General features: G+C 70.4%; 47 protein-coding genes (1 of these 47 running past the window's edge). 22 read left to right on the forward strand and 25 right to left on the reverse strand.

Going from position 1 to position 57,671, the window contains the following annotated elements:
• From ABZV77_RS16670 to ABZV77_RS16690, 5 genes are all read left to right on the forward strand, one after another.
• Positions 1-525, forward strand: partial view of a hypothetical protein gene (locus ABZV77_RS16670; protein ID WP_356256599.1) — the 3' portion only. The gene continues 195 nt to the left of window position 1, outside the view; the window shows 525 of its 720 coding nt (coding positions 196-720); its start codon lies beyond the left edge, outside the window; the stop codon is at positions 523-525.
• Complete coding sequence (locus ABZV77_RS16675; RefSeq protein ID WP_356256602.1) at positions 522-1,211, forward strand: DUF4166 domain-containing protein; 690 nt, start codon at positions 522-524, stop codon at positions 1,209-1,211. Before ABZV77_RS16670 ends, ABZV77_RS16675 begins: the two co-directional genes overlap by 4 nt.
• Positions 1,208-1,861, forward strand: a complete 654-nt coding sequence (locus ABZV77_RS16680; RefSeq protein WP_356256604.1) for a TetR/AcrR family transcriptional regulator — start codon at positions 1,208-1,210, stop codon at positions 1,859-1,861. The genes ABZV77_RS16675 and ABZV77_RS16680 overlap by 4 nt, the downstream gene beginning before the upstream one ends.
• 253 nt (positions 1,862-2,114) lie before the next feature.
• Positions 2,115-3,911 carry a cellulose synthase catalytic subunit gene (locus ABZV77_RS16685; RefSeq protein ID WP_356256607.1) on the forward strand — a complete coding sequence of 599 codons (1,797 nt, stop codon included), beginning with the start codon at positions 2,115-2,117 and terminating at the stop codon, positions 3,909-3,911.
• Between the two features lie 3 nt (positions 3,912-3,914).
• Entirely contained in the window at positions 3,915-5,882 is a 1,968-nt protein-coding gene (locus tag ABZV77_RS16690) for a kelch motif-containing protein (protein ID WP_356256609.1), read from the forward strand.
• 34 nt (positions 5,883-5,916) lie between these two features.
• On the opposite strand, the gene ABZV77_RS16695 is transcribed toward ABZV77_RS16690, so the two are convergent.
• Together ABZV77_RS16695 and ABZV77_RS16700 are read right to left on the reverse strand one after the other, a co-directional pair.
• Positions 5,917-6,942 carry a glycoside hydrolase family 6 protein gene (locus ABZV77_RS16695; RefSeq protein ID WP_356256612.1) on the reverse strand — a complete coding sequence of 342 codons (1,026 nt, stop codon included), beginning with the start codon at positions 6,940-6,942 and terminating at the stop codon, positions 5,917-5,919.
• A gap of 63 nt (positions 6,943-7,005) precedes the next feature.
• Positions 7,006-8,007, reverse strand: coding sequence for a DUF5937 family protein (locus ABZV77_RS16700; protein WP_356256615.1), 1,002 nt, complete (start codon positions 8,005-8,007; stop codon positions 7,006-7,008).
• A 79-nt stretch (positions 8,008-8,086) separates the two neighbouring features.
• Between ABZV77_RS16700 and ABZV77_RS16705 the strand changes: the two genes are divergently transcribed.
• From ABZV77_RS16705 to ABZV77_RS16725, 5 genes are all read left to right on the forward strand, one after another.
• Positions 8,087-9,331, forward strand: a complete 1,245-nt coding sequence (locus ABZV77_RS16705; protein WP_356256618.1) for an MFS transporter — start codon at positions 8,087-8,089, stop codon at positions 9,329-9,331.
• 10 nt (positions 9,332-9,341) lie between these two features.
• Entirely contained in the window at positions 9,342-9,851 is a 510-nt protein-coding gene (locus ABZV77_RS16710) for a MarR family transcriptional regulator (protein WP_055564582.1), read from the forward strand.
• Positions 9,852-9,927: 76 nt separating this feature from the next.
• The gene (locus tag ABZV77_RS16715) at positions 9,928-10,260 is read left to right on the forward strand and encodes a DUF3817 domain-containing protein (protein ID WP_356256622.1); all 333 of its coding nucleotides are present in this window, start codon (positions 9,928-9,930) and stop codon (positions 10,258-10,260) included.
• 74 nt (positions 10,261-10,334) lie between these two features.
• The gene (locus ABZV77_RS16720) at positions 10,335-12,035 is read left to right on the forward strand and encodes a methylmalonyl-CoA mutase family protein (RefSeq protein WP_356256625.1); all 1,701 of its coding nucleotides are present in this window, start codon (positions 10,335-10,337) and stop codon (positions 12,033-12,035) included.
• A gap of 399 nt (positions 12,036-12,434) precedes the next feature.
• Complete coding sequence (locus ABZV77_RS16725) at positions 12,435-13,529, forward strand: alpha/beta hydrolase (RefSeq protein WP_356256628.1); 1,095 nt, start codon at positions 12,435-12,437, stop codon at positions 13,527-13,529.
• A 12-nt stretch (positions 13,530-13,541) separates the two neighbouring features.
• Here ABZV77_RS16725 and ABZV77_RS16730 read toward each other — a convergent pair whose 3' ends face one another.
• Both ABZV77_RS16730 and ABZV77_RS16735 read right to left on the reverse strand, forming a co-directional pair.
• Positions 13,542-14,945, reverse strand: coding sequence for a HAMP domain-containing sensor histidine kinase (locus ABZV77_RS16730; RefSeq protein ID WP_356256631.1), 1,404 nt, complete (start codon positions 14,943-14,945; stop codon positions 13,542-13,544).
• Complete coding sequence (locus tag ABZV77_RS16735; RefSeq protein ID WP_356256634.1) at positions 14,942-15,682, reverse strand: response regulator transcription factor; 741 nt, start codon at positions 15,680-15,682, stop codon at positions 14,942-14,944. The genes ABZV77_RS16730 and ABZV77_RS16735 overlap by 4 nt, the downstream gene beginning before the upstream one ends.
• A gap of 64 nt (positions 15,683-15,746) precedes the next feature.
• On the opposite strand from ABZV77_RS16735, the gene ABZV77_RS16740 reads away from it, so the two are divergent.
• Together ABZV77_RS16740 and ABZV77_RS16745 are read left to right on the forward strand one after the other, a co-directional pair.
• Entirely contained in the window at positions 15,747-16,928 is a 1,182-nt protein-coding gene (locus ABZV77_RS16740; protein WP_356256637.1) for a UDP-N-acetylglucosamine--N-acetylmuramyl-(pentapeptide) pyrophosphoryl-undecaprenol N-acetylglucosamine transferase, read from the forward strand.
• Positions 16,925-17,920 carry an SDR family NAD(P)-dependent oxidoreductase gene (locus tag ABZV77_RS16745; protein WP_356256639.1) on the forward strand — a complete coding sequence of 332 codons (996 nt, stop codon included), beginning with the start codon at positions 16,925-16,927 and terminating at the stop codon, positions 17,918-17,920. Before ABZV77_RS16740 ends, ABZV77_RS16745 begins: the two co-directional genes overlap by 4 nt.
• A gap of 112 nt (positions 17,921-18,032) precedes the next feature.
• Here the strand turns inward: ABZV77_RS16745 and ABZV77_RS16750 are convergent, their stop codons facing one another.
• Entirely contained in the window at positions 18,033-18,674 is a 642-nt protein-coding gene (locus tag ABZV77_RS16750) for a TetR/AcrR family transcriptional regulator (RefSeq protein ID WP_356256642.1), read from the reverse strand.
• A gap of 336 nt (positions 18,675-19,010) precedes the next feature.
• Between ABZV77_RS16750 and ABZV77_RS16755 the strand changes: the two genes are divergently transcribed.
• The 4 genes from ABZV77_RS16755 to ABZV77_RS16770 all read left to right on the forward strand — a co-directional run bounded on the left by ABZV77_RS16755 (position 19,011) and on the right by ABZV77_RS16770 (position 23,399).
• Entirely contained in the window at positions 19,011-20,000 is a 990-nt protein-coding gene (locus ABZV77_RS16755) for a tetratricopeptide repeat protein (protein ID WP_356256645.1), read from the forward strand.
• A 669-nt stretch (positions 20,001-20,669) separates the two neighbouring features.
• Positions 20,670-21,287 carry a DUF6230 family protein gene (locus ABZV77_RS16760; RefSeq protein ID WP_356256647.1) on the forward strand — a complete coding sequence of 206 codons (618 nt, stop codon included), beginning with the start codon at positions 20,670-20,672 and terminating at the stop codon, positions 21,285-21,287.
• A gap of 161 nt (positions 21,288-21,448) precedes the next feature.
• Positions 21,449-22,009 (forward strand): DUF6114 domain-containing protein, encoded by a 561-nt coding sequence (locus ABZV77_RS16765; RefSeq protein ID WP_356256650.1) that lies wholly within the window; start codon positions 21,449-21,451, stop codon positions 22,007-22,009.
• A complete protein-coding gene (locus ABZV77_RS16770) occupies positions 21,999-23,399 on the forward strand; it encodes a hypothetical protein (RefSeq protein ID WP_356256653.1) in 1,401 nt (466 codons plus the stop codon). Before ABZV77_RS16765 ends, ABZV77_RS16770 begins: the two co-directional genes overlap by 11 nt.
• 99 nt (positions 23,400-23,498) lie before the next feature.
• On the opposite strand, the gene pyk is transcribed toward ABZV77_RS16770, so the two are convergent.
• The 3 genes from pyk to pta form a co-directional block, all read right to left on the reverse strand.
• A complete protein-coding gene (pyk, locus tag ABZV77_RS16775; protein WP_356256656.1) occupies positions 23,499-24,929 on the reverse strand; it encodes a pyruvate kinase in 1,431 nt (476 codons plus the stop codon).
• Positions 24,930-25,002: 73 nt separating this feature from the next.
• Positions 25,003-26,220, reverse strand: a complete 1,218-nt coding sequence (locus ABZV77_RS16780; RefSeq protein ID WP_356256659.1) for an acetate kinase — start codon at positions 26,218-26,220, stop codon at positions 25,003-25,005.
• A gap of 28 nt (positions 26,221-26,248) precedes the next feature.
• Entirely contained in the window at positions 26,249-28,327 is a 2,079-nt protein-coding gene (gene pta / locus ABZV77_RS16785; protein WP_356256662.1) for a phosphate acetyltransferase, read from the reverse strand.
• Between the two features lie 290 nt (positions 28,328-28,617).
• Between pta and ABZV77_RS16790 the strand changes: the two genes are divergently transcribed.
• Positions 28,618-29,643 carry a 6-phosphofructokinase gene (locus ABZV77_RS16790; protein WP_356256665.1) on the forward strand — a complete coding sequence of 342 codons (1,026 nt, stop codon included), beginning with the start codon at positions 28,618-28,620 and terminating at the stop codon, positions 29,641-29,643.
• A gap of 52 nt (positions 29,644-29,695) precedes the next feature.
• On the opposite strand, the gene ABZV77_RS16795 is transcribed toward ABZV77_RS16790, so the two are convergent.
• The 13 genes from ABZV77_RS16795 to ABZV77_RS16855 all read right to left on the reverse strand — a co-directional run bounded on the left by ABZV77_RS16795 (position 29,696) and on the right by ABZV77_RS16855 (position 47,434).
• Positions 29,696-30,325 (reverse strand): XRE family transcriptional regulator, encoded by a 630-nt coding sequence (locus ABZV77_RS16795; RefSeq protein ID WP_356257615.1) that lies wholly within the window; start codon positions 30,323-30,325, stop codon positions 29,696-29,698.
• Positions 30,326-30,451: 126 nt separating this feature from the next.
• On the reverse strand, positions 30,452-30,976 hold the full coding sequence (locus tag ABZV77_RS16800) for a hypothetical protein (protein ID WP_356256668.1): 525 nt from the start codon (positions 30,974-30,976) through the stop codon (positions 30,452-30,454).
• Positions 30,976-35,472: a DUF6531 domain-containing protein gene (locus ABZV77_RS16805; protein WP_356256671.1), complete on the reverse strand. Its 4,497-nt coding sequence runs from the start codon at positions 35,470-35,472 to the stop codon at positions 30,976-30,978. The genes ABZV77_RS16800 and ABZV77_RS16805 overlap by 1 nt, the downstream gene beginning before the upstream one ends.
• Positions 35,473-35,613: 141 nt before the next feature.
• Entirely contained in the window at positions 35,614-36,456 is an 843-nt protein-coding gene (locus ABZV77_RS16810) for a methyltransferase domain-containing protein (protein WP_356256674.1), read from the reverse strand.
• Between the two features lie 77 nt (positions 36,457-36,533).
• Positions 36,534-38,822, reverse strand: coding sequence for a bifunctional serine/threonine-protein kinase/ABC transporter substrate-binding protein (locus tag ABZV77_RS16815; RefSeq protein WP_356256677.1), 2,289 nt, complete (start codon positions 38,820-38,822; stop codon positions 36,534-36,536).
• A complete protein-coding gene (locus ABZV77_RS16820; protein ID WP_356256678.1) occupies positions 38,719-39,531 on the reverse strand; it encodes a hypothetical protein in 813 nt (270 codons plus the stop codon). The genes ABZV77_RS16815 and ABZV77_RS16820 overlap by 104 nt, the downstream gene beginning before the upstream one ends.
• Before the next feature lie 79 nt (positions 39,532-39,610).
• Complete coding sequence (locus ABZV77_RS16825; protein WP_356256681.1) at positions 39,611-40,633, reverse strand: hypothetical protein; 1,023 nt, start codon at positions 40,631-40,633, stop codon at positions 39,611-39,613.
• Positions 40,630-41,286: a hypothetical protein gene (locus ABZV77_RS16830; RefSeq protein ID WP_356256684.1), complete on the reverse strand. Its 657-nt coding sequence runs from the start codon at positions 41,284-41,286 to the stop codon at positions 40,630-40,632. Before ABZV77_RS16830 ends, ABZV77_RS16825 begins: the two co-directional genes overlap by 4 nt.
• A 191-nt stretch (positions 41,287-41,477) precedes the next feature.
• Complete coding sequence (locus ABZV77_RS16835) at positions 41,478-42,278, reverse strand: carbohydrate ABC transporter permease (RefSeq protein ID WP_356257618.1); 801 nt, start codon at positions 42,276-42,278, stop codon at positions 41,478-41,480.
• A gap of 54 nt (positions 42,279-42,332) precedes the next feature.
• The gene (locus ABZV77_RS16840; RefSeq protein ID WP_356257621.1) at positions 42,333-43,214 is read right to left on the reverse strand and encodes a sugar ABC transporter permease; all 882 of its coding nucleotides are present in this window, start codon (positions 43,212-43,214) and stop codon (positions 42,333-42,335) included.
• Positions 43,215-43,381: 167 nt separating this feature from the next.
• Entirely contained in the window at positions 43,382-44,740 is a 1,359-nt protein-coding gene (locus ABZV77_RS16845) for an extracellular solute-binding protein (protein ID WP_356256687.1), read from the reverse strand.
• 196 nt (positions 44,741-44,936) lie between these two features.
• Entirely contained in the window at positions 44,937-45,620 is a 684-nt protein-coding gene (locus tag ABZV77_RS16850; RefSeq protein ID WP_356256690.1) for a response regulator, read from the reverse strand.
• Positions 45,617-47,434 carry a sensor histidine kinase gene (locus ABZV77_RS16855; protein ID WP_356256693.1) on the reverse strand — a complete coding sequence of 606 codons (1,818 nt, stop codon included), beginning with the start codon at positions 47,432-47,434 and terminating at the stop codon, positions 45,617-45,619. The genes ABZV77_RS16850 and ABZV77_RS16855 overlap by 4 nt, the downstream gene beginning before the upstream one ends.
• A 207-nt stretch (positions 47,435-47,641) precedes the next feature.
• Between ABZV77_RS16855 and ABZV77_RS16860 the strand changes: the two genes are divergently transcribed.
• The gene (locus tag ABZV77_RS16860) at positions 47,642-49,042 is read left to right on the forward strand and encodes a cation:dicarboxylase symporter family transporter (protein ID WP_356256696.1); all 1,401 of its coding nucleotides are present in this window, start codon (positions 47,642-47,644) and stop codon (positions 49,040-49,042) included.
• Between the two features lie 113 nt (positions 49,043-49,155).
• Here ABZV77_RS16860 and ABZV77_RS16865 read toward each other — a convergent pair whose 3' ends face one another.
• Positions 49,156-49,746: a TetR/AcrR family transcriptional regulator gene (locus ABZV77_RS16865; RefSeq protein ID WP_356256699.1), complete on the reverse strand. Its 591-nt coding sequence runs from the start codon at positions 49,744-49,746 to the stop codon at positions 49,156-49,158.
• A 189-nt stretch (positions 49,747-49,935) separates the two neighbouring features.
• Here ABZV77_RS16865 and ABZV77_RS16870 point away from each other — a divergent pair, with 189 nt between their 5' ends.
• Complete coding sequence (locus ABZV77_RS16870; protein WP_356256702.1) at positions 49,936-51,630, forward strand: MFS transporter; 1,695 nt, start codon at positions 49,936-49,938, stop codon at positions 51,628-51,630.
• A 174-nt stretch (positions 51,631-51,804) separates the two neighbouring features.
• On the opposite strand, the gene ABZV77_RS16875 is transcribed toward ABZV77_RS16870, so the two are convergent.
• Both ABZV77_RS16875 and ABZV77_RS16880 read right to left on the reverse strand, forming a co-directional pair.
• Complete coding sequence (locus ABZV77_RS16875; protein WP_356256705.1) at positions 51,805-52,041, reverse strand: DUF397 domain-containing protein; 237 nt, start codon at positions 52,039-52,041, stop codon at positions 51,805-51,807.
• Between the two features lie 4 nt (positions 52,042-52,045).
• Entirely contained in the window at positions 52,046-52,927 is an 882-nt protein-coding gene (locus tag ABZV77_RS16880; RefSeq protein WP_356256708.1) for a helix-turn-helix transcriptional regulator, read from the reverse strand.
• 232 nt (positions 52,928-53,159) lie between these two features.
• On the opposite strand from ABZV77_RS16880, the gene ABZV77_RS16885 reads away from it, so the two are divergent.
• From ABZV77_RS16885 to ABZV77_RS16895, 3 genes are all read left to right on the forward strand, one after another.
• Positions 53,160-53,588: an ATP-binding protein gene (locus ABZV77_RS16885; RefSeq protein WP_356256711.1), complete on the forward strand. Its 429-nt coding sequence runs from the start codon at positions 53,160-53,162 to the stop codon at positions 53,586-53,588.
• A gap of 54 nt (positions 53,589-53,642) precedes the next feature.
• The gene (locus tag ABZV77_RS16890; RefSeq protein WP_356256714.1) at positions 53,643-56,081 is read left to right on the forward strand and encodes an NACHT domain-containing protein; all 2,439 of its coding nucleotides are present in this window, start codon (positions 53,643-53,645) and stop codon (positions 56,079-56,081) included.
• Positions 56,082-56,168: 87 nt separating this feature from the next.
• Positions 56,169-56,762, forward strand: a complete 594-nt coding sequence (locus tag ABZV77_RS16895) for a dihydrofolate reductase family protein (protein WP_356256717.1) — start codon at positions 56,169-56,171, stop codon at positions 56,760-56,762.
• Here the strand turns inward: ABZV77_RS16895 and ABZV77_RS16900 are convergent.
• On the reverse strand, positions 56,759-57,577 hold the full coding sequence (locus tag ABZV77_RS16900; protein WP_356256720.1) for an alpha/beta hydrolase: 819 nt from the start codon (positions 57,575-57,577) through the stop codon (positions 56,759-56,761). The genes ABZV77_RS16895 and ABZV77_RS16900 overlap by 4 nt on opposite strands.
• Between the last annotated feature and the right edge of the window lie 94 nt (positions 57,578-57,671).

The following is a 57,671-nucleotide window of genomic DNA, read 5'->3' on the forward strand; positions in this document are numbered from 1 at the left end:
GTCTCCGCGGGGGAGCGGCGGCGTTCCGACGGCACCAGGACCTCCGCCCTGCGCTTCGCCTCCCCGCACCCGCTCTCCCTCCTCGAAGAGGGCAGCGGCTACTGGCGCTACGTACCGGCGCAGGACGGCGACGGCATCCGCTTCCTCACCGGATACGACTACCGCCCGCGCTGGGGACGCTTCGGGAAGATCGTCGACCGGCTGCTCTTCCGGCCCCTCATGGGCTGGGCGACCGCCTGGTCCTTCGACCGCCTCAGGCTCTGGCTGGAGCGGGGCATCACCCCGGAGCGCGCCCTGCTGCACGCCGTCGGGGATTTCACCGCCCGCGTCCTGTGCGTGACCGCCGCGGTCCTCTTCGCCCCCATGACGGCCCTCGCGACGGCCGCCCTGATGCTGATGCTGCCGCCCCTGCCCACCACCCCGGCCGCCCGCCGCTGCCTGCGCACGCCACCGGCGCGCACCCGCGACCCGCGCATCCTCTCCACCCTCACCCCGCTCGCCGGACCCAAGGAGCAGCACCCGTGACCGAGCCCGCATCGATCTTCCGCACCGTGCTGGGCGCCGACTTCGACCGGCTGCACCCGCAGCTCCGGCGCCGCTTCTCCGTGGGGCTCGCGAGCGGGGAGGCGTGCACGGGGCGGGGCGTCATGGACCGCATCTGGCACGGGCGCGGCTTCGTGAAGCCGTTCCTCGCGGTGGGTGGTACGCGGAACATCCTCGTCCCGCGCCAGGGCAGGAACGTCCCCTTCGTCATCGAGAACGTGCCGTACGCCGACACGTACGGCCGTGAGACGGTGACCTTCGTGCGCACCTTCGACCTGCCCGGCGGTCCCCGCCGCTTCGACGCCCAAATGGTCCTGAGCCCCAAGGGCGACCGCGTGCTCGACTACCTCGGCACGCACCAGCACCTCGCCAGCGACCTCCACTTCCGCGCGGAGCCCGACGGCTCGCTCCTGATCCGCTCCGGAACGCACCGCTTCCGGGAGGGTCCGGTCGACTGCCGGGTGCCGTCCCTCGTCGGCGGCGACGCGGAGGTCCGCGAGTCCTACGACGAGGCGTCGGACCGCTTCCGCATCCGGGTCCGGGTCACCAACCCCCACTTCGGGCCGCTCTTCGGCTACGAGGGGTCCTTCTCGGCGACGTACACCGACGTCCGTACCTGCGGAGTCCGGCCGGGACTGCGGCCGGTCCGCGAGGAGGCGCGCGCGTGAGTGCGGCCAAGGATCCGGCCAAGAGCCTGGAGACACGGACCAAGCTCCTCGACGGGGCGCTGCGGACCCTCACGGAGCAGGGCATCGCCAAGACGTCCGCGCGGAACATCGCCGCTACGGCGGGGGTCAACCAGGCGCTCGTCTTCTATCACTTCGGCTCGGTCGACGACCTGCTTGCCGCGGCGTGCCGACACGGTACGGAGCAGCGGGTCTCCCGGTACCGGGAGCGTCTCTCGGGGATCGACTCCCTCTCCGGACTCCTCGCCTTCGGGCGCGAGATGCACGAGGAGGAGCGCGAGGCGGGGCACGTCGCCGTCCTCGGCCAGCTGCTCGCGGGGTCGCAGACGCAGCCCAGGCTCGCGGCGGCGACCGCGGCGGGGCTCGCCCTCTGGATCGAGGAGATCGAGAAAGTCCTGACCCGGGTCCTTTCGGCCTCCCCGCTCGGGGAGTTCGCGGATCCTGTGGGGCTTGCGCGGGCGGTGGCGGCGTCGTTCGTGGGGATGGAGCTGTACGAGGGGGTCGATGCGGAGGGGACGGAGCGGGCCCTCGACTCCTTGGAGCAGCTCTCTCTTCTTGTCGCCGCCGTCGAGGATCTGGGGCCGTTGGCTCAGCGGGCTGTTCGGCATCGCCTGCGGAGGGCGCGCGGCTGACGGTTGCGGCGTCCGGCCCGCCGCTTCGCGGCGGATTTCTCCCACCCGCCCACCCGTTTGCCCCGCGACGTCCAGCGGGGGTAGGGGCGCTACGAGGGTGCCTGGTCATACCCCGTCACTCGCCGCAACTCCACCCAAACCGGCCACCATAAAACCGCTCGCACGGGCGAACCCCGTTCGACACGCCGGGGAAACTCCACTTTTGTGTGGGTATCGGGGCATTGGCTCGGATCACCAGAACCTGGAGGGCGCTGTGCGGCAGCCGGAGGGCTACGACTACGAGACCCACAGCACGCTCGCCGGACCGCTCACGGAGCCGGACGGCGAAGGCGGCGGCAGCTATCGCGTTCAGTACCGGAAGCTGATGGCCGGCGAGCCGCACCGAATACGCGCCGTCCTGCTGATGACGCTGGCCCCGGTGCTCACGGGCCTCCTGCTCGTCTACCTCGTCTGGCCCACCCACTGGACCGAACGCGAGGGCGGCGACCGCTGGCTGATCGGTCTCGACATCACGATGCTCGTGGCGATCGGGCTGATCGAGCTCTTCATGCTCGTCAACGTCGTTTCGATCGCCCACGCGACGATGGTCGCGAGGGATCCGATCCCCGTGCGTCCGGAGCAGGGCACGCGCGTTGCGTTCCTCACCACGTACGTTCCCGGCAAGGAGCCCCTGGCCATGGTCCGGGCGACCCTGGAGGGCGCCGTCCGGATACACCACCCCGGCCCCCTGGACGTGTGGCTCCTCGACGAGGGGGACAGCCCCGAGGCCAAGGCCCTCTGCGAAGAGCTCGGCGTCCGCCACTTCACCCGCAACGGCGTGCCGGAGTGGAATCGGAAGAAGGGGCCGCACAAGGCCCGCACCAAGCACGGCAACTACAACGCCTGGCTTGCGATGCACCACGAGGCGTACGACTTCTTCGCCTCCGTCGACACGGACCACGTACCGCTCCCCAACTTCCTTGAGCGGATGATGGGCTACTTCCGCGACCCGGACGTCGCGTTCGTCGTCGGGCCGCAGGTGTACGGGAACTACGACACCCCGGTGACCAAGGCGGCCGAGTCCCAGCAGTTCCTCTTCCACGCGCTGATCCAGCGCGCGGGCAACCGCTACCGCGCCCCCATGTTCGTGGGGACCAACAACGTCGTGCGCATCAGCGCCCTCACCCAGATCGGCGGTCTCTACGACTCGATCACCGAGGACATGGCGACGGGCTTCGAGCTGCACCGCCACCGCAACCCGGCCACGAAGCGGCACTGGAGGTCGGTGTACACCCCCGACGTGCTGGCCGTGGGCGAGGGACCGGCCTCCTGGACGGACTTCTTCACCCAGCAGATGCGCTGGTCGCGCGGCACGTACGAGACGCTGTTCAAGCAGTACTGGAAGGCACCGTTCACGATGCCTCCCGGCCGCCTCTTCTCGTACTCGCTGATGCTCGTGTACTACCCCATGACCGCCGTCAACTGGCTCCTCGGCATTCTCAGTTGTGTCCTGTTCCTCTGGTTCGGGGCCTCTGGGACGCAGGTTGCCGCGTCCGTCTGGCTGATGCTCTACAGCGACGCCGCCGCCCTCCAGGTGGGGCTCTACCTCTGGAACCGCAGGCACAACGTGTCCCCGCACGAGCCCGAGGGCTCCGGTGGCCTGGCCGGTATGGCGATGTCGGCGCTCTCCGCGCCCATCTACGCCAAGTCGCTCGGCGCGGCCGTCCTGCGCAGGCCGAGCCGCTTCGTCGTGACGCCCAAGGGCGGTGACGCGAGCCCGGACCGGCTGCTCACCTTCCGGATCCATCTCTTCTGGGCCGTCGTGCTGGCGAGCTCGCTGACCGCGTCCTTCGTGCTCGGCCACACCCACGTGGCGATGCGCACCTGGGCGGTCCTCGCGATGGTCATCTCCCTGGCGCCCGTCTCGATCTGGGCCTTCGGCCTCTTTAGGGAGCGCAAGGCGCGCAAGGCGGGCGTCCAGGAGCAGCGGGCGGGCCTGCGCGGAGAGGCACCCGCGGAGGGCGAGCCGGAGCCGGCGTTCGCCACCGGCACGTCGACAGGAGGGAACTGACCCATGGCCTACCGGCCCTCGAAGCGCACCAGGAAGACGCTCATCGGAGTCGGCGCGGGCGCACTGCTCGTCGGGCTGAACGCGCCCGCCGCCCTCTCCTTCGCCGAGGAGAAGTACCACGCGTACAAGATCTCCCAGCCGGGCTACAAGAAGAAGTACGGCTCCTGGAAGCAGGTCGCTATCCCCGAGGAGTTCCGCACCAACGCCATTCACGCCGCGCTGCTCCACACCGGCAAGGTGCTGATCGTCGCGGGGTCCGGCAACGAGCAGAAGAAGTTCGACGCGGGGTCCTTTGACACCGTGCTGTGGGATCCGAAGAACGACACCTTCAAGAAGATCAAGACGCCTGAAGACTTCTTCTGCTCGGGGCACGCCCAACTTCCCGACGGCCGCCTCCTGGTGGCGGGCGGCACCGCGCGCTACGAGCTGCTCGACGGCGAGGTGGAGCGGGCCGGTGGCGGCATGCGCGTGAAGAACGAGAACCCGGACAAGCCGGTGGTCCTCAAGAAGGGCACCACGTTCCGCTCGCCGTCGGGCGTCGAGTACGTCAGCAAGTTCGATGTCGAAGTGCCCAAGGCCAAGCGGGACTTCGAGATCACGTACTCCAAGTCCGGTGTCATGCAGCCCTGGAAGACGAAGGTCAAGGCGAGCGAAACGCGGGTCTTCGTAGAGGCGGTCCAGGGCGGCGAGCAGTCGGTCACCGAGAAGTCCGCGCAGTACGAGATCGAGGGTCTCACCGGCGAGGAGGCCGACAACACCTACGGCATCGCCGAGAAGATCGACATGGAGAAGCAGGACTTCCAGGGGATCAAGGCGGCGTACGAGTTCGACCCCAGGGCCGAGAAGTACATCCCGGTGGAGCCGATGGACAAGGCCCGCTGGTATCCGACGCTCGTCGGCCTGGAGGACGGCAAGGTGCTCGCGGTCTCCGGACTCGACGACGTGGGCGTCGTCGACCCGGGCGACAACGAGATCTACGACCCGAAGACGAAGAAGTGGACGGACGGGCCCAAGCGGTACTTCCCGACGTACCCCGCGCTCTTCCTCACCAAGGGCGGAAAGCTCTTCTACCCCGCGTCGAACGCCGGTTACGGGCCCGCGGAGAAGGGCCGGGCGCCGGGCCTGTGGGACCTGGACACGAACAAGTTCGAGAAGGTCCCGGGCCTGGAGGACCTCGACCAGACCGAGACGTCGGCGTCCGTGCTGCTGCCGCCCGCGCAGGACCAGAAGGTGATGATCCTCGGCGGCGGGGGAGTCGGCGAGTCGGAGAAGGCGACGCGGCGCACGGCCGTGATCGACCTCAAGGAGGACAACCCGTCCTTCAAGACAGGGCCCCAGCTTCCGCAGGGCACGCGCTACCTGAACAGCGTCCTCATGCCGAACGACTCCGTGTTCACGACGAATGGAGCCTCCGACTACCGCGGTCGCAGCGCCAGCAACATCCACAAGGCGCAGTTCTACGACCCCAAGGCGAACGCGTTCCAGGAGGCCGCGTCGCCCGCGGTGGGCCGCAACTACCACTCGGAGGCGCTGCTCCTGCCCGACGGCCGGGTCGCCACGTTCGGCTCCGACCCGCTCTACGACAACGAGCAGAACACCAAGCTCGGCCACTTCGAGCAGCGCATGGAGATCTTCACGCCGCCCGCGCTGCACCGGGGCGGCACGACGCGGCCGGTGCTCGGCGAGGGGCCTGAGCAGCTGGCGGCGGACGGCCGTGCGAAGTTCAGGACCGACCACCCCGAGAAGATTGCGTCGGCCCGTCTGATGCGGCCGAGCGCGGTGACCCACACGACGGACGTCGAGCAGCGCTCGATCGCGCTGGGGCTCAGCAAGGGCAAGGACTCGGTGACGGTGGACGTGCCGCGGGGCGACACGGCACTGGTCCCGCCGGGCTGGTACATGCTGTTCGTCACGGACACGGACGGCACGTCCTCCGAGGCGAAGTGGGTCCACGTCGGCGCGGCGGACTGACCGGCCGCCGGGGCGGCCCGAGCGGTCGGACCGCTCAGGCCGCCTTCGCGTTGCGGGCGAGCCCCAGGGCGTAGTCCGGCCACCACTTGCCCGCCGCCGGGCCGCCCCGGCACGGGCCGTCCGAGTCGCCGGGGCGCTTGATCCACAGGACGGCGTCGACCAGCGGGTCGCCCGTGCGGTCGGTCGGCGGAGTGCCGAGGCCGCGTCCCGGCGGGTTGCACCACGCGTCCTGACGGTCGCCCGCCAGCGGGCCCCTGCCGTTGCGGCTGGTGTCCATGACGAAGTGCTTGCCGCCGACGGTGGCCGACAGCGTGCGGCCGTACGCCTTGATCGTCCCGTCGCTCTGGAAGTTGGAGACGTTCAGCGAGAAGCCGTCGGCCGCCGCGACGCCCGCCTTCCGCAACGGCTCGCTGAGCTTGCCCGCGTCGGAGATCCAGCCGGGGTTCCCCGCGTCGAGGTACACCTTCACCTTCGGCTGCCGCTTCAGCCGCTGGATCGCCTCCGAAAGGAGCTGATAGCGGTCCGCGTGGTACTCGGCAGGGGTGCAGCCGTCCACGATGTGCGGGACCGCGTCGGGTTCGAGGACGACCAGCGCGGGCGCGTCGCCGATCGCGTCGGCGAAGGCGTTCACCCAGTTCCGGTAGTGGCCCGCGCTGCCCGCGCCGCCCGCGGAGTGCTGGCCGCAGTCGCGGTGCGGGATGTTGTAGGCGACGAGCACGGCCGTGCGGCCCTCCTGCGCCGCGCCCCGCGTCGCCTGCGCGATGTCGGGCGCCGGGTCGTCCCCGGCGGGCCACACCGCCATCGGCTGCTGGGAGATGCGCTTGAGGGCCTCGGCGTCCCGCGCGCGGCCCTGCTCCTCCCACTGCTGCACCTGGCGTGCGGCGGGGCTGTCCGGGTCGACCCAGAACGCGCCCCGGGACGGCGCGTCGGTCCCGGTGGCGGGACCGCGCACGGCGGCCTCCTCCTTCGCGCCGGACGCGGAGTCGGAGGAGCAGCCTGCCGGGAGCCCGAGGGCGGCGAACGCCGCCAGTGCCGTGAACGTGCGGAGCAGCCGGTGCATCCAGCCCCCTAGGGCGACGGTGACAGTGACGGTCAGTCAGCCCGGCAATCGTTACATAAAGGACTAGTCAAACTCTTGTGCCACACCGCCCCCGGCGGCCAGGGCGGTGCCGAGCGGTGTGCACTCGTAGAACACCTGGTGCCCGTACCGCCGCGACACCAGCAGTCCGGCGCCCCGCAGCGCCGTCAGATGCGCCGACACGGACGACTGCGCAAGCCCGAGGCGGTGCGCGAGGCCCGATGTGGTGGCGGGCGCGTCGAGCGCGGCGAGCACGGTGGCGCGACCGCGGCCGAGGAGCCGTACGAGCGCTTCGGGCGTACGGTCCGAAGGCTCCGCCCACAGCCCCGAGATGCCCCGCACCGGGTAGGCGAGCGTCGGCTGCCACGGGGGATCGAACCCGCTGATCACGTCCGGCCAGGAGAAGACGCTCGGGATCAGGATCAGCCCCTGCCCCGACAGGTGGCGCGCGTGCTCGTCGCGCCACTCCACGGTGAGCCTGCCCGCGTCCCACTGCAGCCGCCGGTCAAGCTCCGGCAGGAGCCCGCCGAGGCCGACCTCCGCGAGCCGCCGCGAATGGAAGGCGACATCGGCCTCCAGGAGCGCGCGCAGCCGCGGCCAGTCCGGCTCGATCAGCGCGTGCCAGGCCGCCTCCATGGCGTCCGCGAGCTCCAGGACGGCGGCCGCGGGATCGGCGAGCAGCGCCCGCCCCTTCGGGGAGTCGGCGGCGCCCGGGGTGCAGGCGAGCGCCCGCGCCATGTCGTCGAGCGCGGCCACCGGATCGGACGCGCGGACCGCCGCGATCTCCTCCTCGAAGCGCGCCGCGGGCCCGATCGGCGGCGGGCCGAGGAAGTCGGGGGAGTGCCCGCGCCGCGGCATCAGGAGCCAGAGCGCGGAGAGGTCGAGCCCACGGCCCGCCTCGCGGATCCGGCGCAGCCACCGCGGGTGATAGGCGTGGCGCTCGGGACGCTTGAGGGTGCGTACGGCCTCCTGCGTCTCCCACAGGGGCGACACCGCGAACCGGCAGCGCAGCAGATCGTCCTGCCCGAAGTGCATGTGGAACGGCACGGAGCCCCTCGTCGCTGTCGAAGATTCGCCCGGGGCCGAAACTTTAGGGCAGTGTGGGCACCCGCGTGAGGCTGCGGTCATGCCACCCGCAGAGCCCACCGCCACCGGCTACACCCGTGTCTTCGCCGTCCGCGAGTTCCGTGCCGTCTTCGCCGCGCACGCGCTCTCCCTGCTCGGCGTCGTCGTCAGCGAGATCGCCCTGACCGTCCTGGTCTACGGCCTCACCGGATCACCGCTGCTCAGCGCGCTCACCTTCGCGCTCGGCATGCTGCCGTACCTGGTGGGCGGAACCCTGCTGTCCGGAATGGCCGACCGGTATCCGCCGCGGCGGGTGCTCGTCGGCTGCGACGTCCTGTGCGCCGGGTGCGCGGGCCTCATGGCGCTGCCCGCGACCCCCGTCGCCGGACTGCTCGCGCTGCGCTGCGTCATCGCCCTCGTCGCGCCCGTCTTCAACGGCACGCGGATGGCGACCCTCACCGACATCCTCGGCGACGGCGATCTGTTCGTCCTCGGCCGCTCCCTGCTCCGGATCGTCTCGCAGAGCTCCGTCCTGGTCGGCTTCGGGCTCGGCGGCGTACTCCTCACCGTCGTCTCCCCGCGCGGGGCGCTCACCATCACCGTCTGCACGTTCGCGGCGTCCGCGCTGCTGCTGCGGTGCGGGACGAAGCGGCGGCCCGCGCGCGGGAACGGCGGTGGCGGCGCGCTCGTGCGCTACTCCCTGGGCGGCGCACGGGAGGTGCTCGGCAACCGTCGCGTGCGGGCCCTCCTGCTGCTCTTCTGGGTGCCGCCCATGTTCCTGGTCGCCCCGGAGGTGCTCGCCGCGCCCTACGCCGACGAGATCGGCGTCGGCGTCACGGGCGTGGGGCTCCTCATGTGCGCCCTGCCGGTGGGCACCATCGCCGCCGAGCTGTACGCCGGGTCGGTGCTCTCCGCGTCCGCGCGGGCCCGCATCGTGCTGCCGCTCGTCTCGCTCACGCTGGTGCCGCTCACCGTGTACGCGGTCACGCCCGGTCTCGTCCTCGCGCTGGTGGCCCTCGCGCTCGCCGGGGCAGGATCGGCCTACACCCTCGGTCTGGACCGCTGGTTCGTCGACGCGGTCCCCGACGAGCTGCGGGGCCGCGCGATGACGGTGCACACGGCGGGCCTCATGACGATCCAGGGCGTCGGCATGGCGCTCGCGGGGCTGGCCGCGGAGTTCGTCGCGGTGAGCACGGTCGTCGCCGGTGCGGGGGTGCTCGGCACGCTCTGCTGTCTGATCCTGGCGGCGGAGGTACGTTCGACCGAATCGCGAGACGGGGCTGACCAGCATATGACCGACCGGTAAGGTCGATGGCGTGCCGAAGCCGCTCAGCCTCCCCTTCGATCCCATCGCCCGCGCCGACGAGCTCTGGAAGCAGCGCTGGGGATCGGTCCCGGCCATGGGCGCGATCACCTCGATCATGCGTGCGCACCAGATCCTGCTCGCCGAGGTCGACGCGGTCGTCAAGCCGTACGGACTGACCTTCGCGCGCTACGAGGCGCTGGTCCTGCTCACCTTCTCGCAGGCCGGTGAGTTGCCGATGTCCAAGATCGGCGAGCGGCTCATGGTGCACCCGACGTCGGTCACCAACACGGTCGACCGCCTGGTCAAGTCCGGCCTGGTCGACAAGCGCCCGAACCCCAACGACGGCCGCGGCACGCTCGCCTCGATCACGGAGAAGGGCCGCGAGGTCGTCGAGGCCGCGACCCGCGAGCTGATGGCGATGGACTTCGGTCTCGGGGTGTACGACGCGGAGGAGTGCGGGGAGATCTTCGCGATGCTCAGGCCGCTGCGGGTGGCCGCGGAGGATTTCGAGGAGAAGTAGGGCCGTCGGACCCGCCCGTTCCGCCCGGGTCGGGGGCGCCGAAGATCGCGCATAACGGGCCGTTACGCTCGTAGCCATGAAATCCAGCGTGCTGACCCGCTACCGGGTGATGGCTTACGTCACCGCCGTCATGCTCCTCATCCTGTGCGCCTGCATGGTGGCCAAGTACGGCTTCGAGAAGGGCGAGGGCCTGACCCTGGTGGTCTCCCAGGTCCACGGAGTCCTCTACATCATCTACCTGATCTTCGCCTTCGACCTGGGCTCCAAGGCGAAGTGGCCGTTCGGGAAGCTGCTGTGGGTGCTGCTCTCGGGCACGATCCCGACGGCCGCATTCTTCGTCGAGCGCAAGGTCGTCCGCGAGGTCGAGCCGCTGATCGTCAAGGGCTCCCCGGCCACGGCCAAGGCGTAACCTCCACCGCCACGGACAGGTCCGTGGCGGTTTGGCATCGACTTTTACTAGGACGTCCTAGTAAATTCGAAGGTATGGACGCTGACGCGATCGAGGAAGGCCGCCGGCGCTGGCAGGCCCGTTACGACAAGGCCCGCAAGCGTGACGCGGACTTCACCACGCTCTCCGGGGACCCGGTCGACCCCGCCTACGGGCCGCGGCCCGGGGACACGTACGAGGGGTTCGAGCGGATCGGCTGGCCCGGGGAGTATCCCTTCACGCGCGGGCTCTACCCGACCGGGTACCGCGGCCGGACCTGGACCATCCGCCAGTTCGCGGGCTTCGGCAACGCCGAGCAGACGAACGAGCGCTACAAGATGATCCTGGCCAACGGCGGCGGCGGCCTCTCCGTCGCCTTCGACATGCCGACGCTGATGGGCCGCGACTCCGACGACCCCCGCGCGCTCGGCGAGGTCGGCCACTGCGGCGTCGCCATCGACTCCGCCGCCGACATGGAGGTCCTCTTCAAGGACATTCCGCTCGGTGACGTCACGACGTCGATGACGATCAGCGGGCCCGCCGTGCCCGTCTTCTGCATGTACCTCGTCGCGGCCGAGCGGCAGGGCGTCGACCCGGGTGTCCTGAACGGCACGCTCCAGACCGACATCTTCAAGGAGTACATCGCGCAGAAGGAGTGGCTCTTCCAGCCCGAGCCGCACCTGCGCCTCATCGGTGACCTGATGGAGCACTGCGCGCGTGACATCCCCGCGTACAAGCCCCTCTCGGTCTCCGGCTACCACATCCGCGAGGCCGGGGCGACGGCCGCGCAGGAGCTCGCGTACACGCTGGCGGACGGCTTCGGGTACGTGGAGCTGGGCCTGAGCCGCGGGCTCGACGTGGACGTCTTCGCGCCCGGCCTCTCCTTCTTCTTCGACGCGCACGTCGACTTCTTCGAGGAGATCGCCAAGTTCCGCGCCGCGCGCCGCATCTGGGCCCGCTGGCTGCGCGACGAGTACGGCGCCAAGAGCGACAAGGCGCAGTGGCTGCGCTTCCACACGCAGACCGCCGGTGTCTCGCTCACCGCCCAGCAGCCGTACAACAACGTCGTGCGTACGGCGGTGGAAGCGCTCGCCGCGGTGCTCGGCGGCACGAACTCCCTCCACACCAACGCCCTGGACGAGACCCTCGCGCTGCCGAGCGAGCAGGCCGCGGAGATCGCGCTCCGTACGCAGCAGGTGCTGATGGAGGAGACGGGCGTCGCGAACGTCGCCGACCCGCTGGGCGGCTCCTGGTACATCGAGCAGCTCACCGACCGCATCGAGGCCGACGCGGAGAAGATCTTCGAGCAGATCAAGGAGCGGGGGCGGCGGGCGCGGCCGGACGGGCAGCACCCCATTGGCCCGATCACCTCGGGCATTCTCCGTGGCATCGAGGACGGCTGGTTCACCGGCGAGATCGCCGAGTCCGCGTTCCAGTACCAGCGGTCCCTGGAGAAGGGCGACAAGCGGGTCGTCGGCGTCAACTGCCTCGAAGGCTCGGTCACGGGTGACCTGGAGATCCTGCGGGTCAGCCACGAGGTGGAGCGCGATCAGGTTCGCGACCTCGTGGGGCGCAAGGGGCGGCGTGACGATGCGGTGGTGCGGGGTGCGCTCGACGCGATGCTGGCGGCGGCTCGGTCCGGGGCCAACATGATCGAGCCCATGCTGGAGGCGGTCCGGGCGGAGGCCACGCTCGGCGAGATCTGCGGGGTGCTTCGCGATGAGTGGGGGGTGTACGTGGAGCCGCCGGGCTTCTAGGCGGGCTCGCTGCGCGCTGGCGGTGGGGGTCGTTTGCGCAGTTCCCCGCGCCCCTTGAGGGGCTTGACCGTGCGTGGTTTTCCGCGGGCGGTGGGGGCTGATCGCGCAGTTCCCCGCGCCCCTAAGTCAGTCCTCGCCCCCGGAGCCAGTTCGCGACGCGCCTGGGGCAGCCCCCCGCAGGGAGCCAGTTCCCCCGCGGGGGCGGCCATGGTGGCGCCGGGGGCGGGATGTTTTTAGGGGCGCGGGGAACTGCGCGGCCCGCCCCCACTGCCCGCAGATGGGGAGGAAACGGGCGGTCTCGCCTCGCCCCGGCGCGGGGTGCGGAAAGTCGGAGGTTTAAGGCCCAGGGGCCAGGGCAGGCGCACGCCCGGCCAGCCACCCCCCGCCCCAGGAGACTCCGTGAGCTCGACCGGTCACGCCCGCACCGCCGCCTTCGCCATCGGAGCCGCCACCTGCACCGTTCTCGGCGCACTCCTGGTCGGCGGTTCCGGCGAGGTCAGTGCGAGCCCGCCGCCCGAGCCCAAGGTGCAGGACGACTTCGACTCCCTCGGCCCCGAGGTCCGCGCGGCGAAGCTCTCCGACGGGCGTACCGCGCACTACTCGGACACCGGCGAGAAGGACGGCAAGCCCGTCCTGTTCATCGGCGGCACCGGCACCAGCGCCCGCGCCTCGCACATGACGGACTTCTTCCGCACCACCCGCGAGGACCTGGGCCTGCGGCTCATCTCCGTGGAGCGCAACGGCTTCGGCGACACCGCGTTCGACAAGAACCTCGGCAAGGGCGACTTCGCCAAGGACGCCCTTCAGGTCCTCGACAAGCTCGGTGTCGACGACGTGTCCGTCGTCGCGATATCCGGCGGCGGCCCCTACGCCGCCGAGCTCGCCGCGCAGGCCCCCGAGCGGATCTCGCAGCTCCACCTCGCCGCCGCCCTGCCGCCCTACGGCACGAAGCCCGAGTACTGCGGCCTCTCCGACGACGCGCTCGCCGACGCCGTCCGGGACCAGATCAAGGACCCGCGCAAGTGGTGGGCCTTCCCCGACGACAGTCCCGTGAAGTCGATTCCCGGCTTCGCCGACACCGCGTACGAGGAAGGCGCCCGCACCTACAACCAGCGCGGCCAGCAGGCCGACCCCGCGCCCCAGGTGCACGAGCAGAAGCTGTACTGCGGACGCCCCGGCCCCGACCTGTCGAAGCTGGACGCCCCCGTCTACCTCTACGGCGGCAAGAAGGACACCACCGTGCCGCCCGCGACGCTGAAGGCCTGGCAGCAGGAGCTGCCGGACACGGCGAAGGTGCGCACCTACGCGGACTCCGGGCACGACGTGCAGTACCGCCACTGGGACCAGATCCTCGTCGACCTGGCGGGACACGGGGACCGCACCGTGGTGTGCAAGGGCGACAAGACCCGCGTGCTCGTCGCCCGCGAGGCCGACCGGCTCGTCGCCAAGGGCAAGGCCACGCTCGGCAGCTGCGCCTGGGCGAAGAAGAAGTAGCGGCCCGGGAAGCTACCGGCCCGGCAGCAGAGTCAGGCGGAACAGTGCGCCCCCGCCCGGTGCCCGTTCCGCCGTGAGCTCCGACCCGTGCGCATGCGCGATCTGGCGCGCCATCGCCAGGCCCAGGCCCGAGCCGGGCAGCGCGCGGGCCTTCTCGGCGCGGTAGAAGCGGTCGAAGACGTACGGCAGGTCCTCCTCCGAGATCCCCGGGCCGTGGTCGCGCACCGTCAGCGCCTCGCGGGTCAGCGCGACCTCGACCGGGCCGCCCGGCGGGCTGAACTTCGCCGCGTTGTCGACCAGGTTGGTGAGCAGCCGGGACAGCCGCGCCGGTACGCCGGGCATGCTCAGCTCGGCCGCCTCCGGCGCCACCTGGAGCGTGAAGCGGATCGCGGGCCAGTGGCCGCGGGCCGCGTCGACCGCGTGCGCGGCCAGCGGGGCGAGCCGTACCTCTTCGAGCAGGGGCTGCGGCTCCGCGTCCCTGGCCAGCTCGATCAAGTCGTTGACCATGCCGGTGACTTCGCGCAGCTGACGGCCGAGCGCACCGGAGGCCCGCTCGCGCTGGGCGTCCGTCAGCCGGTCCGCCCTGGCGAGGAGTTCGGCGTTCGTGCGCAGCGCGGTCAGCGGGGTGCGCAGCTCGTGCGAGGCGTCGGCGACCAGTCGGCGGCGGGCCGTGACGGACTCCTCCAGCTCGGCGAGCATCGTGTTGAACGAGGTGGCCAGGCGGGTCACTTCGTCCTCGTGGCCCTCGCGGGCCGGTCGGCCGGGCGGCAGCTCGATGCGGTGGCGGGCGTCACGGGTGGCGGCGATGCGCTCCGCGGTGGCCGTGAGCCGGGTGATCGGCGCCAGGCCCGTGCGGGAGACCCAGTAGCCGCCGACCGCCGAGAGCAGCACACCGGCGCCGCCCACCGCGGCGAGCAGCGACGCGGCCTGGCGCACCCCGCGCTCGGCGATGTCCGCGCGCAGGGCGACCTGCACGGCCTCGCCCTCCTTGCCGAACGTGGTGGTGTACATCCGGCCCGGCTTGCCGCCGGGGAGCGTGAAGTTCGAGTAGTACGCGGGCCGGTGGCCGTCGGCGACCGAGCGCGTCAGCCCCGACACGGGCAGCAGATACGGCTTCGCCGGGTCGTCCTTCGCGTCCGCGGGGACGATCTGTGAGCAGGCGGGCGCGCCGAGGAAACGGCACTCGCCCGTCATGACGCCAAGACCCTCGCTGCGGTGCTGCTGGGCGATGAGCGTCGCCGACTGGGCGAGGTTCTGGTCGAGCTGCTGGTACAGCTTGAAGCGGATCACGAAGAACGCGGCGGCGCACACCCCGATCGCCACCACGGCCACGGCGGCCGCGGCGACCACCGCGAGGCGGGTCCGCAGCGGCCTGCGGCGCCGCCACCGCGCGCCGAGCCTGCGCCGCGCGCTCACGGGGAGCCCAGCCGGTAGCCGACGCCGTGCACGGTGTGGACGAGGCGGGGCTCGCCGTCCGATTCGAGCTTCCTGCGCAGATAACCCACGTACACGGCGAGGGAGTTGGAGTCGGGGCCGAAGTCGCGGCCCCACACCGCCTGCTGGATCAGCTCGCGCGGCAGGACCTGGCCCGCGTTGCGCAGGAGCAGTTCGAGCAGGACGGCCTCCGTGCGGCTGAACTCGACCCGGCGCTCGCCGCGGCGGCCCGTGCGCGTCGCGGGATCCAGCACGAGATCGCCGTACGAGAGCTCGTCGCCGTCGTCCGCGGCGCGCTCCGGCGTCGCGCGCCGCAGCAGGGCGCGGACCCGGGCCACCAGCTCGTCCAGGGCGAACGGCTTGACCAGATAGTCGTCGGCGCCCGCGTCCAGGCCGTCGACGCGCTCGCTCACCGAGTCCAGGGCCGTCAGCACGAGGACCGGCGTGCGGTCGCCCGCGGCGCGCAGCTGACGGCAGACCGCGAGGCCGTCCATGACCGGCATCAGGACGTCGAGGACGACCAGGTCGGGCTGCCAGCGGGCCACCGCCGTGAGCGCGCGGTGGCCGTCCGCCGCGCCCCGCACATGATGGCCCTCGACCGTCAGGGCGTCCTCGACGGCGGCGCGGACCTCGGGGTCGTCGTCGACGACGAGGATCCGGTGCGCCGCCCCGCCCGCGCCCGGCGGGCCGCCCTTGCTGGTCACACTCGTGAAGCTCATGGTCCAAAGGTGCCAAACGCGGCTCTTAAAACCCTCTTAGACCCTCGCGTGATGCTCCACTGCCATGCGAACCACTCACTCCGACCGCGCCGCCGTCCCGGGCCGCGCAGGTCTCTCCGTCGTCATCGGCGCGGGCGGCACCGGTGGGCACATCTATCCCGGCCTCGCCCTCGCCGACGCCCTGCGCCGGGCCGTGCCGGGCGCGGTGATCTCCTTCGTCGGCACCGAACGGGGCCTGGAGACCCGGCTGATACCGGACGCCGGGTACCGCCTCCACACCGTCGACATGATCCCCTTCGACCCGTCGCTCGGCGCCCGCCGCTATCTGCTCCCCGCGGCGCTGATGAAGTCCGGCGCCCAGTGCCGGACCATCCTGCGCGAGCAGGGCGCACAGGTCGCCGTCGGCATGGGCGGCTACCCCAGCGCCCCCGTCATCGTCGGCGCCCGCATGACCGGGCTGCCGAGCCTCATCCACGAGTCCAACGCCGTCCCCGGCCGCGCCAACCGCTTCGCCGCCCGGCTCACCCCGAACATCGCGGTGGCCTTCGACCGCAGCCGCGCTCATCTGCCCGGCGGCGAGCGCGCCCACACCACCGGCATGCCCATCGCGGCGCCGCTCGCCGCGCTCGACCGGGCCGCGCTGCGCCCGGAGGCCCGGCGTGAGCTCGGCGTGCCGCCCGGCGCCCGGCTGATCCTCTTCAACGGCGGCAGCCTCGGCGCGGCCCGCCTCACGGCGGCGGCGGTCGGCCTCGCGGCGCGCTGGCGGGACCGGCGGGACGTACACCTCCTCATCAAGACCGGCCCCGCGGCCCTGGAGGAGACGCAGGCGCGGCTCGCCGCCGAGGGCGGTGACGCGGTCGCCCGCGCCGTCCCCTACCTCGACCGCATGGACCTCTCCTACGCCGCCGCCGACCTCGTCGTGTGCCGCGCGGGCTCGGCGACGGTCGCCGAACTGGCCGCCACCGGCGTCCCCGCCGTCCTCGTGCCCTACCCGCACGCCCCCGGCGACCACCAGACCCACAACGCCCGGGTCCTCTCCGACGCGGGCGCGGGCCTCCTGCTGCCCGACGCCGAGACCACCGACGAGCGGCTCGCACAGCTGCTCGGCCCGCTCCTCGCGGACCCGGTGCGGCTCGCCGCCATGAGCGGCGCCGCGGACCCCGGACCGCACGCCCGCGCCGCCGACCTGCTCGCCGAGCGGGTGCTTCGACTCGCCCACCACACGTCTCACCTGGAGTACGCATGACCGCCTTCTCGTGGCAGAACCGCACCGTCCTCGTCACCGGCGCCGAGGGCTTCATCGGCTCGACGCTCGTCGACCAGCTCCTCGAAGCGGGCGCGAAGGTCCGCGCCTTCGTGCACTACAAGCCCTACGCGGAGAAGGGGCACCTGGCCCACCTCCTCGGCGACCCGCGGGTCGAGATGATCGCGGGCGACGTGCGGGACGCCGGGCGGGTGATGGACGCGGTCGCCGGGTGCGACACCGTCTTCCACCTCGCCGCGCTGATCGGCATCCCGTACTCGTACGACTCGCCCGGCGCGTACGTCCAGACGAACGTGGTCGGCACCGAGAACGTCGCGGAGGCGTGCCGCAGGCACTCCGTGCGGCGCATGGTGCACACGTCCACGAGCGAGGTGTACGGGACGGCGCTGACGGCCCCGATCGCCGAGTCGCACCCGCTCCAGCCGCAGTCGCCGTACTCCGCGTCGAAGATCGGCGCCGACATGATGGCGCTCTCGCACTGGCACGCCTTCGAGCTGCCGGTGACGGTGGTGCGGCCCTTCAACACGTACGGCCCGCGCCAGTCGGCCCGCGCGGTCATCCCCACGATCCTCGCCCAACTGCACTCCGGGGCCCGCGAGATCAAGCTGGGTTCGCTGACGCCGACGCGGGACTTCACCTATGTCACGGACACGGCACGGGGATTCATGGCGATGGCGGTGGCCGACCGGGCGCTGGGCCACGCGGTGAACCTCGGCGTGGGCCGGGAGATCTCCATCGGGGACCTCGCGGAGGCGCTGATCGCGGCGTCGGGGCGGGAGGCGTCCGTGGTCGTCGACCCGGCGCGGCTTCGCCCTTCGGGCAGTGAGGTGGAGCGGTTGCTGTCGGACAACTCGCGGGCGCGGGAGTGGGCGGGCTGGGTTCCTGAGGTCTCCCTCGCGGACGGGCTCAAACTGACCTCGGCCTGGGTCGCCGAGAACCTGCACCTTTTTGCTGCGGACCGGTACCAGGTCTGACCTTCGGCCGCGGGCCGGTGGGGCGGGTTCCTGTCCCGCCGCTTCGCGGCGGATGCCTCCCACCCACCCACCCACCCGTTCACCCCGCACCGCAATCTCCGCGTAGGAGCTCTCAAGGCTGTGTCGCTGCCGCTGCCAGGCCGCCCAGCAGCAGCATCGTGAAGCGGCGTGCCCATTCCTCGTCCACCGGCTCCGCGCTGACCAGGGTGCGGTGGACCACCGCGCCCGCGATCACGTCGAAGATGAGGTCGGCGGTGCGGCCCGCGGAGACCGCGTCGGGCTCCGCGGGGAGCTCGCCGCGCTCCTGGGCCCGTCTGCGGCCCGCGAGGACCAGCCGTTTCTGGCGGTCCACGATGGAGGTGCGGATACGATCCCGCAGCGGCTCGTCCGTCGTGGACTCCGCGACCACCGCCATCAGCGCCGTCTTGGTCTCCGGCCGTCCGAGCAGCACCGCGAACTGCAGGACGACGCCCTCGATGTCCGCGGCGAGGCTGCCCCGGTCGGGCAGCTCCAACTGGTCGAAGAGCTCGGCCACCGCGTCCACGACCAGCTCGCTCTTGCCCGCCCAGCGCCGGTACAGGGTCGTCTTGGCGACGCCCGCCCGCGTGGCGACGGCGCCCAGCGTCAGCTTGGACCAGCCGAGCTCGACGAGGCCCTGCCGGGTCGCCTCCAGGATCGCGGCGTCGGCGGCCGCGCTGCGCGGGCGGCCGCCGGTGCGGGCGGGAGGCGTGGTGGACGACGTACGGCTCTGCATGGCGGCGACCATACCGGCCAGTACGCGGCGTTCCGGGGTGCCGAGTGAGCGAGATCACCGGAAGCCGTCTCCCCACGGCCGGTGCGCGACAGTTACGCTACGACCCGTAGCGAAAGCTTCTGGGTGACGGTGGACGGCGCGTCCCGTACACCCCTGAGCGAGAGCCACGAGCGACAACCACACAGCACGACCACCGGACCGGGGTGGGGACCCCGGGCCAACGACCGGTCCGCCGGTCTCCACAGCGACCTCGAACCGTGTCGCCCGGGCCCCCGCATTCCGGCGGAGGGTCACGGACGGGCACGGTTCCCGCACGGCTTGGGGGAGGATGTACTCATGCAGCCACGGAACATGTCCATGAGCGGAGTCGTCGACCTCGCCGCGGTGAAGTCGGCCCAGGAGGCCAAGGCGAAGGCGGAGCAGGCGCGCGCCGAAGCGGCCCGGCAGGGCGGGGGTGCGGCGGGCGCCGCGATCTCCCCGGCCTCCCTCGTCATCGATGTCGACGAGGCGGGCTTCGAACTCGAGGTCCTGCAGCGCTCCACCGAGGTCCCGGTCGTCATCGACTTCTGGGCCGAGTGGTGCGAGCCGTGCAAGCAGCTGAGCCCCCTTCTTGAGCGGCTCGCGCAGGAATACAACGGCCGTTTCCTCCTTGCCAAGATCGACGTCGACGCGAACCAGATGCTGATGCAGCAGTTCGGGGTCCAGGGGATCCCGGCTGTCTTCGCGGTGGTGGCCGGACAGGCCCTGCCCCTCTTCCAGGGCGCCGCTCCCGAGGCGCAGATCCGCCAGACCCTGGACCAGCTCATCCAGGTCGGCGAGGAGCGCTTCGGTCTGACCGGCCTGGTGGTCGACGCGGGCGCCGATGCGCCGGGCGAGCAGGCCCCCGAGGCGCCGGAGGTGCCGGCCGGTCCGCACGACGCCCTGCTCGAAGCGGCCGTGCAGGCGCTGGACGCGGGCGACCTCGCCGGTGCCGTGCAGGCGTACAAGAACGTGCTCAGCGACGACCCCGCCAACACCGAGGCCAAGCTCGGCCTCGCCCAGGCCGAACTGCTCCTGCGGGTCCAGGGCCTGGACGCGCAGGTGGTCCGCAAGGACGCCGCCGACCGCCCGGCGGATGTGCCCGCGCAGATCGCCGCCGCCGACCTGGACCTGGTGGGCGGCCATGTCGAGGACGCCTTCGGGCGGCTCATCGACGCGGTGCGGCGCACGGCCGGTGACGACCGGGACGCCGCCCGGGTGCGGCTGCTCGAACTCTTCGAGGTCGTGGGCGGCGAGGACCCGCGGGTGACGTCGGCCCGCACGGCGCTCGCCCGGGTGCTCTTCTGACCCTGTGTGTGTACTCCGGCCGGTTTGCTTCTCGGCCCTTCGGCTGACCAGTCCCTAAACGCGGGGCGTTGTGATGCCGGAGTGAAAAGTCTGTTCCCGAGGCACCATAGTGGCCGCGCTTTGCCAAAACTTGGCAAACGCGGCCACTGTTACTTGGAGTAAGGCATCGGCTTTCTTATGGGCCGTTACGCCCGCCGATGTCCCGTTCTGCTCCCCCTCTTTGAGCCACCGTCTGTGGCCGATCGATACCGCGCGGTCGCGCTTCGGTTATCGGGCCGTTACTAGCGAGTAACGAACCCCCTTGTGCGGGGGCCGAGAATGCACCACGATCGGCCACGCTCGGTCCATTGACCCGCACCCCGACAGCCACTCGGGAGCGGGCCTTCTGGGTCCCCACCGAGCAGGCCGGTGACGCCGTCGCCGGTCTTGGACAGGGGGGTCTCTGCCGGTACCGGCAGGGCCTGTCCGAGAGGTTGTGCGTGATGCGTCAGGCGCGACCAGTGGTTGTCGCTCGGGGGTGATCGCCGGTGATGAGTGGTGCGGCAGCGCGCCTCCGATGCAGGCGCTCTCCTTCCCGAGGACGTAGCACTTCTCCCATCCCTGCCCGGCTGAGCCGCCCGAACGGCAGCAGTCAGGGCCGGAGATGTACGTCCGAGAAGGAGGAAAGTCATGGAGTCCGTGGCTCGTGGCGGAACCAGATGGAAGCGGTTCGCCGTAGTCATGGTGCCGAGCGTCGCGGCTACTGCCGCGATAGGTGTCGCCCTGTCCCAGGGCGCGCTCGCGGCATCGTTCAGTGTGTCAGGGCAGCAGTTCAAGGTGACTGCCAAGGAGCTCAACGGTACGGGATTCGTCCAGTACGGAGCTCTGGACAGCGGTAAGTCGGGTAACCACCCGGTCGCCGTCGTCGGTCTCGAAGAGGCCACGATCACCAACCTCTGCCAGTCCGTGGTCGTGCCGGTCCCGGTCTTCGGCGATGTGTCGATGACCCTCAAGGCCGGTGGCGAGGGTGGTCCGAAGGTAGAGGCCAAGAAGCTCTACATCGACGCCGACGACCTGAAGGCCAATGCGACCTTCAACAAGGTCGACATCGGTGTCTCGGTCGACCAGACCACCAAGGGCCCCGGCCCGGCGAAGGGCGACAAGTACGCCCCGGACTCGTTCGCGCAGCAGGCGGAGTCGGTGAAGTTCACCGACGTCAAGCAGCGTGCGTGGGCGACCACCGCCGGTACCTTCAAGCTCTCTGGTCTGGGCATGTCGGTCAAGAAGGGCAAGCACGAGTGCTACTAGGGCAGTTGATGCCCTAGCGGACCGCATCAGGCGGCCCGGTGCGCACTCGGTGCGATGAGAACGGCCGGGCGCGGGGGCGCGACGGCATCTGACGGAGCCGTCCCCGTGCCCGAATCCGCACGACACACAGAACCAACGCCATTCCCGAGGAGCTGTACGACATGAGCGCCGAAGCGCAAGTGGGACTGGGCGACAAGCTCGGCCGGATGCGCCGATCGTTCCGAGGGTGGCGCGGTCAGCGCCCGTTCTGGGGTGGTCTGCTGACACTTCTCGGCGGCATCCCGATCATGTATTTCCCGTACGCGAACCTCACGCTCGGCACGATGACGATCCGGATGGCGACCACCGCCGGTGCCGGATCGCTGATCATCGGCGTGCTGTTGGTCGTGCTCGGCCTGACCATGTGGTTCCAGCCGCACTCCCGTGTCTTCGCGGGTGTCGCGGCGATTCTGCTCGCCCTGGTCTCCCTGGTGGTGTCCAACTTCGGCGGCTTCGTCATCGGCTTCCTGCTCGCCCTGATCGGCGGCGCCCTCGGCGTCTCCTGGGCGGCCGCGAAGCCCGCGGGCGAACCCGCGAAGGGACGTACGACAGGAGAGTCCGGCGGCCCCGTGGGCGACGGGGTCCCCGAGCCCACCGCCGCGGGTGGGGTGAGCGGCGCGCAGGACGATCTGTCAGGAACGAGCCCGACCAACGGGACGAACGGGAGGCACCGTGCCGGCTGACGAGGTGCACCACGAGGGCTTTGCGGGGGAGCCCCGGGCGAGAACCGGGCCGCGCCACGCGGCACCCAGGAAGCCGCTGCTGACCCGGCTGCAGGTTCCCGCGGGGAAGGCGATAGCCATCGCCGCGATGCCCACCGCCGTGCTGATGGGCATGGGGCTGACCCCGACGCTCGCAGAGGCCAAGCCGGGTGTTCCGGACAACCCCTTCCAGGACGGGCCGTGTGTCACGGCTCCGGACAAGGACGCCGAGGACGCCGAGAAGGACGCGGCGGACAAGGCGAAGAAGGACGCCGAGGCCGAGGCCAAGAAGGACGCCGAGGCGAAGGCCAAGAAGGACGCCGAGGACCGGGCGAAGAAGAAGGACGCCGGGGACGACGCGAAGAAGCCGGACCCGTCGACCTCGCCCTCCGCGGGCGACAAGGACGACGACGGCGACAGCGACAGCACGGGCGACGACAAGGACGACTCGGCCTCCACTCCGTCCACCGGCGACAAGGACGGCGACAAGGAGCCGGAGAAGACTCCCGAGCCCACCGAGACCAAGAACCCCTGGGACCCGCTGGGTGTCGGCGACGCCCTCAAGGACGTCTTCACGCCCGACGACAAGAAGGAGTCCGAGAGCCCGGAGCCGGACCCGTCCGAGTCGGAAAAGGCCGAGTCCGGTGCCGGGTCCGCCGAGGACAAGGCCAAGGACACGACGGACAAGGTCACCAAGCCCGTCGAGGACACGGTCGACAAGGTCACGGACGGACTCAAGGACGGCGTCGACGACGCGAAGGACGAGGCCGACAAGGTCACGGACGACGCGGAGAAGGCGGCGAAGGACGCGGCGGACAAGGTCGGCAAGAAGGCCGAGGACGACGCGAAGGACGAAGCCGAGGACCCGATGGCCCCGGACGCGGACGGCAAGAAGCCGTTCCCGTGCGTGGTCGAGAAGAAGGTCGACGGCGACGCCGAGCAGACCCCCTCGCCGATCCCGAACCAGCCGTGGCACCTGGAAGCCAGCTCGCTCACGCTCAAGGGCGCCGACTACCAGGGCGTCGTGAACCTGCAGATGCCCAACGGCAAGTCCAAGCAGGCCCTGAAGTACGTCATCCAGAACACGGACATCGGCGACCTGCACCAGATCGTCGAGGGACCTGCGGGCAAGAAGTACCACGTCGAGGCCGCCAAGGGCACCACGTCCACCATCCGGGGCGGCGAGACCACGATGTACACCGAGCGGATCTCGGGCAAGCTGTTCGGGCTCATCCCGATCACCTTCGACCCCGAGCACCCGCCGCCGCTGAACATCCCGCTGATCTACTTCACGGACGTGAAGGTGCAGCAGGCGGGCCAGTTCGGCGGGAACCTGACGATTCCCGGGCTGCACCAGTCGATCACCGACTGAGCGGCCGCGAGCAGCACCGACAAGCACCGCCAAGCACCGCCAAGCACCGAGGGCGCCCCCTTTCGCAGGGGGCGCCCTCGGTGTCGTACGAGGCGGGGATCAGTCGCGCTCGCCGCCGCCCAGGTGGTGCACCCGGACCATGTTGGTGGTGCCGGGGACGCCGGGGGGCGAGCCCGCCGTGATGACGACCGTGTCGCCGTCGTTGAAGCGGTTGAGCTTGATCAGCTCGGCGTCGACCAGCTCGACCATCGCGTCGGTGTTGTCGACGTGCGGCACCACGTAGGTGTCCACGCCCCAGCTCAGCGTGAGCTGGTTGCGGGTCGACTCGTCCGTGGTGAAGGCCAGGATCGGCTGGGCCGCGCGGTAGCGGGACAGACGGCGGGCCGTGTCACCGGACTGCGTGAAGGCGATCAGCGCCTCGGCGCCGAGGAAGTCCGCGATCTCGCACGCGGCACGGGCCACCGAACCGCCCTGCGTGCGCGGCTTCTTGCCGGGCACCAGCGGCTGCAGGCCCTTGGAGAGCAGCTCGCCCTCGGCGGCCTGCACGATCTTCGACATCGTCTTGACGGTCTCGATCGGGTACGCGCCGACGCTGGACTCGGCCGACAGCATGACCGCGTCGGCGCCGTCCAGGATCGCGTTGGCGACGTCGGACGCCTCGGCGCGCGTGGGGCGCGAGTTGGTGATCATCGACTCCATCATCTGGGTCGCGACGATCACCGGCTTGGCGTTGCGGCGGCACATCTCCACGAGGCGCTTCTGCACCATCGGGACCTTCTCGAGCGGGTACTCGACGGCGAGGTCGCCACGGGCCACCATCACGGCGTCGAACGCCGCGACGACGCCCTCCATGTTGGCGACGGCCTGCGGCTTCTCCACCTTGGCGATGACGGGGACCCGGCGGCCCACCTCGTCCATCACCTTGTGGACGTCCTTGACGTCGTTGGCGTCGCGCACGAAGGACAGGGCGACCATGTCGCAGCCCATCTCCAGGGCGAAGCGGAGGTCCTCGATGTCCTTCTCCGAAAGGGCGGGCACGTTCACGGCCGCGCCGGGCAGGTTGATGCCCTTGTGGTCGGAGATGACACCGCCCTCGACGACGATCGTCTTCACGCGCGGGCCGTCCACCTCGACGACGCGCAGCTCGACGTTGCCGTCGTTGATGAGGACCTGGTCGCCCTTGGAGACGTCGCCGGGCAGACCCTTGTAGGTCGTGCCGCAGATCGACTTGTCGCCGGCCACGTCCTCGGTGGTGATGGTGAACTCGTCACCGCGCACCAGCTCGACGGGACCCTCGGCAAAGGTCTCCAGGCGGATCTTCGGGCCCTGCAGGTCGGCGAGGACACCGATGGCACGGCCGGTCTTCCCGGCGGCCGCACGGACGCGGTCGTACCGCCCCTGGTGCTCGGCGTGCGTGCCGTGGCTGAAGTTGAATCGGGCCACGTTCATGCCGGCCTCGATCAGCGAGACGAGCTGCTCTTCGGAGTCGACGGCGGGGCCCAGCGTGCAGACGATTTTGGAACGGCGCATGGGGCGATCCTATCGGTTTGTTTCGCTACGGAATATTCCGTCTGGTGGAATCTACAAATGGGCGGCCGTGCGCTCAGGCGTTGCGGTCGCTGACCAATGCATACGTCTGATCGGCGATCTCCAGTTCTTCGTCGGTGGGCACCACGGCGACGGCCACGCGCGCGTACTCCGGCGAAATGAGCCGGGCTTCGTCGGAACGTACGGAATTGAGTGCGCCGTCGACCGCGAGACCCAGCTCCTCCAGGCCCGCCACCGCAGCCTCCCGCACCGGAGCGGCGTTCTCGCCGACCCCGGCCGTGAACGCGATCGCGTCCACCCGGCCGAGCACCGCGTAATAGGCGCCGATGTACTTCTTCAGACGGTGGATGTAGATGTCGAAGGCGAGTGCCGCCTCTTCGTCACCGGCATCGATACGGCGCCTGATCTCCCGCATGTCGTTGTCGCCGCAGAGCCCGATCAGACCGCTCTTCTTGTTGAGCAGAATGTCGATCTCGTCGATGGACATTCCGCCGACCCGGGCGAGATGAAAAATCACAGCCGGGTCCATGTCACCGGAACGGGTACCCATCACGAGCCCCTCAAGCGGCGTGAGCCCCATCGACGTGTCGACGCACTTCCCGCCCCGCACCGCACTCGCCGAAGCGCCGTTGCCCAGGTGCAGCACGATGACGTTGACGTCCTCCGGAGCCCTGCCGAGCAGCTCCGCGGTCCGGCGCGAGACGTACGCGTGGGACGTGCCGTGGAAGCCGTAGCGCCGCACGCGGTGCTCGTCGGCCGTCTTCACGTCCATCGCGTAGCGCGCCGCGGACTCCGGCATCGTCGTGTGGAACGCGGTGTCGAAGACGGCGACCTGGGGCAGGTCGGGGCGGAGCGCCTGGGCGGTGCGGATGCCGGTGATGTTGGCCGGGTTGTGCAGCGGCGCCACCGGGACCAGCCGCTCGATCTCCGTCAGCACCTCGTCGTCGATCACCGTCGGCGCGGTGAACTTCAGCCCGCCGTGCACCACCCGGTGGCCGATCGCGGCGAGCTCGGGGGAGTCGAGGCCGAGGCCGTCGTCGGACAGCTCCTGGGCGACGGCCCTGAGCGCCGCCTCGTGGTCGGCGAACGGCTCCTCGCGCTCACGGGACTCGGCGCCGCCGCCGGTCAGCGGGGTGTGCTTGAGCCGGGAGGTCTCCTCGCCGATCCGCTCGACCAGGCCGACGGCGAGACGGGAGTGGTCCCGCATGTCGAGCAGCTGGTACTTCACCGACGAGGAGCCGGAGTTGAGGACGAGTACGCGAGTGGCGGTCACTGATGGAGGCGCTTTCTGTGGGGGGTGGTTACGCGGTGGGCTGGACCTGGGACTGGATCGCCGTGATGGCGACGGTGTTGACGATGTCCTGGACGAGCGCGCCCCGGGAGAGGTCGTTGACCGGCTTGCGCAGGCCCTGGAGGACCGGGCCGACGGCTATCGCCCCGGCCGAGCGCTGCACGGCCTTGTAGGTGTTGTTGCCGGTGTTCAGGTCGGGGAAGATCAGCACGCTGGCCTGGCCCGCGACGTCCGAGTCGGGCAGCTTGGTGGCCGCGACCGACGGCTCGACCGCGGCGTCGTACTGGATGGGCCCCTCGATCTTCAGGTCGGCGCGCTGCCCGCGCACCAGCTCGGTGGCCTCGCGCACCTTGTCGACGTCGGCGCCCGAACCGGACGTGCCCGTCGAGTACGAGAGCATCGCGATCCGCGGCTCGACCCCGAACTGCTCGGCGGTGGCCGCTGACTGCACGGCGATGTCCGCGAGCTGTGTGGCGTTCGGGTCCGGGTTGACCGCGCAGTCGCCGTACACGAGGACCTTGTCGGCGAGGCACATGAAGAAGACGGAGCTCACGATGGAGGCGTCCGGCTTGGTCTTGATGATCTCGAAGGCCGGGCGGATGGTGGCCGCCGTGGAGTGCACGGAGCCCGACACCATGCCGTCGGCGAGGCCCTCCTGCACCATCAGCGTGCCGAAGTAGTTCACGTCCGCCACCACGTCGTGCGCGAGCTCGACGGTGACGCCCTTGTGGGCGCGCAGCTCCGCGTACGCGGCGGCGAAACGATCCCGCAGCTCGGAGGTCTGCGGGTCGATGAGCTCGGAGTCGGCGAGGTCCACGCCGAGGTCGGCGGCCTTCTTGCGGATCTGCTCGACCGGGCCGAGCAGCGTCAGGTCGCAGACGCCGCGGCGCAGCAGCACATCGGCGGCGCGCAGCACCCGCTCCTCGGTGCCCTCGGGTAGCACGACACGGCGCCGGTCGGCGCGGGCCCGCTCCAGGAGCTTGTGCTCGAACATCATCGGCGTGAGGCGGTCGCTGCTGGGCGCCGAGACGCGCCTGAGGAGGTCCGCGGTGTCGACGTACCGCTCGAAGAGGCCGAGCGCGGTCTCCGCCTTGCGGGGCGTCGCCGCGTTCAGCTTGCCCTCCAGCGCGAAGAGCTCGCCCGCGGTGGGGAAGGAGCCGCCGGAGACCGCGACCACCGGGGTGCCCGGCGCGAGCCGGTCGGCGAGGGTGAGGATCTCCTGTCCCGGCTGTTCGTTCAGGGTCAGCAGGACGCCGGCTATGGGCGGGGTGCCCGCGCTGTGCGCGGCGAGCGAGCCCACCACGAGGTCGGCGCGGTCGCCGGGGGTGACCACCAGACATCCCGGCGTCAGGGCGTTCAGGAAGTTGGGCAGCATGGCGCCGCCGAAGACGAAGTCCAGGGCGTCGCGCGCGAGGCCCGAGTCGTCGCCGAGCAGGACACGGCCGTCCAGCGCGTGGGCGATCTGCGCGACCGTCGGCGCGGAGAGCGCGGCCTCGTCCGGCAGGACGTAGCAGGGCACGGGGAGGCGGGCGTCCAGGCGCTGGTGGATCTCGTCCCGGTCGGCCGGGGCCACCCGGTTGGTGACCATCGCGAGGACGTCGCAGCCGAGCGAGTCGTACGCGCGGTAGGCGTTGCGGGTCTCGGCGCGCACCGACTCGGCGGTCTGCTTCCTGCCGCCGACCACGGGGAGCACGGAGGCGCCGAACTCGTTGGCGAGCCGGGCGTTCAGCGCGAGCTCGTCGGGCAGCTGGGTGTCGGCGAAATCCGTGCCGAGCACGAGAACGACTTCATAATCCCTAGCGACCCGGTGGAACCGGTCCACGAGCTGCGAGACCAGTTCGTCGGTGCCCTGCTCGGCCTGGATCGCGGACGCCTCGTGGTAGTCCATGCCGTACACCGAGCCCGCGTCCTGCGAGAGCCGGTACCGGGCGCGCAGCAGGTCGAAGAGCCGGTCGGGGCCGTCGTGGACCAGTGGCCGGAAGACACCCACCCGGTCGACCTGGCGGGTCAGGAGCTCCATGACTCCCAGTTCGACGACCTGGCGACCGTCGCCCCGGTCGATGCCGGTCACGTACACGCTGCGCGTCACGCGTGCTCTCCCCTTCTGTCTGTCCTGCTTCGCTGTCGTGTGGATGCCCGGCATGGAAGGCCGGAGGAGACGGACAAAGCACCCGATATCGCGGGTGTGTCCTCTTGACAATACCTCTGCGCCCGATGGGGTCGCCCGCCGGACGAAAGGCCCTGCAAGGCCGGTACCAAGGTCCCTGCCCACCTCTCGGACACACATCCGTCGGACATCCGTGAGCGGCGACCCCCCTCCGGCCGTGGAACAATCGGACCGGCTCACAAGTACCAATAGCGAGCAGGAGACACAGCGCGATGCGTATCGGAATTCTCACCGCGGGCGGCGACTGCCCCGGCCTCAACGCAGTGATCCGGTCGGTCGTGCACCGTGCCGTGACGCATTACGGCGACGAGGTCATCGGCTTCGAGGACGGCTACGCGGGCCTGCTCGACGGGCGGTACCGCGCCCTCGACCTGAACGCCGTCAGCGGCATCCTGGCCCGTGGCGGCACCATCCTCGGCTCGTCCCGCCTGGAGCGCGACCGCTTCCGCGCGGCCTGCGACAACGCCAAGGAGCTCATCGAGCGCTCCGGCTTCGACGCGCTCATCCCGATCGGCGGCGAGGGCACCCTGACGGCGGCGCGCATGCTGTCCGACGCGGGCGTTCCGGTGGTCGGCGTGCCGAAGACCATCGACAACGACATCTCCTCCACGGACCGCACCTTCGGCTTCGACACGGCGGTCGGCGTGGCGACGGAGGCGATGGACCGCCTCAAGACCACCGCCGAGTCGCACCAGCGCGTCATGGTCGTCGAGGTCATGGGCCGCCACGCGGGCTGGATCGCCCTCGAATCGGGCATGGCGGGCGGCGCCCACGGCATCTGCCTCCCCGAGCGCCCCTTCGACCCCGCCGACCTGGTCGCGATGGTCGAGGAGCGGTTCTCGCGCGGCAAGAAGTTCGCGGTCATCTGCGTCGCCGAGGGCGCGCACCCGCAGGACGGCACGATGAACTACGGCAAGGGCGCGATCGACCAGTTCGGCCACGAGCGCTTCCAGGGCATCGGCACGGCCCTCGCGTACGAGCTGGAGTCCCGCCTCGGCAAGGAGGCCAAGCCGGTCATCCTCGGCCACGTCCAGCGCGGCGGCACCCCCACGGCGTACGACCGCGTCCTCGCGACCCGCTTCGGCTGGCACGCGGTGGAGGCGGCCCACCGCGCGGAGTACGGCAAGATGACGGCGCTGCGCGGCACGGACGTCATGATGGTGCCGCTGGCGGACGCGGTCACCGAGCTGAAGACGGTCCCGAAGGACCGCATGGACGAGGCGGAATCGGTCTTCTAAACGCCCCTTCCGTACCGCTCCCGTGGCCCTTGGTCCCGGTGGATCAGGGGCCTCAGCCCCGACCTCCGCGGACCATGGACCAGAAATGTTCGAGGATCCGCTCCAGGAAGTCCCGCCCGGCCTCCCCGGACGCGTCGGAACCGGCCCCGCCGCCCCAGCTCAGCGTCCGCGCCATCCGTGACTGATAGTCCTCGTGCATCTGCCGCAGCACGTCCTCGACGTGCCGCTTCTCCACGGGCAGCAGCTTGCTGACGGGCCTGACGTACCCCTGCCAGCGGGTGCTGACGGCACTGCGCAGCAACTCGGCGAGCTGCTCCGACCGCCCCGTCACGGTCACGAAGTCGGGCACGGAGAGCGTCAGCACCTCGGCAAGGGCGGCGGACTGCCGCTCGTTCCCCCGCCAGGTGTCGGTCTCCTCCATCCGCAGATACGCCTGAATCTCCACGCCCGCCCCACGCGCCACGTCCTCCGGCGCGAGCCCGCGCGCGATCCGGTGCTCCCGCAGCGTCCGCGCGGCCCCCATCAGCTCCCCGGGCGAACACCACAGCGTCGCGGCGAGCGCGGTGAGCTCGGCGGAAGTGGGCGAGGAGAGCCCGCGCTCCCAGGCGGCGATGGTGTCGGCGGTGACGTAGGCGAGCCCATAACTGGCCCGCATCCCATAGGCGACATGCCCGTGCGCCATCCCTAGCGCCTCCCGCAGACGCCGGGCGGCGGGGAAGTCGAACGGGGGCGTGGGCTGGTGCGGCGGTTGGCTCGGTTGCACGGGCACACCGTAGGCGCCCGTGGGGGCGGTGACTACGGTGTGTTTCTACGAGGTTGCGGATTGGTGGGAAGGTACGGGGGCGGTCTGGTGCTGGACGATGATCGACCAGAGAGATGCTGGTTCCAGCAGTGCGTCTTGCCCGGACCCGTCGGCCACGTACAGCGTCGTTCCCGTGCTCGTTTCCCGGAACTGGCGGAACCCTCCTGACGACGGCTCCGTGCCCTCCTCCAGATCGCCGCCCTGCGCTCGCAGTGCCCTCAGGAACACGTCGAGAGGAACCTGCGGCGAGAAGTCTCCGTGGATGTCCGTGAGCGGACGCGGGACGATCCCGTCCAGCCCGCGTGCCATGCGGTGGATCTGGAGGGACACGGACACGGATTCCCACGCACCCGCCCGCCGCACGAACGCGATCTCCACCAGGCCGTAGTCCCGCCGCATCCGCCCCTTCCGGGCATCGTCCAGGAAATCGCCGCCCAGCTTGTTCTCCCACTCCTCGGGAGAGGAGCCGAGAGGGACGCCGAGAACCGTCTGCCGGAGGACCGTTTCCACGTAGAAGTCGATGTCGGACATCAGCCGCCTTCTGCCTTGTTCATCTTTTCGAGGTTCTTGATGATGAAGTGCATCTCCGCCGCACGATTCTGACTCATTCCGAACTCGCCCTTGTTCATGCTGTCACGGGCAGACGTGGCCTTCGCGATGATGTCGTCCCTGAGCGCAGGGTTCGAGTGAATCTCGTCCAGGACCTTCTGGACTTCCTTATCGCTCGCCGTGCCGTGCTTGAGGCGGATGGGCCGTCCCCCGATGCCCCCCTTGTTGTCGGGGAAGATCTGGACCTCGTTGTTCTTGATGTGGATGTGGGCGCCCTTGTTTCCCCAGTCCTGATACGCCACCGAGGCGTGAATGTTGTACGGGGCGAGGCCGAGCGGATCTCCCCAGGTGCAGGGGTTGTCCACGTAGGCGACCGGGTTCGGAGCAGGCTCGAGGCCGAGCGGATCCGGGGACTGGTAGCGGGCGGTCTCGGGATCGTAGTAGCGCATGCAGTTGTAGTGCAGGCCGGACTCGGGGTCGTAGTACTGACCTGGGAACCGGAGTGGCGTGTACGTCGTTGCGTCGAGACTCCAGGCAGTGGTGCCCCATACGGTGCTGCGCGTGCGCCAGGCGATGTCGCCCTGTTCATCGACGAGTTCGGTGGGTGTGCCGATGAGATCGGTGACGATGGCGAAGAAGCGGGTGTCGAACTCCTCCTGACAGGCTTCGGGCGGGGTGACCCGTTCCGTCTGCGCGATGGGCTGCAGCCCGAGGTGATCCCACGTCAGCGTGACCGGGCGGGGCAGCTCCGGTGCGACGGTGGTCTGTTCGCACAGAGTGGTGCCGTCCCAGGTGAAGGATGTGCGTTCCACCACCGTGTCGTCGTCGGACATCCGCAGTTTGGCGGTGCGTCGGCCGAGCGGGTCGTATGCGTAGCGCCAATGCGTTCCGTCGGGGGTGATGACCGATGTCAGCCGGTCCTCCGCGTCCCACGTATAGCGCCAGGTGTCCGGCTTGCGTGACAGACGGCTCTTTTGGCGGAGGACGACACGGCCGAGGGCGTCGTGCTCGTAACGGACGTTCCCCGCTTGCGTGACGCGTGTGCCGACGTACGCCCGCGGGCCGACAGCCTCCTGGCCGGGGTGGCCCGCGGGCCAGGTGGCGAACTGCTGGTTGCCCGCCACGTCGTAGGCGTACGACTCGGTCCAGTTCTTGGCGTGGACCGCGGTGACCCGACCGGCTGTGTCGAGTTCGAGACGGCGCGAGCCGGAGAGTTGATCGTCGACACCCGTGAGATGACCGTCCGCACGGTAGGTGTAGGCCCGGTGCTGGATGGGCTCGCGGGACCGGGCGGTCGTGATCGCCTGTGCGGTCAGCCTCCCGGTGTCGTCGAAGCCGTGGGTGAGCGTGACCGACGTGCCGATGTGCCGGGAGAGTTCGCGGCCGGCCGGATCGTACTCGAACTCCATCACACGGTTGGAAGCGGTCAGGCGGGTCCGCCGACCGGCCGCGTCGTAGGCCCAGGAGCTGGTGGCTCCGGAGGGGGTGACCCGGTCGGTGGGACGTCCCTGAGCGTCATAGGAGTAGCGGAGTTCGCGGCCATCGACCGTCTCGGACAGGACGCGGCCGACAGGATCCCGGCGGATGGCTACGGTGCTGTCCGGCCCGATGGCTGAGCAGAGCTGCCCCTCTGGGTCGTAGGCGAAGGTCGAGGACCGGCCGTTGACGTTCCTACGAGTGGTCCGGCCGAGGGAGTCGTACTCGAAGGCGATGATCTGCCCGAGGGCGTCGGTCCGCGACGTCAGCTGCCCGGCCACGTCGTAGGCGTACGTGGTCTCGCGGCCGTCGAAGTCCGTTTCGCGGACCAGGCGCCCGGCAGAATCGAAGACGTAGTTCCACGTCAGGCCTTGCGGATTGGTGACCTGTGTGAGGCGCAGAGAGGAGTCGTAGTCGAAGGTGTAGCGGCAGCCGTCCGGGCCTGTGCGCGCCGTGAGCACGTCGAAGTGGGTGTACTCGAAACGCGACACATGGCCCAATGGGTCCGTCTCCGTGAGGTGGTTGCCTTCGGCGTCGTACGTCCAGGACTCCGTCGCACCGTCCGGCGCGATACGCCGCAGGAGGCGGCTCTCCGCCGACCAGGTGAGACGGGTGACGGCCCCCAGCGCGTCGGTCAGTGCCACTGGCCTCCCCCAAGCATCACGCTGCCATGACGTGGTCCCACCCAAGGGATCACGGATCTCGAGGGGCAGGCCGGCCGGGTCGCACAGGACGGTGGTGGTGTGCCCCAGCTCGTCAGTGATCGTGTCCGGGTGGCCCGCCGACGTGTACGTGACGTGGGACCGTGACCCGGACGGATCGGTCGTGAGAGTGCAGTTGCCCCGCTCGTCGTAGGTGAACTGCCAGGCGGCTCCGCCCGGCAGGTCGATACGGGTGGCGAGGTGCAGGGCGTTGTACTCGACCTGTACGACGGAACCGTCGGGCCGCGTCACCCGGACCGGCCGCCCCAGTGTGTTGTTGGCCATGCGGGTGGTGTGGCCGAGTTGATCCGTCGTCGCCGTGACGTGCTGGTGGGCGTCGTAGTCAGTGGTGACCGTGCCGCCGAGCGCATCGATCTCGGCGATGATCAGACAGCGCTCGTCGACGACGTAGCGGGAGGTGGCGCCATCGGCCGTGGTGACCTCGGTGACGTGGAAGCCGGGCCACGCGGGATGGCTCGCCTCGTAGGTGAAAGTGTTGGCCAGGTGCCCGGCCATGCCCTGCTGGGCGACGCAGCGGTCGTGGGCGTCGTAGGCGTAGTCGTAGCGGCTGTCGTTGGTGTCTTCCCATGACGTGATGCGCAACTGCTCGTCGTACGTGAACCGCAGGGGGCGACCCGTCGAGTTGGCGACGCGGGTGAGGTTTCCGTCGGTGTACGCGTACTGCTTGATCGTGACGTCGCCGCCGTCTTCCCTCGCGCCCGCCAGGGAGAGAGCGGTGAGGCGTTCGTTCGCGACGGTCAGGGTGAGGCGGTATCCACCGCTGTGGCGGATCGCCCGAGGAGTGCCTTCGGCGTCGTAGTCGAAATCGATGGTGTTGTGGTTGCGGTCGCGGATCCGCACAAGCACCGCCACCCCGTCATCGGCGGTCGGCGCAGCGAAGTGGCGGGTGTGGCCCGTCAGCGGGTCGGTGACGGCATAGCCGCCGTCCTCCAGCCGCTCCAGCGGCCAGAGGGGGCCTGAATCCGGGAGCGTCATGGCGTCCGGGCTCGGAGGGTGGGGGTACTCCAGGAGCATGCCGTCCTCGGTGACGAAGACGACACCGCTCTCGTCGACCTCCAGACGCTGGTCAAGGGTGGAGGTCCAGCTCGGACCGAACCAGCCGCCCGTGCGATAGCCGGAGGCGACCCGGCGGGTGAAGAGCAGCGGGAGCGTGCCGGGCAGGGCGAGGTCGATTTCATCCAGGAACATCTGCCCGGTAGCCATGTCGACGGGATCGCCGCGCCCCTTGATCTTGCTCTTGACCCGGTTGTACGCGCCCTTCGCCCCGTCCTTGAGCGCCGTGCGCGCGGACTTGAACCCCTTGAGCCCGCCCTTGAGTCCCTTGAGGCCCTTGCCGAGTTTCGCGGCGGTGGTCAGGCCCTTCATACCGGGGACGCAGTCCATCGCGGCGAAGGCCACGTCCATCAACGTGGCTTGGCCTTTTGCGTATTTGCTCAAGGTGTCGGCCAGGACGATCGCGCCCGCGACGATCACGATGGCGGCGAGGATGGGGCCGCCGATGATCATCGCGATGACGCCGACGACGGCGACGACGACCTTGCACACTTCGACGATGGTGTCCCAGTTGTCGGAGACCCAGTCGCCGACTTCCTCCCACCACTTGCGGTTCGGGATGCCCGCGTCGGACGCCTCGTCGATCTTCTTCTTGGCCGTCCCCGCGGCCTCTTCCCGCATCTTGCGGGCGTCGTCGGCCATCTTCTTCGCCGCGTCCAGCGCGCTCTGCGCGGAGTCCACATCGCCCTGCGCGGACTTCTGCGCCTTCTCCGCGGAGTGCGCGTTGCGGGTGGCGGCCTTGACCTTGTCCTCGTCCGGCTTGGGCACGTCCTTGCCGCCGCCGGGCTTGTCCTTGTACTTGTCGGCTTCCTTGCCCGCCTTGTCCACCCACGAGTCCGCCGAGGTGAGGCGGGACTTGGCGGAGGTCAGGTCGGCCTGCGCCTCGCGGCCCTTGACCAGCGCCTTGTCGGCCAGGGTCTGGGCGCGCTCCAGATCGGGCCAGTACGCCGACAGCGCATCCCCGGCCATCTCGTAGCTCTTCTTGAGCTTCTTCAGCTTGTCCGGCGCATCCTCGAACTTCTCCGTGAACGCGTCCGCGGTCTTGCCCACCCACGTCAGGATGGCCTCGTCGCCCGCCATCCCCTTGATGTCACGAAGAACCCGGCCGACATCGTCCGCGAAGTCGTGGAGGTTCTTCGCCAGCGACCGCACCCGGTGCGGATCACCCGGCGTCGGATCCTTCTCCAGATCAAGGACATGCCAGTCCGACGGCCGATGACCACTCATGTGTTTCCCCCGCCACGCCCGCAACTTCAGTACCTGTCCGCACGTGCAAACGTATCGAACAGGGATGCACGCGTGAAGTCGGCGCGGGCAGGTCCCCGGTGGCGTCGGGCGGCAGCGTGCGATGCCCTCCGGTGGGACCGGTCATGTGCGGCGGGCGTGGAAGATGCCCCAGCTGAAGTAGCCGTCGTGGCAGGCCGCGGCCGTGCGGTCCAGGCTGGTGCGGAGGGTTTCCACGTAGGTGGTGCTCACCGCGTCCAGCAGGCCGGGCTTCGGGGTGTGGAGTTCCTCGGCGAGGCGGTCGTAGTGCGTTCGGATGTGGTCCGTGAGGTCGTCGAACTCCACCTCGGTGAAAGCGAGAGCCCGCAGTTGGTCGGTGTAGTGGGCCGCGGTGGCGAACGGGGGCAGGCTCAGGCGTTCCGCTATCGACCGAAGCGCGTCGGTGGGGGCGTGCTCGGCGGCCATGATGTCGGTGAAGGTCAGGTGGCCGCCCGGCCTCAGGACCCGGTGCGCCTCGCGCAGGACGCCGGGTCGGTCGGCGCTGTGGCAGAGGGCCTCCTGGGACCAGACGACGTCGAACGACCCTGCGGGGGCGGGGATGTCCTGGAAGGAACCCGGCACCACCTCGATCAGGTCGGTGAGGCCGTGCTGCGCGTTCAGTTCGCGGTGGCGGCGGTTCTGCGTCTCGCTGATGTTGAGGGCCACGACACGGCAGCCGAACTCGGCGGCCAGGCGACGGGCCGCGCCGCCGTAGCCCGAGCCCATGTCCAGGACGGTGCTGTCGGGGCCGAGCCCGTCGCTCACCCTCGCGGCCATGCGGTCGATGGTTCGGCGGGATGCCGTGCCGATTGATTCGTGTGGGGCCGTGTACACACCTACATGGATGTCCTCGCCGCCCCACGCCTGCGCGTAGAAGCCGTCGACGTCCTTCGTGTCGTAGTAGTCGCGTGCCACGTGGGCGGCCCGAGCCGCGTCGTTCTCCACCATGGGGCATTCCTTGGCAGCGCCCGGTCAGCACAAACCCGACTTTCGGACACGCTCGTTCGGTGGGCGGTCATGGGGCGTCATGGGCGGGTGGGGCGGAACTTTTCCTTCACAGTGCCGAATTCCTTCCACGATCCGTCCGTCTTGCGGTCGAACCACACCGGGCGTCCTCTCGCCGAGCGGCGCTTCTCGAAGGAGACCTCGCCCAGGACGCCGTTGACGGAGACCTGCTGGATCTCGCGGTCCAGGGTGTGGCGGAGCGACGTGGGGGAGGTGTCGTCGGCGGGGAGGGTGTCCAGGGCCTGGGCCAGGGCCAGCGCGCCGTCGTACAGCTCCTGGTTGCCGCGTGCGGGGAGGTTCTCGTCGGGCTCGCCCGAGTGGTTGCGGACGCGGATGACGCCGTCCGGGACGGTCTTGTCGCTCGACTTCTCGTCCGACCGTTCCTGGGAGTCCGCGCAGGCGCCCTCCTGGTTGCCCTGACTGATCACCGGGCCCTGGAAGCCGCCGGCCCGGAGCTTCTCGGCCCACACGTCGACGGGGGTGCCGGTCGGCACCACGACCGCGTCCGCCCGCGCCTCGGTGACGAGGGAAGGGATACGGGACGTCTGCACCTTGTCGGGCGGCACGTCCAGCGCCTCGGTGGAGACGCCGTTCCTGCGCAACGCCGTGCCGATGCCGTCCTCGCGGTTCACCCAGGTCTTGTCCTCGGCGACGAACACCTTGCGCGCGTCGGTCTCGGAACGGAGGTAGCGGGCGATCGCCTGGCCCTGCCGCGCGTCGTCGGCCGGAATCGCGAACGCGCCCCCGGCGTGGGCGTATTCGTGGCAGGTGCTGATCTCGGGCAGGAACGCCTCGTCCGTGTCGTGCACCCAGGAGAAGTCGACGGTGTCGCCGATGACGGCGAGCAGGTCCGGGTGTGCGGCCAGCAGCTTGCGGCTGCTGACGTCCGGGTCCGCTTCGACGGGGACGAGTCGGAACCGGCTGCCGCTCTTGTCGCCGAGCGTCTCGGCGAAGGCGGACTCGACGGTGCGCAACTGCTGCGTCGTGAACTGCTTGTACTCCGACTTCGCGTACGCGTCCGGAGAGCCCCCGTCCGTCGAGGCGCCGCCCACGTGCCGGTAGCTGTGGGCCACGCCGATCTTGAAGACGCCCGTCTCGGTCTTCGCGGACCCTTCGCCCCCGGCACCGGCCGACGGTCCGGCCCCGGACTCCGAGTCGGGCGCGGCGAGGGCGCGTATGCCGAGGCCGACCGGGATGCCGAGCGCGAGGATCAGCGCGGCGGGGAGCAGCAGGCGTCGCCGGGAGCGGCGGCGGGGGCCGGGTGCGACGGCCGCCGATGCGGTCGTGTCCGAGGTCTTGGCGACGGTCTTGGCGACGGGGGTGGGAGCAGCCCGGCGGGGCTTCACCACCGCGTCCTGGATGTCCGAAGGCACGGCGTCGTCCAGGAACTCCGGCGACGAGTGGTCAGGGGCTGAGGCAGGCGCAGGTTCCGAGTCCGGGGCCGGATCCGGGGCCGGACTCGGGGGCAGGGAAGCTGTCGCCGTCTCCAGTCGCGCGAGCGTCGTCGCCGCGTCCGCGGGCCGGTCCGCGGGCTCCTTGGCGAGGAGGTCCAGGACGAGGCGCTCCACCGGACGCGGCACCTCGGGCCGCGCCGCGCTCGGGCGCAGCGGCGCGTCGTTGACGTGGTGGTACATGACGCCCGCCGCGGACCCCGTGAACGGGGGCCTGCCGACGAGGAGTTCGTACAGGACGCAGCCCAGCGCGTACAGGTCGGTGCGGCCGTCGCCCGGCTCCTGGCGGAACCGTTCCGGCGCCAGATACGGCACGCTCCCGAACGGCAGCTGCCCCGTCTGCGTGAGGCGCGCGTCGCCGGTCGCGCGCTCCATGAACGTCGCGATGCCGAAGTCGACGACCTTCGCGGTGCCGTCCGGCGCGACCATCACGTTGCCCGGCTTGATGTCGCGGTGCACGATGCCCGCCGCGTGCGCCACGTCCAGCGCGCGGCAGATGTCGGCCGCCCAGCGCAGCGCGTCCGCGACCGGCACCCGCACGCTCTCGCGCAGCACCTGGTCCAGCGAGCGGCCCGGCACCAGGGCCATCACCAGGTACGGCGTGCCGTCGTCCTCGCCGTGGTCGTGCACGGCGACGATGAACGGGCTGTCCAGGGAGGCGGCGGCGCGCGCCTCCTGCCGGAAGCGGGCGAGGAGTTGCCGCTGCTCGTCCTCACCCGTCGTCGTCCCCGGCACGAAGAGCTTGACCGCGACCTCACGGCCGAGGCTCGTGTCCCGCGCCCGCCAGACCTCTCCCATGCCGCCCGCGCCGAGCGGCGCGAGCAGTTCGTACCGGCTGTTCAGCAGCCGCCCCGGCATGGGGCTCCCCTCGTTTCCGGGCGGCGTCATCGGGTCTGTGCCGGGGCTCGTCCTGCGGCTGGCACCGAGCCGCCCCCCTCTTGGAGAAGATCTGCGTGGTCTGCCACGTTCCGTCGGCGTTCTTGACCAGTTGCGTGTCGTACGCGACGTAACTGTTCTTCGTCACCGGCGTCTTGTTGGTCTTCTGGGTCGACTTCTTCTTGGTGAAGCCCTTGCTCTCGTCCGCGCAGAACGAGAGCGTGGCCGTCCTCTTGTCCTTGAGCGTCACCCGGTGGTCGTAGTAGCGGACTTCCCCCACGAGGCCGAGACCGGCGTCCTTGAACCTCGCGACCCAGGTCACCGCGGCCTCCAGGGCCTTGCCGGTGTTGTAGTAGCGGAGCGCTTCGCTCTTGGGGTCCGTCCCCGTGATCGCCGCGTTCACCGCGCGCATGCGCTGTGCGTCGTCCGCGAGCACGGCCTTCTTCACCGGGTCGCCGGTGCCGGGCGACTCGAACGTCATGGTCAGGTCCGATGGCAGCTCGATCTTCGGGCGGTCCGCCGCCCCCGCCGCCCCCGCCGCCCCCGCCGCCCCCGCCGCCCCCGCCGGTTCGCCCGGCGCGGTCGGCTTCGCGTCGTCCTTCGGCTTGTCGTCGTCGCTGCCGCACGACGTCAGCAGCAGGGTCGCGGACGCCGTGAGCACGGCCGCGGCGCGGCGGAGGGGGCGGTTCACTCGGGCGGCTCCTGGCGGTGGGCGCTGGCGGTGGGCCTGGCGGGCGGGTGGCAGCGGGTGGCGTGCCGGCGCGTGGGTGCTAGCGGTTGATGGACTGGATCTCCTCGACCACCACGTCCTGCTCCGCGCCGAACTCGCCGTCGGGCAGCTTCCGTTCGCCGTTCACGCCCGTGCCCGTCCAGTGGATCTTCCACGTCACCGTGGCCTTCAGCGGGTACGAGCCGTCACCGGACGAGCGGAGGTACTTCACGCCGCAGGGCGGGGTCTGCTTGGCCTTGCCCTTGGCGTAGGGCGCGCCGATCTTGCCGTTCACGATCTCGCAGACGCCGGACCCGGGGTACGTCTCCGCGTCCGCCGTGCCGGGGTCGATCTTGAGCGAGACGGGTTCGGCGGTCGTCGTCGCCTCGATGCCGAGGACGGCGACCCTGGCCGTCACGGACACCGGCTTGAACTCCGCGCCGTCCAGCCAGGCCCAGGTGGGGAGCTTGACCTTCGTCGGGCCCCCGGGGGCCAGCGACACCTTCGTGCCGGGGACGCGGATCTCGGCGTACGCGAGCTTCGCCAGGATCTCCGGGGTGATGGCGGGGACGTCGGCGGGCGGCGGGTCGCCCTCGTCGACCCAGAAGGTGTCCTTGTTGCACTTGTCCCAGCCGGGCGGATAGGTCTTGTTGGGGAACCCCGTCCACCAATAGCCCTTCCCGGCCTTGTCCATGTTGAAGTCCTTGTACGGCTTGCCCTTGACGTAGCGCTCCTGCTGTTCGAGGTCCCACTCGTGCCCCGTGGAGTCCACCGCCCAGACGGCTTCGCGCTCCTTCTTGAACTCGGCGGGGGTGTACGTCGGGCCGTACCAGCAGGGCGGCGGGCTGTAGTCGCCCGTGGGGGCGATGGCGCCGGTCTTCGCGCCGGAGCCGTTCTTGGAGCGGTCGTAGGAGATGCCGCCCGCGGTGGCGAGCAGGGATCCGCCCTGCTGGTCGCCCCCGACGTCCGTGGTCGGCGCCGAAGCTCCGCCGCCGACCCCCTTCTCCGCGGCGGCGGGCGCCGCGGACAACGCCACGCACGCCATGGTGGTGACCGCTATCAGCGCTGCTGACCTGTACGTCATGGTTGGCACTTGTCGCTCCCCCGGGTCGCGTTCAGTTCTGTGGTGACCCAGACACCCGCGTCGTTCTTGCGCAGCTTGGCGGCGTAGAGCACGTAGCTGTTCTTGGTGGCGGGGCCCTTGTCGACCTTGTCCTTCTTGAGGTACTTGTCGTACGCCTTGCTCTGGTCCTCGCAGTACGTGAGGCCCGCGCCGCTCCCGTCGGCCGTGACGGTCGCGTCGTAGTAGCGGTAGGCGCCGGTGGTGCGTGCCTCGGCCTTCACATAGGCCTGCACGTACTTCTGGGTGTTGGCCGCTGCGTCGCCCTCGTAGTAGAAGCGCACGGCCTTGTGCGTGGGTGCGTGCTCGGCGATGGCCAGGTCCACTGCCTGGATCGCCTGCTCCCGGTCGGCCAGCACCGCGTCCTTGGCCTTGTCCCCCGTCTTCGCCCAGTCGAAGGTGAAGGACAGGTCCGACGGCAGCTCGATCTTCGGCCGGTCCACCTCCGCCCCCGCCTCCGCGTCCTCGCTCGGCGATGGCGACTTCTCGCCGCCCTGGTCCGCCCCGGCGATCTTGTCGTCGTCCTTCGGCTTGTCGTCGTCGCTGCCGCAGGACGTCAGGAGCAGCGCCGCGGACGCGGCGAGCGCGGCCGCCGCAAGACGGAGGGGACGGGTCACTGTGCGGCTCCTGGCAGGTGGGGGGAGGGGCGGGAGCTCAGCACGCTAGTGCGGTCCCGGGCCCGATACCAGGGAGATGTGTAACCACGAATGGGGCGACAGGGAACGTATCGCCGCGAAGTCATGTCACAGTTTCGTGTCCACCGTAAGGGCGGATCCCGTCAGCCCTTCGCGGCTGGGCCCTCCACCGCTCAGCCCTTCACCGCGCCGCCCAGCGCAAATCCGCCCCCGAGCTTCCGCGAGATCAGGACGTACAACAGGATCACCGGCGTCGAGTAGAGGATCGAGAACGCGGCCAGCTGGCCGTAGACCACCGTTCCCTTGTTGCCGAAGAAGTCATTGATGCTGACCGACGCGGGCATCTGCTCCGGGGTGAGCAGGAGCATGAAGGGGACGAAGAAGTTCCCCCACATCATGACGAACGAGAAGACCGTCACCACCGCCACGCCCGGACCCATCAGGGGCAGGACGATCCGGAGCAGGGACTGGAAGGACGACGCGCCGTCCGTCCACGCCGCCTCTTCCAGCTCCTTCGGGACGCCGTCCATGAAGTTCTTCATCAGCCAGATGGCGAAGGGGAGTTGGGACGCGGCGAAGAAGAAGATCGTGCCCTGCATCGTGTCGATCAGGTCCACTTGTACGAACAGCGCGTACACCGGAACCATGATCGCCGTGATCGGCAGGCTCGTCGCGAAGAGGATCGTCAGCATGAAGGGGCGGTTCAGGCGGGAGCGGTAGCGGGAGAGCGGATACGCGGCGAGGGCCGCGCAGACGACCGTCAGGAGCGTGCCGCCGCCGCAGAGCAGGAGGCTGTTGAGGAGCGGGGTGAAGGTGATCTCGGGGGTGAGGACCTTGTCGTAGTTGTCGAGGGTGAGGCTGTCGGGGAGCCGCACCCTGAGGTCCGCCTTCGGGTCGAAGGACGAGAGGGCCACCCAGGCGAGGGGGAGGATGAAGGCGGCGGCCACCACCATCAGCCCCGCGTCGGCGGCCATCCGGTGCGAAGCGCGGCGCGAACGCGGCGTACGCGAGGCGAACTTGACGGCCACTCAGACCTCCGTACGGAGCAGGCGCATATAGACGAGGGAGAACAGCGAGCCGACCAGGAGGAGCAGCAGGGCCACGGCCGTGCCGTAGCCGATCATGCTCTTCTGGAAGGCCTGTTCGTACATGAAGAGCGGGAGCGTCTGGCTGTCGTTTCCCGGGCCGCCGCGCGTCATCACCCAGATCAGGCCGAAGACGGAGAGCGTCTGCAGGGTGTTGAGCATCAGGTTCGTGCCGATGGAGCGGCGGATCATCGGCAGCGTGATGTGCCACATGCGGCGCCAGCCGCTCGCGCCGTCGACCTCCGCGGCCTCGGTGATCTCCTTGGGGATCTCGTTGAGGGCGGCGGAGTAGACGAGCATCGAGAACGCCGTGCCCCGCCAGACGTTCGCGAACGACACCGCGAGGATCGGCAGGGTGAACAGCCAGTTCTGGGACGGCAGATGGAGGAAGTCGAGGACGGCGTTCAGGGTGCCCTCGCGACGGAAGAACGCGTAGAGGAGGAACCCGGCGACGACCTCCGGCAGGACCCACGCCGTGACGACGATCGCGCCCGTGAAGGTGCGGACCGGCTTGGAGGCGCGCTGCATCAGGGTGGCGAGGGCCAGGCCCAGGGTGTTCTGGCCGATGATGGAGGAGAGGAGCGTGAAGACGAGGGTGAGCCAGACCGCGTTGAGGAACCGCTCGTCGCCGAACGCCTCGCGGAAGTTGTCGAGCCCGACGAAGCTCGACTCGGCCTGTCCGGTGAGCTGGAGGTCGGTGAAGGCGATGTACGCGCAGTAGCCGATCGGGCCCGCGAGGAAGAGCGTCAGCAGGATGACGGCGGGGGAGACGGGCAGGGCCCGGAGCAGGCCCCGGCGGACGCGGGCCCGGGAGCCCGGGGACACGGGGGGCGGGGGTGCGGAGGACGGGCCCGGCGGCGACGTCTTGGCGACGCCGCCGGGCCCCGCGGAGGATGCGGTGGTCACGTGCGGGCACTCACTCTCTGGTGCGGCGACGGAGTGACGGCGGTACGAGGGCGGTACGAGGGCGGTACGGCGGCGCACCCGGGGCGCTACTTGTCGGTGACCTTGCCGTCCGTCGCCGAGTCGACCTCCTCGTCGTACCCGCTCGCGGCGTCGTCCACCGAGCTGTCACCGGTCGTCACCGACTCCATCGCCTCCTGGATCGCCGTGGAGACCTTCGGGTACTCGGGATACGCGGGCCGGTAGTACGTCGTGGCGACCAGGTCCGTGAAGAACTTGATGCCGGGCTGCGCCTTCACGTACGACGGGTCGGCCGCGACGTCCTTGCGGACCGCGATGCCGGAGTTGGCGACGTACCACTTCTTGGCATTGGCCTTCGTCTGCATCGTCTCGATGAACTTGAAGGCGAGGTCGGGGTTGTCGGCCTTGGACGGGATCGCCCAGGTCCAGCCGCCGGACATGCTCACCTTGCCGGGGGCCTGGCCGTGCTGCGTCGGCATGGCGGCGAGGCCCAGCTTCTTCGACCACTCGGGCCACTCGTGGCCCGCGCCCTTGCCCCAGTCCTGCGGCAGCCACGAACCGTCGAGGTTGATCGCCAGCTTGTCCTCGGGCAGCAGCTCGCCGCGGACGCGGGTGGCGAAGTTCGGGTCGAGGGCGTCCGAGACGTCCGGGCCGAGCTTGTCCTTGTAGACGGTCTCCACGAACTTCAGGGAGTCCTTGAAGCCCTGGCTGCCGGTGACCCACTTCTTCGACGCCGGGTCGTAGAGGGGGTCCTTGCCGGTGCCGTACGCGAGCATCTGGAAGCCCTGCATGGTCGCCGCCTCACCGGCGGGCTTCCCCGTGTAGACGTTGAGGGGCGTGACGTCCGGGACCTTCTCCTTCACGGTCCTGGCCGCGTCGAGGACGTCGTCCCAGGTCTTGGGCTGCCAGTCGGCGGGCAGGCCCGCCTTCTTGAAGATCGCCTTGCTGAACCAGAGGCCACGGGTGTCCGTGCCGTCCGGCACGCCATACGTCTTGCCGTCGGCCGCCTTCGCCGCCGTCTTGGCCGTGCCGATGAACTGGTTCCAGTCCTGCCACTTGGCCAGATAGGTGTCGAGCGGCTTCAAGTACCCGCTGGTGATGTCCGAGTTGATGAGGAACGTGTCCTCGTAGACCAGGTCGGGCGCGGTCTTGGGGGAGCGCAGCATCTGCTGCAGCTTGGTGTAGTACTCGGAGTCCGGCGCCTTGATCGGCACCAGCTTGACCTTCTTGCCCGGGTTCTCCTTCTCGAACTGTTTCTTGATGTCCGCCAGATAGGTGTCCATGACTCTGATCTGGTTGTCCGTGGACTGTTTGAAGGAGATCTTCACGGTGTCGGGGTCGTCGCCTGAGCCGCCGCCGCACGCGGTGAGGGAACCGGCGGCGAGCAGGGTGGAAGCGGCGAGGAGCAGTGTGGTGGTGGGGCGCACGGGCACGACCTCCTACTGGCCGACGCGGCTGGGCTGCCACGTGGCTTGCCCGGTGAACGTAAGGGCGTGCTCCGAGCAAGGTCAATGCCTCTGCGGGCGCTGTGCGTTGTTGCTTGTCACCACCGTGACAACGTTGTTATCGGGCGTACGTTGGTGAGGCCTCCGGGGTGGGAAGTGCGGAGCGCCCGGCCGGGGTTCAGTCGTTCGGCGTAAGCCAGCGGTAGACCAGTTCGGGGCGGCCGACGTGGCCGTACTGGGGGCTGCGGGCCGCGCGGGCCGTGTCGACCAGGTGCTCCAGATAGCGCCGGGCGGTGATCCGGGACAGGCCCGCCGACTGGGCGGCCGCGGTGGCGGTGAGGCCGTCGGAGGCGTCGCGCAGGGTGCGGATGACGCGTTCGAGGGTGGGGCCGCTGAGGCCCTTCGGCAGGTCGACGGGGCCCGGGGCGCGCAGGGTGGCGAGCGCGCGGTCGACCTCGTCCTGGCCGGTGGCCTCGCCCTCCGCCGCGGCGGTGCGGAACTCCGCGTAACGGGTGAGGCGGTCGCGCAGCGTCGCGAAGGTGAAGGGCTTCAGGACGTACTGGACGACGCCCAGGGAGACGCCCTCGCGGACGACCGCCAGGTCCCGGGCGGAGGTCACCGCGATGACGTCCGTGTGGTTGCCCGCGGCGCGCAGGGAGCGGGCCAGCTGGAGGCCGTGGCCGTCCGGCAGGTGCAGGTCGAGGAGGATCAGGTCGACCGGGGTGCGGTCCAGGACGCGGCGGGCCTCGGCGGCGGAGTGGGCGGGGCGGCCGATGGCCTCGAAGCCGGGGACGCGGTTGACGTAGAGGACGTGGGCGTCGGCGGCGACGGGGTCGTCTTCGACGACGAGTACGCGGATCACTGGGCGCCTCCCTTGCCGCTGCTGTCACCCGGGGTCGGGCCGAACACGTTCTCGTCCGTGCCACGGTCATCTGCACCCGGCACCGTGGGCTGTGCCCACCCTCCCCCAAGCTCTCGGCTGCGCTCGAGCAGGGGGGACCCCCATCGCCGTGCGGGACGCCTGTCCACAGAGGGAACGGCCAGATCGCCGGGATCGGGTTCCGTTGTCACGAGGGTTACCTCGAACTCCGCGCCGCCCTCCGGGGATTCTCGTACGGTCAGCGTGCCGCCGTTGCGGGTGACCGTCTGGTGGACCAGGGCGAGGCCGAGGCCCCGGCCCGTGGCCGCCTTGGTCGACCAGCCGCGCTCGAAGACCGCGTCCCGTTGGGCGGGGTCGACGCCGGGTCCCGTGTCCGAGACGCGGAGCAGGAGCTCCGCCCCGTCCGCGCGGGCCGTCACGGTGACGCGCGCCGCGGGCGAGCCCTGCGCCGCGTCGACCGCGTTGTCGATGAGGTTGCCGAGGACCGTCACCAGGTCGCGGGCGGGCAGGGACGCCGGGAGCATGCCGTCGTCGATGCTGCTGTCGTCCGAGACGACCAGCTCCACGCCGTGCTCGTTGGCCTGTGCCGCCTTGCCGAGCAGCAGGGCGGCGAGTACGGGCTCGCTGACCGCGGCCACCACCTGGTCGGTCAGCGCCTGCGCCAGCTCCAGCTCGGCGGTGGCGAAGTCGACCGCCTCGTCGGCGCGGCCGAGTTCGATGAGGGACACCACCGTGTGCAGGCGGTTCGCGGCCTCGTGGGCCTGCGAGCGCAGGGCCCGCGTGAAGCCGCGCTCGGAGTCCAGCTCCCCGGTCAGCGCCTGCAGCTCGGTGTGGTCGCGCAGGGTGACCACCGTGCCGCGGCGTTCGCCGCCCGACACGGGGGAGGTGTTGACGACCAGCACGCGGTCGGCGGTCAGATGCAGCTCGTCGACCCGCGGCTCGGCCGCGAGCAGCGCGCCGGTCAGCGGGGCGGGGAGCCCGAGCTCGGAGACGTTGCGGCCGATCACCGGGGAGCCCGCCACCCCGAGCAGCTCGCGTCCGCCGTCGTTGATGAGCGCGATCCGCCGCTGCCCGTCCAGCATCAACAGCCCCTCGCGCACCGCGTGCAGCGCCGCCTCGTGGTAGTCGTGCATGCGGCTCAGCTCGCCCGCGTTCATGCCGTGCGTGCTGCGGCGCAGGCGCGCGTTGATGACGTACGTGCCGATGCCGCCGATCACGAGCGCCGCGGCCGCGACGCCGAGCAGCGCGACGAGCTGGCCGCGGGCCTTCGCGGTGATCTCCTCGATGGTGATGCCCGCGCTGACCAGGCCGACGATGCGCCCTTCCCCGGCCTTGGGGCCGCTCCAGATGGGGGTGACGACGCGCACCGAGGGGCCCAGGGTGCCCGTGTACGTCTCCGCGAAGGTGTGGCCCCGGAGCGCGTCCGCCCGGTGGCCGAGGAAGCGCTCGCCGATGCGGCGCTCGTCGGGGTGCGTCCAGCGGATGCCGCGCGGGTCCATGATCGTCACGAAGTCGACGCCCGTGTCCCCCTGCACCCGCGCCGCGTACGGCTGGAGCTTCTCGGACGGGTCGCTGCCGCGGATGGCCTCCCGTACGGAAGGGGAGTCCGCGACCGCCCGCGCCGCCGCGGTCGCCTGGCGGCGCGCGCTCTCCTCGCCCTGGTGCTTGTCGCTCAGGTACGTGAAGAGGGCGCACCCGGCGACCACCGCCGTGACCAGCACGATCTGCATCGCGAAGAGCTGGCCCGCCAGGCTGCGGGGCAGCCTGCGCGGGCTGGTGGGGCGGGTGCGGGACATGGTGCCAGTCTGCCTCCTCGGGTCAGTGGTCGTATAAGTGCGAACTAAATGAACGCAAGGGTGACCGCCCTCACAGGCCGGGAGATAGTCACCGGGATCGCCCGGGACGGGAGCCGATCGCACCAGGACGTGAGCCGCACGTACCGAAGGCACCACAGGCACCACTGGCACCACAACGCCGACGACGTCGTTCAAGGAGGGCCCCCCGTGACCACCACGGCCGACCCACAAGCGCAGCCCGCAGCCAAGCGGGACCGCACGCACTACCTCTACATCGCCGTCATCGGCGCCGTGCTGCTCGGCATCGCCGTCGGCTTCATCTGGCCCGACTTCGCCAAGGAGCTCAAGCCGGTCGGCACCGGCTTCGTGAACCTGATCAAGATGATGATCTCGCCGATCATCTTCTGCACGATCGTGCTCGGCGTCGGCTCGGTCCGCAATGCCGCCAAGGTCGGCAAGGTGGGCGGGCTCGCGCTCGCCTACTTCATCGCGATGTCCGGCGTCGCGCTCGCCATCGGGCTCCTCGTCGGCAACATCCTGCACCCGGGCTCGGGCCTGGACATCTCGGATTCCGAGAAGGGGGCGGGCCACGAGGCGGCCGACGAGGCGAAGGGCCCCGTCGACTTCGTGCTCGGCATCATCCCGAAGACCCTCGTCTCCGCCTTCACCCAGGGCGAGGTGCTCCAGACGCTGCTGGTCGCGCTGCTCGTGGGCTTCGCGCTGCAGGCCATGGGCCGCTCCGGCGAGCCCGTCCTGCGCGGCATCGAGCACATCCAGAAGCTGGTCTTCCGGGTACTCGGCATGATCATGTGGGCGGCGCCGATCGGCGCGTTCGGCGCGATGGCGGCCGTCATCGGCGAGACCGGCCTGGACGCGCTCAAGGCGCTCGCCACGATCATGATCGGGTTCTACGTCACCTGCGCGCTGTTCATCGTGGTCGTGCTCGGCACGCTGGTGCGGGTCGTGACCGGCGTCAACCTCTTCAAGCTGCTCAAGTACCTGGGCCGCGAGTTCCTGCTCATCCTCTCCACCTCGTCCTCCGAGTCCGCGCTGCCGCGGCTCATCGCGAAGATGGAGCACCTGGGAGTCAGCCGCCCGGTCGTCGGCATCACGGTCCCGACCGGCTACTCCTTCAACCTCGACGGCACCATGATCTACCTGACCATGGCCTCGCTCTTCATCGCCGACGCCATGGACCAGCCGCTCGGCATCGGCGAGCAGATCACGCTGCTGCTCTTCATGATGATCGCGTCCAAGGGCGCGGCGGGCGTCTCGGGATCCGGCATCGCGGTCCTCGCGAGCGGTCTCCAGTCGCACAAGCCCGCGCTGGTCGACGGCGTCGGCCTGATCATCGGCGTCGACCGCTTCATGAGCGAGGCGCGCGCCCTCACCAACTTCGCGGGCAACGCGGTCGCCACCCTGCTGATCGGCACGTGGACCAAGGAGGTCGACAAGGAGCGGGTCTCGGCGGTGCTCGCCGGACAACTCCCCTTCGACGAGCGTACGTTGGTGGACGACGGGCACGAGACGCCCGCCGTCGAGGACGGGCGGGGCACGGGTGACGTGCCCCAGGCGCGTGACGACGGCAAGGAGCCGGTGAAGGTGTAGTTCACCGGCCGGGCCGTGTGAAGGGGCCCCCGCCCCTCCAAGGGGGCCGCCGGTGCCGCCCGCGACGTACGGGAGCTTCCTCCTCGTACGCCGTGGGCGGCGCTTTTTCTGTGTCAGTCCAGCGCCGCGATGATCTCCCGGACCCGCTCCACGGGCACGCCCGCCGACATGAGGGCCGTCGACGCGGCCGCCCGGCCCGCGTCCTTCGGGTCGATCAGGCCGTCGTTGACGGCCTCCATCAGGCCGAAGAGCTGCTGCTCATGGACGTACGAGAGGGCGGCGGGCGGCAGGGGGGACGTGAACGCCCCCTGGGCCAGGCCGAGCCGGAGGACGTTCACGCACTCGTCGCGCACCGGGGCGAGGCGCTGTCTGATGCCCTCCATGGCGACGCTGCGCTGTGCGAGGGCGATGAGCAGGCGGTAGCCGTCGGCGATCTCCCAGACGGCGACCATCGAGTGGGCGAGCGACTCGGCGGGGTCGTCCGAGCGTGCCCGCCCGGCGGCGTGGGCCGCGGCGACCGCCTCGACCGCGCCGTCGATGAGGGCGCCGACCAGGGCCTCCCGGCTGGGGAAGTGGCCGTAGACGGTCCTGCGCACGACGCCGGCCGCGCGGGCGATCTGGTCCATGGACGCGTCCGGATCGCGCAGCAGCTCGGCGAGGGCCACCTCCAGGATGCGGCGGCGGTTGGCGTCGGCTCGGCTCATGGGCTCCATTGTGCACGCGGGTTCCGGCGGGGGACCGCTCATGGTGCGCGCAGCTCCCGCGCCTGTTTTGCACAGCACTGTGCAATGCCGTAAGTTGCACACTCGTGTGTAATTGCACAGTGCTGTGCAAGGTCACCGGACAAGTACGTATATGGACCATGGAAGGGTGAGGCTTCGGTGGCTCTACTCATGAACCGACCGGTCGAGGAGATGAAGGAGCCGTACGCGCGCCGCTGGTGGGCGCTGCTCGTGCTCTGCCTGAGTCTCCTGATCATCGTGATGGCGAACACGGCGCTGACCGTCGCCGCCCCCGACATGACCAAGGACCTCGGGCTCTCCAGCTCCGACCTGCAGTGGGTCATCGACGGCTACACCGTCCCGTATGCGGCGCTGATGCTGCTGCTCGGCGCGATCGGCGACAAGTACAGCCGACGCGGCGCGCTGGTGCTCGGCCTCGTCGTCTTCGGCGCCGGATCGGTCGCGGGCTCGCTGGTCGACAGCTCGGGCGGGGTCATCGCGGCCCGCGCCGTGATGGGCTTCGGCGCGGCGATGATCATGCCCGCCACGCTGTCGCTGCTCGCCGCGACCTTCCCGAAGGCCGAGCGTGCCAAGGCCATCGTGCTGTGGACCGCCACGGCCGGTCTCGCCATCGCGGCCGGGCCGCTGGTCGCGGGCGCGCTCCTGGAGGACCACGGCTGGGCGTCGACCTTCCTGATCAACGTGCCGATCGCCGCCGTCGCCATCGTCGCCGCGCTGCTCCTGGTGCCCCCGTCCAAGGCGGGCCACTCCAACCGGATCGACTACGTCGGCGGACTGCTCTCCGTCATCTGGACCGGTGCGCTGGTCTACATGATCATTCAGGGTCCGCACTTCGGCTGGGACGCCAAGGCGATCTCGGCGGCGGTCGTCGCGGGCGTCGGCCTGCTGGCCTTCGTGGCCTGGGAGCTCCGCCACCCGCACCCCATCCTGAACGTCCGCCGCTTCCTCGACCGCCGCTTCTCCGGCTCGAACCTCGCGGTCGCGCTGTTCTTCCTCGCGGTGTTCGGCGCGTTCTACTACCTCACCCAGCACCTGCAGTTCGTGCTCGGCTACAACCCGCTGGAGACGGGCGTCCGCATGCTGCCGCTCGCGGGCGCGGTCTTCGTCGGCTCGGCGCTCACGGGCTATCTGACCCCGCGCATCGGCATGAAGATCACGGTGTCGGCGGGCATGGTCGCGGGCACGGTGGCGCTCGCGCTCCTGACGCGCGTCGACGCGGCCTCCTCGTACGGTGACTTCGTCGCCCCGCTGATCATCCTGGGCCTGGCCATCGGCCTCGCCCTCTCGCCCTGCACGGACGCCATCATGGGCGCGTTCCCCGAGTCCGAGCTGGGCGTCGGCGGCGCGGTCAACGACACGTCCCTGGAGCTCGGCGGCTCGCTCGGCATCGCCATCCTCGGCTCGGTCCTCGCCAGTTCGTACTCCTCGAAGCTGGCGGACGCCGCATCGGCGTCCGGCACCAAGCTGCCGGACGGCGCGCTGGACACCGCGCAGGACTCGGTCGGCGCGGGCTACGCGGTGGCGCAGGGCATCGGCGACAAGGCGCACGAGGTCGCGGGGCAGGCCGCGAAGGCGACATCGCCGGAGCAGGCGGCCCAGCTCAAGGGCCAGGCCGAGCAGCTCGCGCAGGGCGCCCACAAGATGGCGGACGCGGTCGGCTCCGCCTTCTCGGATTCGGTGGCGCACACGAGCCTCGTCGGCGCGGTGATCCTCGGGGTCGGCACGGTCCTCGTGGCGGTGCTGCTGCCGAGGAAGTCCGCCTCGGCTGCGGCTGCTCCGGAGGGCGCCGACGCGGACGTCACCGGGACGGACGAGGCCGCGCGGGAGCGGGAGCTCCAGCGGTAGCGGCGCGAGGGCTTCAGCGGTAGCGGCGCCCCCGGCGCCGTCACGCCGGAGCCCTCACGAGGCCGGGCCGCTCGGTGGAGCGGCGGTCGGTGGCGTGAGGGCGCGGGCGATGGCGGCGTCGGGGGCGGTGTCGTCGCTGGTGCGGGTCCGCAGTCCGTACGGTCGCGGTTCCCGCTATTGGCCGTTCGGCGTGCCCGTGCGGCTCGCATGTGCGACGAATGCGGACCAGGATGACGGGTGGAGGAGCAGGGCGGGGCCTTGGGGGTTCTTTGAGTCTCGTACGGCTATGCCGGTGCGGGGGGTTGCCGTCAGGTCGGCGATCTCTAGGCAGTTCTGGCCGGGGTCGCTGTAGGACGACTTGAACCAGGCGTCCTCGCTGATCAGTTCGGCCGTGGGGCGGTGAGTCTTCATGGATTTACAGCTCTCGTTCTAGTCGGTGCAGGAAATCCGGTGTCTCCTCGGGCGGCAACGCTGATGCCGTCATGGCGTCGAACCGGCGGCTGAATCGATCGACTTCACGTGGTTTGTCCGAGGTGGAGACAGAGCCCCAGGCGCTGTCGGTCTGGACTCGCGGCGGCAGTGCGTGGCCGAAGTCGAGGAGTACGAAGTCGTTGGTGGAGCGGTAGCTCCTGCGGAAGGGCAGCACCTGGACGGTGACATGATCCCAGCCCGACAAAGCCTCGATCCTTCCGTACTGTTCGCGCATCACGTCTGCATCACCCGCAACGTGGCGCAGTGCTGCCTCGCCGAGGATGACGTGCAGCTTTACCGGGTGCTCCCGGGTGAGCACTTCCTGACGCTTCATCCGCAGCTCCACGCTACTTCGGATGAACTCGGTCGTGTACTCCTCGATTGGCTTGTGCGCCTCGTGTGTGGCGCGCGCATATCGCTCGGTCTGAAGTAGGCCGTACACCACCGTCGGGTGGTAAGCCTTCATGGCGCGCGCCTCTGGTTCCAGTCCGACGAAGCCAGGCATGCCCGCGGGCATGAGGCCCCGGTACTGCGTCAGCCAATCCTGGTTGCTGGATTCCCGGTTGAGGCTGATCAAAGACTCGACGACGGCTTCGTCGGTGACGTTGTACCTGTCCAACAGCTTTCGCAGGTCTCCTACGTTGCGGAAGTTCAGTGCGCCCGCCTCGATGCGCTGGAGCGAGGCCTCGGAGATGCGCAGGCCCTGCGCCGCTTGGCGGCGTGTGAGGCCGCCGCCTCGATCGCCGAGTCCACAGCTTTCACGCAACTGCCTTAGCTGTAGACCGAGTTCGAGACGCTGTGCTGTCCGCCCGCGTTTGGCCGCCATGTGCACCGCCTATGTGTCGTCGTGCGAGTCGCTGGGTGGCGTGCGTCGAGTCTGGCATCAACTGTGCGGCGCATGCGGTCCTTTGTGCAGATCTGCGCATAGTCCAATGTCGACCCGACTGATTAATCAGCTGGCTTTCGATTGAAGTCACTTAGGGGGCTCGGTCACGGTAGTTGGGCAACGCTCGTCCCGGCCGGGGCTCTCCCCATGCCGCCGAACAAGGGTTCCGCACATGCCCGACCTCAAGGCTCCCCCCGCCCGTGACTGGGTCATGGGCTACCCCATGACCCCCGCCACCGTCCGCCTCGCCCGCCGTCACGTTCGCCGTCGGCTCACGACCTGGCAGTGGACCGGTGACATCGACGACGCCGTCCTCGTCGTCTCCGAACTGCTCGCCAACGCCGTGCGCCACGGCAGGATCCCCGGTCACCACGTGTGGCTGCGCCTGGCCGTCGGGGAGGGGGAGGGGCTCGTCGTCGACGTCTCGGATCCGGTGTCCGTGTTTCCGGGGTTCGACGGGGGCGTCGGTGCGGCCCTCGACGGGGGAGAGGGCGGGCGCGGCCTGCTCGTGGTGCGGCAACTCACCGTCGAGTTCGAGTGGTTTCCGCGTACGGGAGTCGGCAAGACCGTACGCGCCAGGGTTGCCGAAGGGGTCAGGTAGCTGAGGCCCGGCTTTTGTCTGGTCCGGGCGGGGTCGCTCGGGCATGCTGCGGGCATGGGGGCACGGCAGGTGCGGGGGCCCGCGCGGTGGTTGTTCGTGAGCGGGGCGGCGACGCTGCTGGCGAGTGGGGTGTGGGCGGTCTGGTCGATGCGCCTTGGCGGCATGCAGCCGCAGGACGTGGCGGGGGTGCTCGGGCTTCCGCTCGGGGTGCTGGGGCTTCTTGTTGGTGCGGCCATCAGCCTGAGTGCGTTGCGCTTGCAGCGGGCGAGTGACGGTCTGGGCGTCGCCCTGGACCGGCTCGCGGGCTCCGTCGAGGACGTGGAGGTCGCCGAGCGCACGCACATGCTCGGGACCGGGGCGCACCTCATCGACCTGCACGTCGACGTCGAGCCGCGCGGTGGCGGTGCGGCGCTGCGGGGGCGGCAGCGGCTGTCCGACGTCGCGCGGTGGTACTGCGCCGCACCCGGCCGCCTCGTCGTCACCGGACCCGCGGGCGCGGGCAAGACGGTCCTCGCGGTGCATCTCGTGGTGAGCCTGCTGGAAGCGCGTGCGCCCGGCTCCCCGGTGCCGGTCCGCCTGTCGATCCGGGATCTGCCGCCGGTGGGCGGGCGCAGGTGGTGGGGGCTGCGGAGGGCTCGGGGTGGTCTTGAGCAGTGGCTCGTGTCCAGCCTCGTCAAGTCGTATGACGTGGACAGCGCCGCGGCGGCGGAACTGGTGGCGCGGCGGCTCGTCATTCCGGTGCTCGACGGGTTGGACGAGATGGACACGGAGGTCGGGGAGGACGACGAGGACGACCAGGACGACTCCTGCCACGCGCGGCAGGCGCTGGGGGAGCTCAACGGCTACCAGGGCCTGGGTGGTAGCTCCCCGCTCGTCCTCACCTGCCGTGCCCAGCGGTACGCCGAACTCGCCTACCAGCAGGCCTGGCTGAGGGAGGCGACGCTGCTGCGCATCGCGGGGGTCGATGCGGACCAGGCGGACGCGTACGTACAACTGCGGTCCGACGGACGGCCGTCGCCGATGGACGCGGTGGCCGACGTGATGCGGGGGAGCGCGGCGGGGCCGGTGGCCGGGCTGCTGAGCTCGCCGTTCTATCTGGGGCTCGCTTTCGCCGTGTACGGGGAAGGAGTGGGCGCACTCCGTCCGCTGGTGGATTTCCGTACCGAGGACGAGCTGCGCGAGTACCTCCTGGCGCGCTGCGTCCCGACGGCGACGGCCGCGGCGAACGCTGCGGCGCAGCGGGCGAGGGCGAGCCTGGTGGGGGCGAGGTCGGTGCGGAGCAGACAGGCGGAGTACGAGGCCGGGGCGGTCCACCGGTGGCTCCATCACATGGCGGGGCCGGAGGGCCGGATCGCCTCGATCGGGGACGTCGTGGGGAAGTGGAGCACGCTGGCTCTGTCGATGGCGACCGGTCTTGCGCTGGTTGCCGCGGTCCTTCTCGTCGTTCCGGACGTGCTGGCGAGGTGCTTTCCCGATGAGTGGTGGGAGCACCGGGAAGGGACTGCGTCGTCCGTGCTTCTCGCAGGTCTCGTCACGCTCGGCGCAGGGGTCGGGTGGATGAGCATCCTGCGCGATCGGGAGCCGTCACGCCTGTCGGAGCGGGCGCGGCAGCGGCCCGCGCGGGTGAGCGAGCGCATGGCCGGGGCCACTCGCAGGGCGTGCCGGACCGCCTGCGGGGTGCTGGTGCCCACGGCCGCGGTGGTGCTGGATGCCTTGTTCGTGTACGGCGACTGGTACCGGGAAATCCCCGGGCTGGGGTGGTATGTGCTCGGAGTGGTGACCGGCGTCGCTCTCCCGGCCGTGCTCGCGCTCAACGATGACTTCGTCGCGTACACCGACCGACGTGAGCTGGCGGGGTGTGTGGTCCTGCCCGCGTTCGGATACCCGGTGGGTCTCGTGCTCGCGGAGACCGGTTCCCTGGCAGTTTTCGTCTGCGGAGCCGTGCTGACGGGTACCGGCGTCCTCCTCTGGAGCCTCGGCTTCGTGCGCGGCTACTCGTTGGCAGGGGGAGCCTTTACGTGTCTCTACGTCTCGGACCCCAGGGCTCTGGGGCTGGACGGCCGATTCCCGGCGGGCTGTCTGGTGGGATTCGTCGCCGCGTACGTTCTGGGGTGTGTCCTGCTCGGCTCGGAGAGAGCTGCACAGACGCGGCAGGCGGTGCGGCATGCGGGCCGACGGGTCGAGTGGCTGCTCCCGCTCGGCAGCTTCGTCCTGTTGACGCTCGCCGGGGTGGCGGCCGTTGCGCAACTCGGATTCGCCGGCGTCGTCTACCTGGCCCTCGCCCTGGCGACCCTGAGACTCATCGGCCCCCTGATCTACGCCCTCCTCATCCTCACCGCCCACCTCCGCGGCCGCATGCCCCTGACCCCCGACGCCTTCCTCGCCTGGGCGTACCACGCGGGGCTCCTCCGGATCGTCGGCGGCGCCTACCAGTTCCGCCACAGCGAGCTCCAGGAATGGCTGGACCGAAACCCGTCCCCACCCAACCGTTGACACCACTCCACCTGAAGTACTACGTTCTGACCACTTCAGCCGGAGTACAACAAGCGACGTGGCTTCCCGCCACAGCCAAGGAGCCGTATGCGCAAGCTCGTCTACTTCATCGCCGTCACCCTCGACGGGTTCATCGCGGGCCCGGACGGCGCCGACCCCACGGGTCCCGACGGCTTCTGGCCGGTCGGCCAGGACTACGTCAAGCACCTCGCCGAGACGTATCCCGAGACCCTGCCCGCCCCCGCCAGGGAGGCCCTCGGCATCACCGCCGAGGGGACCCACTTCGACACGGTCCTCGAAGGCCGCAGGACCTACGGGATCGGCCTCGACGCCGGACTGACCAACGCCTACCCCCACCTGCGCCACTACGTCTTCAGCCGCACCCTCACCGAGAGCCCCGACCCGGGCGTCGAGCTGGTCGCCACCGCCCCTGTCGAGAAGGTGCGGGAGCTGAAGAAGGAGGACGGCAAGGACATCTGGCTGTGCGGCGGCGGCGAACTCGCCGGGGTGCTGCGCGGCGAGATCGACCGGCTCGTCGTCAAGATCGGCCCGCTGACGCTGGGTTCGGGCACGCCGCTGTTCGCGCGGGACACCGCGTTCGACCCGGTGCTGTACGAGCGGAGCGACGCCGTTCTGCTCGACAGCGGCACGATCTTCCTGACGTACGACAAGAAGGCCTAGGCCGAAGCACCGGCGGCCGGGACGGCCCTGAGCCGGTGGCCCTCGCCCGCCGCCGCCCTCAGCAAGACGTCCGTCAGCTCCTCGGGGGTGGAGAGCATCGGCCAGTGACCCGTCGCCATGTCGAAGAACGTGGCGCGCGGGTCGGCCAGGTGCTGGACGAGCGGCAGGCCCGACGCCACCAGGGCCTCCAGCGAGGCGATGTCCATCGTGCCGCCGGTGGTGCAGAAGACGCCCGTGGTCGGGAGCGCGGCGACCGCCTCCGAGATGCGGAGCTTCTGCGCGTACGGCCCCGCGGGCGCGGGTGACGCCAGCCGCGTGAGCCGGATCAGCGCGTCGTCGGACACCCCCGCCAGGTTTCCGTGCTCCCGCCACTCCGCCAACGACGGCGCCGGGATCCGCCAGCCGTCCTCCGCCCGCTCCTGCTGGGCCAGAGTCCGATCCCTGGCCGGTCCGTCCGGCATCCGCTCCCGCACCTGGTCGATCATGGAGTAGCCGTCCTGGGGCATGGGGGAGTCCAGATAGACCAGCCGCGCGATGCGGTCCGCGCGGCGGTCGGCGGCGCCCGCGGACGGATAGATGCCGTAGCAGTAACCGACAAGTACCACCTCCGACGCATCGATGTGGTCGATCAGCTGGGTCACGTCCTCGATGTGCGTGTCGAGGTCGATGTCGGGGCCCGCCAGATGACGGCGGTCGCCGAGCCCCGTGAGCGTCGCCGTGTGCACCTCCGCCCCGGCCGCCCGCAGCCCCGCGGCCACCTCCCGCCAGAGCCAGCCGCCCGTGTACCCGCCCGACACCAGCACGAACGCGGTCATGAGTCCTCCTCGTACGTTGAGAGCCTGTCTTTGAACCCCCGCCTGCGCCCCGACGCCCGGCACGCCCGCTCGGCGCACGGAGTCCCCGGACAGG

Source organism: Streptomyces sp. NPDC004732 (assembly GCF_040609235.1).
Taxonomy (GTDB): domain Bacteria; phylum Actinomycetota; class Actinomycetes; order Streptomycetales; family Streptomycetaceae; genus Streptomyces.

Excerpts from the sequence above, each read along its gene's own strand:
- ABZV77_RS16690 (WP_356256609.1), top strand. The coding sequence starts at position 3,915 with ATGGCCTACCGGCCCTCGAAGCGCACCAGGAAGACGCTCATCGGAGTC.
- ABZV77_RS16695 (WP_356256612.1), bottom strand. The coding sequence starts at position 6,942 with ATGCACCGGCTGCTCCGCACGTTCACGGCACTGGCGGCGTTCGCCGCC.
- ABZV77_RS16705 (WP_356256618.1), top strand. The coding sequence starts at position 8,087 with ATGCCACCCGCAGAGCCCACCGCCACCGGCTACACCCGTGTCTTCGCC.
- ABZV77_RS16715 (WP_356256622.1), top strand. The coding sequence starts at position 9,928 with ATGAAATCCAGCGTGCTGACCCGCTACCGGGTGATGGCTTACGTCACC.
- ABZV77_RS16720 (WP_356256625.1), top strand. The coding sequence starts at position 10,335 with ATGGACGCTGACGCGATCGAGGAAGGCCGCCGGCGCTGGCAGGCCCGT.
- ABZV77_RS16735 (WP_356256634.1), bottom strand. The coding sequence starts at position 15,682 with ATGAGCTTCACGAGTGTGACCAGCAAGGGCGGCCCGCCGGGCGCGGGC.
- ABZV77_RS16740 (WP_356256637.1), top strand. The coding sequence starts at position 15,747 with ATGCGAACCACTCACTCCGACCGCGCCGCCGTCCCGGGCCGCGCAGGT.
- ABZV77_RS16745 (WP_356256639.1), top strand. The coding sequence starts at position 16,925 with ATGACCGCCTTCTCGTGGCAGAACCGCACCGTCCTCGTCACCGGCGCC.
- ABZV77_RS16750 (WP_356256642.1), bottom strand. The coding sequence starts at position 18,674 with ATGCAGAGCCGTACGTCGTCCACCACGCCTCCCGCCCGCACCGGCGGC.
- ABZV77_RS16755 (WP_356256645.1), top strand. The coding sequence starts at position 19,011 with ATGCAGCCACGGAACATGTCCATGAGCGGAGTCGTCGACCTCGCCGCG.
- ABZV77_RS16760 (WP_356256647.1), top strand. The coding sequence starts at position 20,670 with ATGGAGTCCGTGGCTCGTGGCGGAACCAGATGGAAGCGGTTCGCCGTA.
- ABZV77_RS16765 (WP_356256650.1), top strand. The coding sequence starts at position 21,449 with ATGAGCGCCGAAGCGCAAGTGGGACTGGGCGACAAGCTCGGCCGGATG.
- pyk (WP_356256656.1), bottom strand. The coding sequence starts at position 24,929 with ATGCGCCGTTCCAAAATCGTCTGCACGCTGGGCCCCGCCGTCGACTCC.
- ABZV77_RS16790 (WP_356256665.1), top strand. The coding sequence starts at position 28,618 with ATGCGTATCGGAATTCTCACCGCGGGCGGCGACTGCCCCGGCCTCAAC.
- ABZV77_RS16795 (WP_356257615.1), bottom strand. The coding sequence starts at position 30,325 with ATGGCGCACGGGCATGTCGCCTATGGGATGCGGGCCAGTTATGGGCTC.
- ABZV77_RS16800 (WP_356256668.1), bottom strand. The coding sequence starts at position 30,976 with ATGTCCGACATCGACTTCTACGTGGAAACGGTCCTCCGGCAGACGGTT.
- ABZV77_RS16805 (WP_356256671.1), bottom strand. The coding sequence starts at position 35,472 with ATGAGTGGTCATCGGCCGTCGGACTGGCATGTCCTTGATCTGGAGAAG.
- ABZV77_RS16810 (WP_356256674.1), bottom strand. The coding sequence starts at position 36,456 with ATGGTGGAGAACGACGCGGCTCGGGCCGCCCACGTGGCACGCGACTAC.
- ABZV77_RS16815 (WP_356256677.1), bottom strand. The coding sequence starts at position 38,822 with ATGCCGGGGCGGCTGCTGAACAGCCGGTACGAACTGCTCGCGCCGCTC.
- ABZV77_RS16825 (WP_356256681.1), bottom strand. The coding sequence starts at position 40,633 with ATGACGTACAGGTCAGCAGCGCTGATAGCGGTCACCACCATGGCGTGC.
- ABZV77_RS16835 (WP_356257618.1), bottom strand. The coding sequence starts at position 42,278 with ATGGCCGCCGACGCGGGGCTGATGGTGGTGGCCGCCGCCTTCATCCTC.
- ABZV77_RS16855 (WP_356256693.1), bottom strand. The coding sequence starts at position 47,434 with ATGTCCCGCACCCGCCCCACCAGCCCGCGCAGGCTGCCCCGCAGCCTG.
- ABZV77_RS16865 (WP_356256699.1), bottom strand. The coding sequence starts at position 49,746 with ATGAGCCGAGCCGACGCCAACCGCCGCCGCATCCTGGAGGTGGCCCTC.
- ABZV77_RS16870 (WP_356256702.1), top strand. The coding sequence starts at position 49,936 with ATGAACCGACCGGTCGAGGAGATGAAGGAGCCGTACGCGCGCCGCTGG.
- ABZV77_RS16875 (WP_356256705.1), bottom strand. The coding sequence starts at position 52,041 with ATGAAGACTCACCGCCCCACGGCCGAACTGATCAGCGAGGACGCCTGG.
- ABZV77_RS16880 (WP_356256708.1), bottom strand. The coding sequence starts at position 52,927 with ATGGCGGCCAAACGCGGGCGGACAGCACAGCGTCTCGAACTCGGTCTA.
- ABZV77_RS16885 (WP_356256711.1), top strand. The coding sequence starts at position 53,160 with ATGCCCGACCTCAAGGCTCCCCCCGCCCGTGACTGGGTCATGGGCTAC.
- ABZV77_RS16890 (WP_356256714.1), top strand. The coding sequence starts at position 53,643 with ATGGGGGCACGGCAGGTGCGGGGGCCCGCGCGGTGGTTGTTCGTGAGC.
- ABZV77_RS16895 (WP_356256717.1), top strand. The coding sequence starts at position 56,169 with ATGCGCAAGCTCGTCTACTTCATCGCCGTCACCCTCGACGGGTTCATC.
- ABZV77_RS16900 (WP_356256720.1), bottom strand. The coding sequence starts at position 57,577 with ATGACCGCGTTCGTGCTGGTGTCGGGCGGGTACACGGGCGGCTGGCTC.